Genomic DNA, 57671 nt, shown 5'->3' with positions numbered 1-57671 from the left:
ATCAGCCTGCCAGCCGTGGCGCGCTGATCAGACCGGCCCATGCCGGACAGCACGGCGACCAATGCCGCCAGCTACACCACGCCGCGGGACACGATCAAAAAAAGGCCCCCATTTAGCGCGCGCATCACACCAATGAACTTAAGCCGCCGCTCAATCTGAGATGCCACGATCGCTCCGCCAAATGCTGATTGCATATCGTGCTCATCTCGAACCGAGGTTCAAAAAAGCGAGAGTCTCTCATGCGGCTTTCAATATCGGCAGGCTTCTCCCGCATACTCATTCGGGGCCTCTGTAATGCTTCCCTCTGTTGTTGGGCAAAGTACGGTGAAGATCGGGCCCTCTCCGCAAGGTGCCCTGCCGACCGGCAGAGGAAACCGGCCGGGTCCGCCGCACAAAGTCGCGGGCGTTGGGAGAACCGGACGGATCTGCTGGGGTCATCCTCGCTCAAAGGAAAGCCAATCAATCAATGACGTTTCGACAACCTCAGCTTCCCGGTGCGGACTGGATCGACAAGTTCATAGCTAAGGGAATCCAGAGCTGCGAAGAGCGAATATCAGAATGCCAAAGCGATACGCATTTGAGGCCTATTCAGACGTTTTTTGTCGCGGAAGATCCCCCCGGACGACGGGCTGCTCGGCGGTAGACCGAGATATGACGTTTCGATGCTTGGGTAAACGCACCTTTCGCCCAATCTCCCCACCGCTCCACTAGCTCGAGCCCCACGCATTCGGCCATGGTGTCGAGTTCCTGATGATAAACGTAACGAACGCGTTGCGGTAAACGTCTTACGGACGTACCAGAAAACCAGAGCACGGTTGAAATCAAGTTCTGGGTGAGTGGATCGTGGACAGCCACATTGAGAATCGTATTCTCATGATCCACTAGCCGCACCGTTGTAGATTTAAGCGCGCCGACGCGAGAATCCAAGCTTGGTACATCTAATTCTATCACCAAACTACCTTCGTCGTCTAGTGCCGCCGCGGCAGATCGGAGGCAATTTATTTGCGCTTCGCGCGTGGAGAGCAGCGTGAAGGTGAAATAGACGCAATACACCATACTGTAACGTTGCTCTGTTCTGAAATGGGCAATATCTCCTTGCCAAGCCTTGATCAGTTCGGTGCGCCTGGCCAGAAGTTCCAACATGCTGCATGAATTGTCGATACCTTCAACCTTGACCTCGCGGTCGCTCAACGGCACTGCCACGCGCCCGTCGCCTATACCCAGTTCGAGAGCACTGCCCCCGCTGCAAAATCGCTCGAGAAAGGTAACTGTCTGGTCTACCTCAGCGACTTTACCTTGCACGGCTGTGTATTCTTCATAGATTGGAGCATATATCTCCCCATAGTTCAATTCATCAGACATTTTCGATTCTCCTGATACTATTTAGTATTCTATTGTAAACTCTTGATGTCGTTCGCTTGTGATCGTGCGCCTGGCCCGCCAACCGGCTAAGAGCGTGGCCGCCATAAAATTGAGTGCGCACATTATGTGATCGCGCACTCTGTTTGCTCACGATAATAGATCCCACCCCGCCCATAATCCGTTGCTGGTGAACGTCGCAGTCCAAAGCGCAAGAGGTATGCCAACTTAACAAAGCCGTGCCAGTCCAATCCGTCGGGCGCCCGCGTCGGATTCTGCATGTCTGCTTTGTCACAACTTTGTCCGCCTTCCAACTATTAGAGAAGTTGACCTGCCGCGGACCTTTCATCCATTGGCGATTAGAGCCTCGGCCGTTTCTGTTACGCCGTATGGCGCGGTTTGAGCAACCGGCGGAGACGCGAAGCCTTCGTTGAGCGCAGCGTCGGAGCCGGTTCCGGCGAAGGCCGCTGGGGTCTGGTAGCCAAGCGAGGAATGCGGCCTCGCGGTGTTGAAGTCCTGCCTCCATTCGGCAATGGCACTGCGGGCGTGGTCGAGGCCGAAGAACAGGCTCTCGTTCAACAGCTCGTCGCGCATTCGGCCGTTGAAGGATTCGACGTAGCCATTATCCGGTATGGTTGTTCTCGGTGCCATCGTTTGTTCGGTCGTCAGGTTTGGCTAAGCTTGGCGGATCCGGGCCACGGGGCACCGGGAGCACGCAAGTGCGGGCAGGCCGTCGTATGCAGATGAACTGCGAGTTCGAGCACATTATCTGGCCGCCCCAACGACTCGCCCGGATGCGCTGCGAGCGCGGATCCGAATTTGTCGTGTTGCCCGCAGGCTCCCTGTTCGTGACCAACGATGGAGGGAACCGTGCGTATTATCGGCATGGACATACATCGCGTAGCCGCCGAGGTTGTGTCGTTGCTTGATGGCGAAATCGTCAAGCTCGGCCGCGTTCAAATGCTACGCAATAAGCTCGAGGAGTTCGCCAGAAGGGAACTCACCCACGATGATCATGTGGGTAATCGAGGCGACCGGCAATGCTGCGGCCGTCGCTGAAGTGCTGTCGCCCTACGTGGATCGGACCGTGATCGCCAATCCCAAGCAGGTGCACATGATCGCGCACGCGAAGGTGAAGACTGACGCGATCGACGCCACTGTCCTTGCGAAGCTCTACGCCTCGGGCTTTCTACCGGAGGTCTGGGTTCCGGATCCGGCGACCCTTGCGCTCCGAAGACAGATCATCAGGCGCACACAACTGGTTCGCCAGCGTTCGCGGCTGAAAAACCTCATCCAATCAATCCTACACGCCCACCTGATCCCGCCGTGTCCGCATGGAAACCTCGTCGGGATCAGCGGGCGCAAATGGCTGACGAGGCAAATATTGCCTGCCGATGAGCGCACCGCCATTGAGCGCCACCTCGGCTTGATTAGCCAGATCAACGAGGCGTTGAGGGTGGTCGAGGCAGATATCGCGGTGCATGCCCTCCAGGATCCGACAATCCGCCGTCTGATGAGGTTGCCCGGCCTCGACGTAACGGTGGCTGCAAGCGTTGCGCGGCAATCGGCGACATTCGGCGCTTCGGCGATCCACAGAGGCTTGTCGCCTATCTTGGCCTCAATCCGAGCGTGCGGCAGTCCGGTGAAGGCCCGGCCTATCATGGCCGCATCACGAAGCAGGGCCGCGGCCATGCGCGGGGGATGATGGTCGAGGCGGCATGGGCGGCAGTGCGATCGCCAGGACCACTATGCGCCTTCTACAAGCGGATCGCCTCGCGCCGGGGGAAGCACATCGCGGCCGTCGCCACCGCGCGCAGGCTTGCAATGATCATCTGGCACATGCTGAGCAAGGATGCCGACTACATCTGGGCCCGGCCGGCCTTGCTCGCCCGCAAGTTCAGATCGGTCGAGCTGCGTGCCGGCCTCCCGACCAGCCATGCCAGGCGCGGCACCGCCTTCGACTACAACATCCCGGCCAAGCGCGCCGAAGAACGATCCCGAATCGAGAAGGCGGAAGCTGCCTATGCAGCAGCGACTTCCCGATGGCGAACGAGGCCGGAAAGGCCGAAGGCTGTGGAAAAAGATGCCGAATAAGAAGAAGGGGGCTATTCTACAACATCCGTGTGCATCGGCTTGCCGGGCGCAATGTAATGCCATTCGACGCGGTTCCGATCCGCCCAGGCGAGAATGGCGTTCGAGGTGAACTCGCTGCCATTGTCGCTGACGATCATCCTCGGCCGGCCGCGCTCGGTGATGAGCCGGTCCAATTCGCGGGCAACCCGCATGCCCGAGAGAGACGTATCAACGATGAGTGCCAGGCACTCTCTCGTGCAGTCGTCGACGACGGCCAGGATGCGGAAGCGGCGCCCGTCGGTGAGCTGGTCCGATACGAAGTCGAGCGACCAGCGCTCGTCGGGCCTCAGCGGCATCAGCATCGGCGCCCTGGTCCCGATCGCCCGCTTGCGGCCGCCACGGCGGCGAACGGCGAGCTTCTCCTCCCGATAAGCCGGAACAGCTTCTTGTGGTTCACGACCAGGCCCTCCCGCCTCAGCATCACGAGAAGACGCCGTTAGCCGAACCGGCGACGCTCCTGCGCGATCGCCTTCATCCGCTCGCGAACCTCGCGGTCGTCCGGCCTGCTGGTCTCGTAGCGAACCATGCGGCAACAGCCGATGGCTTTACATGCCCGCCGTTCCTCATCCCGAAGCTTTCCTTCAGGCGAGCGACAGCTTTCCGCTTGGCCGCGGGCGTCACCATTAATGGGATGGTCCGCCCCGTCCTCCCGCAGCATCATTCGGGGCGGTCCCACCAAAGGAGGTTGCAATGTCCCCACGCAATGCGCCGCGCCTTGCGGCAGTCTATGGAGTCGATATCGGCAAGAACATCTTCCACGTCGTCGGCCTGGATAGCGGCGGCGAGCCCATCCAGCGAGCTCGCTTCCGACGCGACACGCTGCTGCAATTCTTTGAACGAGCAGCGCCAGCGGTCGTGGGGATGGAGTCGTGCGCAGGATCACAATGGATCGCCAGGAGACTGCATGCTCTGGGGCACAAGGTTCGCCTGATCCCAGCGCAGTTCGTGAAGCCCTACGTCAAGTCGAACAAGAGCGACATTATCGATGCCGAGGCCATCGCCGAAGCTGCCACGCGGCCGACGATGCGGTTCGCAGCAATCAAGAGCGAGGAACAAGCTAACCTCCAGGCGCTGCATCGGGTACGCGACCAGATGATCGGCACGCGAACCCGTCTGATCAACCAGATGCGAGCGTTCTGCCTGGAATACGGCATCGCATTGAGACAGGGCGCCGGACTGTTCAAGCTCGACTTGCCACTGGTTCTCGATGACCTTTCGAATGACCTCTCGCCGGCAATGCGCAAACTGCTCGTGGACCTGTTCGCCGATCTGCGCCAGTTGGAGCAGCGCATCAACGACGTGACGAGGGAGATCGCAGCGATCGCAGACCGAGAAGATGTTGCCCGCCGGCTCATGACGATTCCCGGAATCGGAGCATTGGGAGCCACCGCGCTACTGGCGGCCGTCGGCACCGGATGCCAGTTCCAGAAGGCTCGCGACCTGGCCGCATGGCTGGGGCTGGTCCCTCGAGAATACTCGACCGGAGGCAAGCAAAAGCTACTCGGTATCAGCAAGCGCGGGAACCGCTACGTTCGCAAGCTGCTCGTTCATGGCGCGCGATCATGCTTCCGTCACCTAAATCGAACCCGGGATCGCCTGGGAAGCTGGCTTGATGGGTTGCAGAGCCGGATGCACCCGAACAAAGCTGTTGTCGCACTTGCCGCCAAGATGGCGCGCATTGTCTGGGTTGTCCTGACCAAGCCGGGAGCACTCTACGAACGCAGGGACCCTGCTTTCGCCTGACGCTCCGGCTCGATTGCAAGGCTCGGGAATAGTGATGACGAAACAGTGGATCAGCATGCCGTAAGCCCTGTGCAAAAAAAGCGGGCTTCGTGCCCGAACCATTTATTGGGAACGGCGTGCGCGGATCTCATCATGGCCTGGCTGCAACAGCAGCCCACTCGCGAGAGGCCGGATACATTTATGCAACTGGAATCGTCATCGGCGATGTCGCGAACCCTTGCACGGACGGGGCGGACCATACATTTCCCACAAGGTCCTTCAACGCGGCATTGTCGAGCATGGCGTCGGCCAGAAGCCGCTTCAGGCGCGTGTTCTCGTCCTCCAGCCCCTTCAGTCGCCGAGCCTCGGAGACATCCATCCCGCCGAAGCGGGCCTTCCAGGTTAGATCGAGGCGTCGCTGACCCCGTGCTTGCGGCACAGATCGGCAACCGATACCCCGGCCTCATGTTCCTTCAAAATACCGATGATCTGCTCTTCAGAGAAGCGGCTACGTTTCATGTCCTGGTCCTCTCGATGGGCCAGAACGAACTTCAAACCGGATTAGATCAGAGGGGCAAGGTCAGAGATGACGAACTGAGCCGTTGGACCGAAGGAGCTGAATGTCCGCCATCGTTTTTTATACACCACAAGCCGCCGGTCAACTCACGTGCCCCAATGCTGCCTGACGGCGATCGCCCAAGTCGGCCGTTCAGTGTCCCGAAACCAGCCGTTTGTGCGTCACATCGTCCACGAAGTTTAGCACACGGAAGCGCGACCCGTAGGCGAGCTGGTCACGGGCAAAAATAGCGCCTAGCGCGCAGCTGCGAAACGCATGACGAAGTGTAGACGCTGCCAGCAAAGGCTCGTGCTATGGTCGCTCGGGCGAGGAGGCTTCGGCCATTAGGCCCTTCAAGAGAGGCGCGAGAGTGGGTAGAGGGCATCCGAAGATGATACGCTGTCTTGGAAGCCAGGCACTCTGCAATGCGACGACCCAATACCGAACCGCTTTCTCGCCGTCGATCCGGAAGCCAAATATCGGTCCGCCGCTCATACCGACGATGTCAGTGATCGATAGGCTTTCGCCGATTTCTGCAATGAAGCGGGGGTACGTCGTGTGGCGCGTGCCTTGTGGCGGCGTCTCCCGGCGCGAGACCCAAATCATCGTCGGCGAAACCGCTCCGTGCCCCAAGGTGTCGACGGAGGGCGACGTAAATTCTCGAGGGAGACCGAGCATCGCATAGCCATCAAAATCGACTCGGTGTTGGTGTATCCACCGCTCCTCGTCGAGGGCAACCATTCCGTTCTTTGCCAGAAGATTGACGTAGTAAGGGCGCAGGGGAATCGCCCCGAAATCAAGCCCCTGTTCTTCGTCATCGACAAAGAGGAATGGTTCGCTCCTAATATCAAATGGAACTGGTTTGTCGCTAATACGGCCCTTAGCGAACGTGTCGGCCAGAACGACCTCTACAATCTCTACTCTGATATCGGCGATCTTTTGTTTGAGGTCAGCCAGAACGTGGCCCGCGGTTAGAAAGCAGACCGAGCCCGCGATGTCGATCAGCGTTCCATTATAGGCGGCAAAGGACAGTGCGTCCTCTTTGGAAGTGTTCGCCAGTCGATAGGTGATACAGATCGCCAAGAGATGACGTCCGAAGAACTCCAGGGCGTCGCTGTCGCCCCACTCTGAATTCTCGTCGGTCTGGTCCATTTATTCGACTCGAGGATGTTCGTCCATTCATCCGGCAGACTGCATGATCGGCATTGGCAAGGCAATCGAGGCGACAAACCATCGCTTGCTATGAATAGCCGACAAGCAACGTCTAAATGCGAGGAGGGGAAAGAATTGGCTTCGGTCAAGGGATGAAAACGCGATATGGTTACGCTAGCATTCATATGTTGGACCGCACGTCCAGCCAGCCGATAGCCCCCGATCGGGCCTCAGTTGGTCGGGGTTCGGAACCCGGTCGGGTGCGACTTCAGAGCTCCCTTCACTTTAGATTCCATGAGGCGTGAACCGCGCCCGGCGCTCTGCAAGAGTGTGGTTGCACAGACGCAATCAACCTCCAGGAGACGGCCATGCATGCACCCCAAAGCCAATACGACAGTTCCACCGCGATCCGCACTGATCTGGGTGCGATCTTTGTCTCCCTTGAGTTAAGCCGAGCCACATGGTTGATCACGTCGCTGTCGCCGGGCAACGGTGAGAAAATGTGGCAGCATGTGGTTCAGGGCGGGCGATGTCGGCGAATTGCTCTCGCGCTTCGCCATCTTTTCAGGAGAAGGCGCGCTGCCGTACTGGCCACCTCTTTCCACTCGATGGGTTCTGGATTCATCGGGTTCAGCAGGATCATAGGGTCGAAGTCATACGTCGATGCAGCATCAATTGCCGCGTCACGTCGTGGTTGACGGGCCAAGACCGACAAGATCGATGGCGAGACGCTAGTACGCGCACTGCTACCTTCAAGCGGGTGAACCTCGCGTCTGTGCGATGGTGAGGGCGCCGAGCCCGCAAGAGGAAGGACCGGCGCCGTGTATGTCACGAGCGACGCGTCCTCATCGCTGAACGGGTTGAGCACGTCAATCGCATCAAGGGTCTCCTATTTGCCCGCGGATACCGAGCGCTACGAAAGGACAGACGCATGCGGCTCGAAGAGCTCCGAACCGGCGACGGCAGGGCCTTGCCTCCTCATCTCAAGGCACAGATCGTCCGCGAACTCGATCGACTCGAGCTGCTGCTCGACCATATTGCCGTCGTTGAGCGGGAGCGTGACGTACTGGTGAGCGCAGCCGATGAAAGCAATCCCGCAGCAACACCGGCCGCGACGTTGTGCGCCATCAAGGGAGTAGGGGCGGAGATGCGGCCGTTTTTTGCACCGAGGGGTTATCGCGTCATTTTGACAATCGCTGGCAGGTTGCCGCCTACGCGTGATTGGCGCCCACGCCTTGGCAGAGCGGACCGATTGATCGCAAGGCGTGTCGAAAGCAGGATCCCCGACTGCGAACGACAATGATCCAGCTAGCCAGGTGTGGCCGCGCATCAGCCGTCTTCGGCGCTGAGCGAATCGTTCTTCAGCGCGTCCAGTCAGATCGCGGACGCCATAAGAAAAGCACCATCATCGCGCTCGCCAGAAAAATGCTCGTCGCACTTTGGAAGTACGTCGGGTTCGGCGTCGTAATCGACGGGGCCGTGATGAAGGCGGCATGACAGACGCACCGCATCAACCCGTTCTCGAAATCTTCCAGGACTGATCAATCCTGGCGGATCCAGGTGGGCGAACCGGCTCAAAATATGGCCTCAAATTCAAGTTGCATCTGCCCGGTGGCTGCCTGCATCTGCTTTTCAATCATGCGAGACGCATGCGGTGGCAGACAACCTTACGCGCCCGGGAGGTGTACATTGGCAGGCGCGCGACGTCAGGTCGCGGGAGTGGCGCCCAATTGAAGGCGACCGCAATATTCGGCGTATTTAGCTGCCAACTCCTCTGCGCGTTTTTCGCACTCATCCAGCGCCATTGCTTCGCAATCATATCCGAGCAGCTCACGCAGAATTCCTGCCGATTCTCCCGTGAAGCGCACGGTACCGTCGCTTTCGACCGCCTCGATCCCGTCGTACTTCTGGCATTGCGAATTGATCTCTACCGCGTCGTCCAACGACAAGCCTTGCGGCAATTCGATCGAAATACCAGTTGGAGCAATCCTGACGGGATAGCCTCCCACGAGACCTAGTGGTCCTGGCGCGTGAACAACGCGTTCCAAGTGATCGGCAAACGCACGTATAATCGCCGTCGCTGATGAAGCGGTGACGGATTGCCCCGCAAGCCCTTTCACTCGGCGAAAACGTCCGGCGACGTTCGTGAAGATCTCATCGTGCCGCAGATCCTGTGGTTTAACTTCCCGCCCGTTCCGATATATGGTCAAGTGATAGGGCGCTCCGCCCGTGGAACCGGTGCTCGGCATGCGATAACTGACATAATGTTGCGCAAAAAACTGCACTTCCACCGCTTTCAGTTCGCAACCCAGAAGGTGTGCTGCTGCCAACCTGATGCCTGGCACGGCATTTGCTATGTTCCCGATCCCAATAGTCGGAGAGAGACCCTCGGCCGCAAGCGCGGCATTCGTCACATCTGGGTAAGATGCGTTTACGACAATGCTCTCCACACCAGCTTCGCGCACAGCCTTCATAAGGCGTCGTACGAGCACTAGATGCATAGGCGTCCATACGCCGCCGCGTGCTCGATCGATCTGCTGATAGGCATCAGTGGGCAATTGCGTTATCCGCCACCAGGAATGCAAGGTCGTGGCATTAAAAATTAGATCAGGACGGAGGGCCGCTAGGCGCTCTGCTGTAGCCTCTGTATTCATCAAATCCAACGGAACTGCCTCGATAGCCGGAGAGAGCCCGAGGTTTACAGCGGTGTACTTTGCGAGGTTGACCCTCAAGGAGGCGCGCTGCAGATCTCGCGCTCCAACGTGCAGATCGTAGGGTCTGCCGCTTTGGCTAAGAAAATCAAGAACGGCCCCGCCAAGTACGCCGTGCCCGACAATCAGGATCTTTACGCGACCATTCACTGCACTCTCCAAATCGTTGCCGAAGAGGGTTTGTAACGTAGAATTCGAAGAATGGAAGGTAGCTTTTGTAAATATTATGTTAAGCGTTTGAATATATTCTCAATATAACCTTTACATTATATTGCAATACCTCCCCTGTACAACGACCTCGCTCTCTGTTTTCTATGCCTATGCCAAGCCTGGAGCTGATACTCTCTGACGCGTGGCAGGAGCTATGGAGTGAGCTTTTCCATGAACTGTGTACATTGTCGCCCGGCGAATTGGCGGTGCTTCGAAGGCGGGCCGGGGACGACGGAGAGCAAGACATGTTGACCTCGGTACGACCTGCCGATGTTGTACTCGAAATCGATCTCAGCGCGATTCAGGCGAACTTTCAGACCATATCGGCCCTGGTTGGCCCAAAGGTAAAAGTAGCTGCTGTCGTCAAAAGCGACGCCTACGGGCTTGGCTTGGTTAAGATTGCAGGCGCGCTCATTGACGCCGGATGTAATCTGCTCCTCGTCGGCAATCTGCACGAAGCGCTGCTTCTGAGGTCATCCCACATCGGCGCGGCAGTTGCGGTTTTTTGCGATGAGTTTGCGAGATATCGCGGCCACTATCGATCGAACCGCCTTATACCAGTTGTGAACAATTGTGTCGAACTGGATGCCATTAGCGGCGCACGCGAGCCGCAAACATATTTCCTCAACGTGGAGACTGGGTTCTCTCGCCTTGGCCTCGCTTTCGGCGACGTACGGCGCGAGTATCTTTGTGGTATCTTTAAGCGGCGTCCGCCTTCGGTCGTACTCAGCCACCTCGCATGCAGCGAACGGGCTGGGGACGCAATGAATTTGCTACAAAGGGACCGCTTTCAGGCGACGTCAGATCTACTTAAACCGGCACTTCGCAGTCTCGCGGCCTCCGCCGGTGTGTGGCTAGGGGAACGCTATCACTTCGATATGGTACGGGTGGGCTCGGCACTTTACGGACTTAACAATGCCGGCATCCGGCCGAATCCTTTAAAGACCGTTGCGAGCCTCAAAGCAAAAACACTCGACGTGCGCAAAGTAGCAAGGGGTGAGGCAGTTGGATACGGTGCGACTTTTCGCACGGCCCGAGCCAGCCGCATCGCGATCGTCGCGATCGGCTATAAGCATGGCCTTCCATGGGCATGCGCCAACAAGATATCCGTCCGGTTTGCTGGATATTCTGCTCCTCTGATCGGAAGAGTGTCCATGGAATACATTACGATTGATATCACGGATGTTCCTGAGACGCTTTGTGGTCCGGGCAGGGATGTGGAACTGCTGGGCGACGTTTTCACCGTCGATGACCTTGCCGCGACCGCTGGCGTCCATCCACAAGAAGTGCTCACACGGCTCGGCGTCGGTTGCGCAAGGCGGTATCTGGATGGTTCTCCTGCATCTGCGGGGTTCCCGGGCAACTTGACTAATGCGGGCCATGAACACGATCCGCGCGCCATCCCTGGCTAAGAGCGAAGAGGCCCGACTGCTTTGCTTCAAAAAAGTTATAGGAAGGGCCTTCTTTTTGTCGCGATCTCTGCAATCGCGTGGAGCACCGCTGGGCTTTTCATTAGGGTTCTGCCGCTTGACGCTTGGACAATTTTGTTTTGGCGCAGTCTGTTTGCAGCGGTTTTCCTGGCAATTTATTTCGTTGTAGACGGGCCAAGACATAGCCTTCGCCCAACAGGCCGAGGGATTATTGTTGCAGCCTCGTTGGCAATGGCCCTATTGGCGTTCATCCCCGCGTGTCAGCAAACCTCGATCGCCAACGTAGCTGCCCTCTACGGGACGACACCTGTCTTCACGGCTATCCTGGGATGGCTTTGGCTGGGGGAGAAAATTCGTCCTGCGACCCTGTTAGCAATAGTAACGATGGCTGCAGGTACCTCCGTGCTCGTCTGGGGAACAGATCTGGAGTCAGACTTGATTGGCAACGCTCTCGCCTTCGTCATGACCTTCATGACCTCGTTTGTTGCTGTGTGTATGCGCCGATACCGCGAAGAATCGCTTCTGGCTTCGGTCTGCGCGGCCAACGTTTTCGTCTCGATGGTCAGCTTGTGCTTCGCTGCGCCATTATCACCAAGTTTGAGACATCTGGTATATCTTGCGCTTTTTGGCCTAGTGCAAGTGGGATTGGCTTTTGCGTTCTATTCGGCTGGCGCTCGTCGCGTCCCAGCTTCGCAAGCCTCCTTGATTGGAGCGCTAGAGACGCCGCTCGCTCCATTTTGGGTGTGGCTCGCATTCGGCGAAACACCCCCCCTGTCGACCCTGGTTGGTGGTGGGATCATTACCGCATCAACAGTTGGATACCTTCTAGCGATGGCCGGACTCGCGGCACGCCCGCAACGCTGACGATTGGCTGTCCTCGGAATTGACGAATGCGTGAAAAAAGGAGCTAATCTCAATGAATAATTTGCAAGCGCCAATCATAATTGAAGGCATCGCGGCTGTTATAAAAACGTACCGTGCCGTCGTTCTCGATTTATGGGGCGTCTTGCACGACGGGAAAGTTGCCTTTCCTCACGCGATCACTGCCATGAATGCTTTGCGAAACAACCGGCTTGATATTTGCCCCCGTCGTGCCTACCAAGTTTCTAAACACTTAGCATCGATGGGAATAGAGCCATCTCAATATAACTATATTGTTACATCCGGAGAGCTGGTTTACAAGGCGCTAGAAAATCCATCAGACAATTGGCATAGAGCATTAGCAGCTCGCTATTTCCACATTGGACCACCTGAGCTGGCGGGCTTGCTCCGGGGATTAGATCGGTCCGAGGTCTTTTCACCTCGAGATGCCGACTTTATTCTAACCACTGGCGGGAGCACTCAGCCGCCAGATGAAGTTGCGACACTGTTGAAGGAATGTGCTTTGCGCAAACTTCCAATGGTCTGCGCGAATCCCGATCTGGTCGTTTTAGTTGGCGATCAACTTGTGGTTTGTGCGGGGGCGCTCGCCGAGCAATACGAAGCGTTGGGAGGGGACGTTTTCTACCATGGAAAGCCGTATTCATCGGCTTACCAACGCGTGCTCGACCTTCTCGGCTACGAAAGACATGAAGTGCTCGCAGTTGGTGATTCGCTACGGACCGACGTTGCGGGTGCTCGAATCGAGGGCATGGACGTGCTCTTCATCGGCAGCGGCATACATAGATACGCTGTTGGTGAGTTCAAATCAGGCAAATTCCCCAGTGCACAGCTCCAACAGTTCTTTGCGGGAGAGCCAGTCGTTCCCACGTTCGCTGCTTCCCTCTTTAGGTGGTAGGAGAGGAAAGGCGAATCTGAGCCGAGGGTGCGCGCCCTGGATCAGTTCCCGGCGGCTGACACCTGGCCACGGTCTTCAAGCGTCTGCGCAACTGTTTAAGTAGATCGAGGGCTCCTCGACAGTCCTCATCGAGGAGGCCACGGGCGCATCCCTATCATGGTGAATGCCTATGTGCACGAGGCCCAGAGGTACGGTTCGATGTTTCGTTTGACAAGAACTGCTCCCAGTCCGGGCGCGTCGGATATTTCGAAATATCCAGATCTGCTCGACGGCGGATTCTCAAGCACCTCGACGTAGCCGTCGTCGTCCCTGAAGGCAGGATAGTGTTCATGGATCATAAAATTGGTGATATTTGCCTCAATCTGAAGGGTTGCAGCTTCGATTAGACTGCTTCCACACACATGGGGCGCCACGCGCATATTATAGGCTTCGGCCATCGCGCAGATTTTCTTTGTCTCCATCAAGCCTCCCGCCGTTCCGACATCCGGCTGAATAATTCCGCAGGCTTGCAACTCGAAAACCTTCCTGAACCCGAACTTCGAATAGACGCGTTCGCCAACAGCAATCGGAATCGGAACTTGTTCTGAGATTACCTTCAGCGCACCATTGTCAAATGGATCGCAAGGCTCTTCGACAAAGCATATATTAAGGTCATCGAGTTTCCGGCAAAACCGAATTGTCTCATCGGTAGTCAAGCCTCCACTGAGATCGACCATAAGTTCGACGTCGGGCCCGGCCGCATCACGGACAGCCTTGACTCTGCGGTAAGCAAGTTCAAGTGCGTCGGCTGATATTGATCGCCGTGTCACGTGTTGCAAAGCCGAACCAACCCGCTGAGCCAACGGGTAAAGTTTTAGCGCCCGATATCCGTCCTTCAGAGGACGTTCTGCCGAACGGGCAAATTCATCCGGCGTATCAGAGGCACCGTACCAGCCATTTGCGTAGGCTCGCACACGGTCCCGGATTTTTCCGCCGAAAAGCTCATAAACGGGGACGTCGAGACATTTGCCTTTGATGTCCCAGAGAGCCTGCTCTATCGCGCTGATGCCGGCAAAGATGATTGCGCCACCATTCTTTGCCCAGAACGAATGATCATACATTGCAGACCACAGCTCTTCGATCCGGCCGGGATCTTTGCCGAGTAAGAATCGTTCCGAGAGATCCTTGATCATCCCTGCCGCCGCGGTCCCGCCAACACCATAGGCTATTCCCGCCTCGCCGACCCCAGTTATGCCTTCGTCCGTCGAGACTTCAACCAAGACAGGATGCAGACGACCGGATTTCAGCAAATAGATATTTACGTCGGTGATTTTCATGGCTTCCCTACAATCCGTTTACGCTAGTTTACAGGCTAATCCGCTGATATCCGGTAACCGAGGGCATTCCTCGGGCGAGGAACAAGGTTCTGTCCCAGCACTGCATAGCGACCGAAAAGGCAGTTTGCGTTGGCTCACGCACTGAGGTCTGCTTGCAGACCGCGTCTGGTGCATCGGTTTGATCCCGCAAAGTAACCATTACCTCGTCGGCGTTTGTGCAATGCGCACCCCGTGCCTTCAGAATCTCGAGCCGCTTCTGGCTAGAAGGGTATTGCCTGGCCAACAGCTCAGAATCCTCGTCATCGCGAATTTGGGCATCCAACGCATGATTGGTGTGAGCAAAGAATGACGCCGATCTGAACACCGACACACCATGTCGGGCTGAAACCTCGACAGAAGCGATTTGGTTGGACGCATCGCCGAAAAGATATGCCCGTCCCGCCATATGTGGCAGCGATTTAGCTCTCTCAATTGCTGCGTCCACGTCTTGGCAGCCAAGAAAAACCCGACGGACAATCTGGCTCGGAATTCCGTCTGAACGCGACGTCAAGATAAGGTCATTATTGACGAGCCCAAAGCCTGCTCGGTTGAGCCCCACCCAACCGAGGCCCCCGGCTGATGCCACGGTCGCGAATTCGAAGCCGCCTGCGCTGACATGAATGAAAAGTGCCTGTTCCGCATCGCTCCCCGGCGGTCCATCCCAGTTCTGCGCAATCAAGGCGCCGTCGCCAGTCTGCACTGCCAGACCGCTGCAGCCGGTCAAAGCGCACGGCGTAAGAAGTTCGAATGAACTACGCAACACAATGTCCAACACGTCGCGCCCGCCGCCATCTGCGATTCCGTGTATCTCCGCGCCAACCTCGGGAGCCATCATGTCAATCTTCGCTAGAACTGTGCTGGCGCGCTGATACACCTCCGACAATTCTGCGGTTGACAAGGACGCTAAACGAGCGCCAAGCGCCTGACCGATTGCGCCGGCGAAGCGATTGCCGTGCTGAAAACCACGCTCGTATGGAGAGCCCGAAAGCACGACAATTGGCATGAGAGACACCGGAGTCATTGCAACGCGACCCCTCCGCGGTACACGAGGAAAATTTGTAAACCCTCATATACCCGATAATTTTCGTGTCAAGAAAATTCGAGTGGGTCTCCGGCTTGGGCCAGTGCGCTCATCTGTTCGACTAAGCCCCGGCGCCACACGCCTTCATTTTCCATCTCTTCGAAGGCTTGGCGGGACTTCGCGCGCCATGCTTTTACCCCGACATTGCACAAAACCGCTCCGTCCTCCTCTAATAGTGCGGGCAAAAGATCGCGCGTGTGACCCAGCAAATTTGAACAATATTCAGCAGCCTCGACAGCAGCTTGCTCCAGCCCGCTTTGAATGTGGGGGGCGAGAATTTGATAACGTTTTAAGTTCATTGCAAATGTCAGATCTAGCGGCCTATAGTCCAAGGCTGTCATAAACCGAGCAAATCGCGTAAAGCGCATGCTCACGACATGGCTGAGGTTGGTAATCATCGCCGCGAATTTGCGATCCTGGAAGGCGTCCACCACTTCATTCCACGGAACAACGATAGGTCGACATCCCATCACCTCGAGATAGCGAAACATAGTATCGTTTTCAGGGCATCTTATCCGCAGGTCCTTAAGATCATCTGGAGACAAAATAGGCGTCTGAGATAACAAAACTAGGGAAGGACCGCGCTTCCACTTCAAACTCGGATTTAGAAGTTCGACCGAATTGCTCCGGAGGACCTGCCTGACTTCTCTATCAAACATGGAGCTCTCGGAAAATCGCTCCAGATGGATTTCATCGTCGAAGCAAAACGGGAGTGATGCTAGTTTGATCGGATCCGAGTAGCTCTGAAAAAACCCGAGGCTTTCGACAAAGATATCGATGATTCCATTGACGAGAGCCCGTACTTGAGTTTCGGCGGGACCAAGTTGCCCTGCCGGAAATACCGATATCGCAAGATCGTGGCCTGTCTTTTGGTTGACTAGGCTCGAGAACATCTCGATGGCTCTGCCCTCAGGATCCCAGGATGGAACCAAAGTGCCCAAACAGCGCGGCATTTCGGAATCCGACTGAAGGAAATATTGCGCCGGCCGATCCAGTTCTAGGCCGAAACGCACCAGAGCTGCGATCGACGCTGGGGCCTTTCCCGTTTCGAGCTTTGATAGCTGCGACACAGACATGCCCACCTTTCCCGCGAGCGCCTCAAGGCTGAAACGTTTGGCCTTCCGGGCTTCCCGAAGCCGTTTTCCAACCAAGCCGTTGATCTGCTTCTCCACATCGGATCGTGCGTCCATCATCACTCCTTGCCCGCTAGCCTCCGGTCGCGACAGCCTCCTCACCTCTGATGAAACTAGCTCCGTTGAGCATCACTATCATGCACGTAGGAGAAAAAAAAGATGACAGCCTTGGCTCGAAAATTTTCTTGACAAGAAAAATCAATCGTGTGTCATAGAGACCATTCAGGCCACTGCGCTTGACGAAGTCTAGAAATTACGGAGGGAAGTAAGCTGTGACTGGACGGAACATGGCGTTTTCGCTTCAAGAATATCGCGAGAGGCTAGCGAAGGCCCAAGGCGCCATTCAGCAGCGTGGTATGGTTGGCCTGCTCGTGCATTCGCCACACAACATCTGCTATCTCACCGGCTATCACACTTCTGGCTTTTTCGCTTACCAGGTCCTGTTCGTCCCTGCCGAAGGTGAGCCGCTGTTATTGGTCCGTGAATTGGAAAGGACCAATGCTGACGAGTATTCATGGCTGGCTCTCGACCGGCAGGCCGTTTATCTCGACAACGAAGATCCGGCCTCCGTGACCGGTCGGTGGCTGGCTGAACTTGGATGGACGGCAGCCGGCGACCCAATCGGGGTCGAAAAAACCTGCTTCAACTTGGCAGTAAGAGACTACGAGGCTCTTTGCCATGTTGCGAGGCCGAATAAAGTAGTCGATGGGTCAGGTATCGTCGGTCGCGTGCGACTCATCAAATCGTCGCAGGAGATCGCTTATGCGCGTCGAGCTGCCGAAATAACCGACATTGCGATGCGGGCAGGACTTGAGGCCCTCGCCGTCGGAAAAAAAGAACTCGAAATCGCGGCGACGATGCAGGAACAACAAGTCCTAGGCGGTTCCGAGTACACAAGCCTGCCGAATTACCTTTCATCGGGTTATAGAATGAAGATCGGTCATGCCACGCCGACCGAGAAGGTGATCGAGACCGGCGACGTCCTCAAATTCGAGATCACGAGTTGCGTGAAGCGTTACAGTGCAGCGATGATGCGTACTGCCGTGATGGGTGCGCCGACTGCCGAAGTCGCTCAGGCCGCTGATCTACTCATAAAGTGCCAAGACCGTGCCTTCAGCATCATGAAGCCAGGCGCAATTGCTGGCGAAGTCGACGCGGCTGTACGCCAACCGGTCTTAGAGGCAGGACTTCGGAAAACCTATTATCCGCGTGTTGGCTATTCCTTGGGCATCGGCTTTCCGCCGGTTTCTGGTGAGTGGGAGGTGTGTGACTTTATGGCAGGCGATACCTGGTTGCTAGAGGTGGGGATGATATTTCACATGCTCGTCAATGCCAACGGCATCTCCTTCAGCGAGACTATTCTGGTGACGGAGACGGGTTCGGAACGCCTGACATCACTACCGCGGGAGCTCTATATTGTTCAATAACCCGACCACGTCGATCAGCGCCACTTCCGGCCCGAATTCCGATCTCGGGAACGGCGATTCTGGCGGGCTGCTAATCACGAACATCGCGGAACTAACACCCCTCGATGAATTCGGTCCGGGGCCTCAGAAGGGTGCACTGAGAAGTCTAAAGTCGATCAGGCATGCTGCAATTCATGTCGTTGACGGACGGATAAGAGATTTTGGGCCCGCCGAACGAGTGGCAGCTGGCTTGCCGAAAGGGGCAGTGCCTAGGGTTCTTGATGCATACGGAGGCACGGTGGTACCTGGTTTTGTCGACTGCCATACCCACCTGCTCTATAGCGGATCGCGGGCAGACGAGTATCCAATGCGGATCGCAGGCGCTGGTTACGGTGAGATCAGTTCCAAGGGCGGCGGCGTCGCCCGCACAATTCGCGAAAGCACCGAAGCAACCTCAAGCGACCTGAAGCAGGCGTTGGTGGCAAGGCTGGCGAAGGCATTGCTGAATGGGACAACCACTGCGGAAATCAAAACCGGTTACTGGGTTGTCCCAGAAGGCGAGCGCGCGGCGCTGGACATCATCGCCGAGGTTTCAGCTTCCCAGCCTGTCGATCTGGTTTCAACTTTCCATGTCGCCTTGGGCACGCCGGCACGATTTGGAGGAGGTGCGGAATATGCCAAATACGTCATCGACCAGGTTCTACCAGCCGTGGCTCCCTATGCACGGTTCTGCGATGTTGTTTGTGATCTAGGTGCCTTCGCCGACGGAAAAGCACGGCAAATATTGCAGGCAGCAGGCCGGCGCGGTCTCAAATTCAAGATACACGCCGACGAATTTTCCGCCGCGGGCGGCGCCGAGCTCGCAGCTGAGCTTGGCGCCGTTTCAGCCGACCATGTGTGCTTCCTTGGAAAAGACACCGCGCAAACATTGGCCCAGGCACAGACGGTCGCCGTCTTACTTCCGGCGACGCGTCACTATCTGCTTGCCCCCAGGTTCGCGGACGGCCGCCAACTCATCGAGAGCGGAGTACCGATTGCCCTTGGCACCGATCATGGGCCGGGCAGTCCGACGCTTTCGATGCCCTTCGTCATGGGCCTAGCATGTTCCTGGTTGCGAATGGACCCGGCCGAGGCGTTGGTCGCGGCAACTTGGAACGCTGCTTGCGCGGTCGCAGGCGCGTCAATCGCCGGCAAGATAGCGGTTGGCCGGCCAGCCGACCTAGTTGTCCTAGATGCGCCAACCTATCGCGATTTGCCCTATCTGATTGACCAAAACTTGGTCCGATACACGCTTAAGAACGGCGCGGTATTTGGCCAGCATATAACTTAACAAGTTCAACAAAAGGGGAACATAGTCATGAAGTCCATCGCATCGAAATTGGCTATTCGAATGGCCGTCGCAGCATTGTCGTTGGCTCCCGCGTATGCTCAACAGAAGTTGACCATTTCAGCCTCTGGCGGCTCCTATGATGCCTGCGTGAAACAAGTCTATTCCGATTCCTTCGAGAAGGAGACCGGCATCAAGGTCGTCGTCGGTAGTCCCGCCTATGATACGGGAGTTTGGCGGGCTCAGCAGGAATCGGCAAAAGTCGAATGGGACGTGGCGACATCGGATCCGGGCCAATTGCAACAGTTGGTCGCGAACGGCTGGGTGCTTCCGCTTGATCTAAAACTGTTACAGAGCAAGGGAGGGCTCGTCGACTTTCCTGGCATGGTCACCACGAAAGATAACACAGTTTATGCGCTTCCATCCGAAATCTTCGGTATCGTCGTAACTTACAATTCCGATGCCTTCCCCGGCGAGAAACCTCGCACATGGTCAGACGTGTTCGACCTCAAGAAGTTTCCCGGCAAGCGCCTGTTTTCCAATTCCGTCGTCGATTTCGGCGTGCTCGAGATCGCGCTGCTGGCCGATGGCGTTGAACCTTCAAAACTCTATCCACTCGACGTCGAACGCGCCTTGAAGAAACTCGATACAATCAAGAGCGACATTGCCTGGTACGATTTCGGCACACAGCAGATCGCATTGCTCCAGCAAAAGGAGGCAGTTATCGGCGCAGGCTGGGATGGACGCGTAAAGGCGCTGCAGAAAGAAGGGGTCCACGTCGACTTCTCACCCGATCAGGCGATCGTCAAGCCGGATCTCTGGGTGCTGCCAAAAGGCGGGAACGCCGAGGTTGGAGCGCGCTTTCTCGCCCATATCCATGATCCCCAACGCCAGGCGGACTTCGCCAAATGTATTGGATATGCGCCAGCGCTGAAAGGTGCCTACTCGTTGCTGGGAAACGGTCAGAAGTTCACGATCGACCCTCAGGATCTGACCAAGGTCGTACCATGGGGCGCCAATTATTGGGCCGAAAATGCGCGTGACGTCACGACTCGTTTCAACGAATGGCTCACCCAATAAGGGTGAGCGCAGTGTGGCTCCTGGACCATTCATGATGGACAACGTTCCCGTCGATGCCGCAATCTCTATCAGAGGCATTGCTAAGCGTTTTGGAGAGAAGGAGGTCCTTCGCGGGATCGACTTGGAGATTCCAAACGGTGCTTATGTCACGCTTCTTGGTCCGAGCGGGTCCGGCAAGACCACGTTACTACGGATCGTCGCCGGCTTCAGCGTCGCCGACGCCGGCACGATCAAGATTTCCGGGGCGGATGTGACTCGACGTCCGGCCCGGGAACGGGAACTCGGCATGGTTTTTCAGAACTATGCGTTGTTTCCCCATCTGACCGCTCGAGAAAACATCGAGTATCCGTTGCGTGTCCGAAAGCTAGGCAAGAGGGAACGTCGCGAGCTGGCTGACCAATATTTAGAGCGTGTCCAGCTGACTGGATGCGCAGACAACTATCCGGGCACACTGTCAGGAGGTCAGCAGCAGCGCGTTGCGCTTGCTCGGGGGCTTGTGTGTCGGCCAAAAGTCCTCCTCCTGGATGAGCCGCTAAGCGCGCTGGACAAGCACCTTAGAAGCGACATGCGAGAGTTTCTAAGGCAATTGCAGCGGGACGTCGGAATAACGTTTATCCACGTCACCCACGACCAGAGCGAAGCGCTCGCGCTTTCAACGATGGTCGTGATCATGAAAGACGGCCAGTTAGAGCAGGTCGGCAGGCCAGAGGAACTTTACCTCAATCCTAAAACCAGTTTCGTCGCCGGCTTCATCGGGGACAGCAATCTCGTTTTCGCACGAATTCGAGATGCAAACGCCCACTCTAACCTGGTGGAGCTTTCGGACGGCCAACAATGCTTATTGCCAAAACGTGGACTGGTTATGCCAGTCGAATGTCATAACGTCCAAGTCGTACTCCGCCCTGAGGACGCTGTTTTCGGTCAGGAGCCCGCGACACCTTCTGTCATGACGAATGGAGTGGTCATCAAGACGACTTTTATGGGCACTCATCATGAAGTTGTAATGCAGACCAATCTCGGCAAGCTGACCGCCTATTCAAGGGCGGATTTTCCAGCCGGCGGACAAGCCACTGCAATGTGGCCGCTGGAGAGGGTCGCGGTGGTCTCGCCATGATTGCTCAGCCATCCTCATCTTCTCGGCTAGCAAATTTCGTGGCTATCGGACCCGGCCTCTTGTTTGTGCTTTGCTTGTTCGCTGTGCCGCTCGGTGTACTGGCTCTGCGCAGCGTGACTGATCCTCATCTAGGATTCGCAAACTACGACACTTTGATAACGTCACCGACGTATCTTCGGGTGGCATGGCGCACAATTTGGATCTCCGTCGCAGCAGCCACGATTTGCGCTATCGCTGGAACCCCTGTCGCATACAGCCTTGCGCACTCGGATCGAAGAGCGCTCAATAAGCTGATGCTGGCCGTCCTGGTTTTGTCCTTTCTAACCAGCTCGCTGATACGAACCTTCTCCTGGATGGTGATCTTTGGCGCCCAAGGCCCACTATCGAGACTACTCGATGTTGTCGGCTGGGGGCCGTCTAGTCTTTTAGGTTCATCAACAGCCGTAATTGTCGGGATGGTCCATTTTTTGTTGCCGGTTTTCATCCTCACGGCGTTTTCTGGCCTCAGGAAGGTTCCCTACCATCTTGTCGCCGCAGCGGAGGGCCTCGGCGCAAGTCGTGTTTTCGCTCTAGCGACTGTTTATCTTCCGCTGGCGATGCCCTCGATCGTCAACGCCGGTTGCGTGGTCTTCATCATCGGTGTCGGGTTTTTTATCACTCCCGCACTGCTAGGGGGACCGAGGCAGACCATGCTGGCACAATTGATAGCGCGTAGTGTAACGCAGTTCGGCGATTTTGGGTTTGCCGCCGCCGGCGGCGTCATTCTTCTGGCGATCACATTGGGCTGCTTGTGGATCGTCAGGATACTGGCTCGAGGTGGCGCACCAAAATGATACTCCCAGCGACCTCCCAACCTCGCTCACATCGTATCCGCATCGGAATTGCCGGCGCAGGACTTTGGGCCGAACGGGCGCACGTACCGTCGTTCTCCCATCTGCCGGGGATAGACATTGTGGCTGTGGCGGACCCCGATCAGGATCGTGCGGCATCGCTAGCCGACAGGGTGTCAGGCTGCAAGGTGTATCGAGACGCTCGTACAATGCTATCAGCCGGACTAGACGCGATCATCATCGCGACGCCGGAGGACACGCATTACGCGGTTGCAAAGGCCGCCATCGAAGGCGGCGTGCATGTTCTGTGCGAGAAACCTTTGGCCAGGACTGTTGATGAGGCGCGTGAGCTCGCCGACTTGGCAGCCAGATCAAACGTGATCACAAAAATAGGCTTCGTCTTAAGGTATAGCCCGGCTATGAGGCAGCTCAAGCAACTCGTGGACAACGGCTACACTGGAAAAATCCACAGCTTCATGTTCTCCAATAACTTCCCTCAGTTCTTTTTTCCTGATGAGCCGTTCCATTGGGTGATGGACGCCGCACGATCCGGCGGCGGCGCCTTCATGGAGTACGGATGCCATGCTTTGGACCTTGCCAGATGGCTCGTCGGAGAGATCGATGAGATATGCGCCAACGCCGCCACGCTGGTCCATGAGCGAGCTGACCGCATGAGCGGAACCATGCGTAACGTCACTGTCGACGATGTTTGCTCATGGCTCGGCCGCTTCGAAAATGGCGCGGAGGGACAATTCCACGTCAGTTGGAGTTCATTGCCCGGCTTCGGTTTCCAGGTTGCCATCAGCGGTGAAAAGGGCACTCTCGGCTGGCGAATGACCAAATCCTGGCCGTTCGCCGAGGTGCTTGGCTGCCGCGGTCCCGACGAAGAGTTTCGACCGATCAGTATAGATAAACCCTTTACGGAGGGTACCGACAAAGCTGCAACCTGGAGAGACTGTTTCGCTACTGGTCAGGCGCGCCATTTTCGGGACGAAATAGCCGGTGCCAGGATACCCGAAGGTCCGGACTTTGCAGACGGATTGGCAAACCAGTTCGCCCTCGAGGCGATCAGCCGTTCACTGAACGAGCGTTGTTGGATGTCGGTAGAGCGTCGTTGAGTCATGACTTTTGTTGTCGAAACCGTTGCGGACTACGTCAATCGCTTCTCAATTTCCGATACTTCCGAATTTACACGAGCCAAAATTGCGGAACTCGTTACGGATCTTGTCGCGGCAGCCGCCGCCGGGTTCGCAACCGATCCAGCGAAGGCTGCGCGGGCAGTCGCCGCCAATCTCTTCCAGAGCGGAGGGGCAGGGGTCTGGTTTTCCACAGATCGATTGTCATCGTGTGCAGCGGCGTTTTGCAACAGCGCCGCTGCCAGTGCCTTGGACGTGGATGACGGTCATCGGGAGGCCATCGGCCACCCAGGTGCTGCCGTGATCCCCGCGGTTCTCGCCGAGGGAGAAATCATGGGTGCGAGCGAGAGCGACCTGCTCAGTGCAATCGCAGTTGGGTATGAAGTGGGTATCCGTATCGCGGCAGCGCAAACAGATCGGATCGAACGGCGGGATTACGCAACCGGCCGCTGGTCGTCAATCGCGGTCGCTGCAAGTGTGGGCCATTTAAGGCGCCTTGAGTGCGACGCTCTTTCACAAGCGTTAGCGATCGCAGCAACGCATCGTGCTTGCCAGATTCCCAGTGGTACCAGCACAAAGCTAGGCCAGATAAAGGAAGGCATTCCTTGGAGCACACTAGGCGGGTATTTCGCCGTGCGTTTGGCCGAACAAGGCGTAACTGCGTCTCTTGACATATTTGACATTGCATCATTGTTCAAAGGTGCTCTGATTACCAGAAGCCTCGGCAACACGTTAAAGATCGATGCGACCTATACGAAGCCATATTGCTGCTGCCGATGGATCCATTCATCGATCGACGCGCTTTTGATGCTCATGCAGAACCATGGCGTCGGTGCCGAAGCAATCGAGGCGATCGTTGTCGACACTATCGGCCCCGCCGCACGGCTAAACAACAAGACGTCTCCCACTTCCAATTTCGAAGCCCAGTTCAGCGTACCGTATTGTCTGGCTGTTGCAGCGATTGAGGGTGCACAAGCCATGCTAACCCCCGATATGGGCGACCTCACTGATGCTGCTCGGATCGATTTGGCCAGAAAGGTGACGGTCCGGGCCGACCGCGATTTGGACGCAAGTTTCCCGGCACAGACGGGGTCGAGAGTTCGTCTCATAAGCCAGCTAGGATCCTTTGAAGGCCGTGTCGATTTTCCCAAAGGCGACGCGAGAAACCCGATGACCCTTGATGAGCTCGAGCAGAAATTCAGGACATTGGTTAGGTATGGGCTTGAACCGGCCAGAGCAGAGCGAACCATCGTCGCTGCGGAGGCGACAGGCTCTAGCAAGATGGCGAATATCTTGGACGCGATCGGGTACAGGAAAGCGGTATGATGGATGCTCCAGAAAAAAGTGGCAAAGGCGGGGTGATCTTGGGCGTGTGGATGTGCGTCGTCCTGCTTTTCCTCGTCCTGCCGCTTCCGGTGGTTGGTGTCATGTCCCTGTCTTCGGGAAAGTTCCTTTCCTTCCCGCCTCCGAGCATGTCGTTTTACTGGTACCGAGAGACGCTCGGCGACCCAATCTGGATCGGGGCGGCAATCAACTCGCTGGAAGTGGCTCTCATGGCTGTTGTCTTGGCGCTGCCCTGTGCAGTTAGCCTGGCGGTGGCGACCTATCCGTTACCCGACAAGGTCAAGCGTATCATCAGCTTTCTTGCGCTGGGGCCGCTGATCATCCCAGTCATCGTATTTTCTATTGCCCTGTTTTTCGTTTTCGCGAAACTGGGTTTGATCGGCACCAAGCTGGGAATCGCGCTGGGCCACGCCATCTTGATCATGCCGTTTACTTATATGACAGTCTCGACGGCTCTCGAATATTTTGATGACGGCTTGATCGAAGCGGCGGAAACACTCGGTGCAACGCGGCTTTATGCGTGGCGTACGATTCTCCTACCCTTCATACTCCCCGCTGTGGTCATGGGCGCCACGTTGTCTTTCATGGCTTCGTTCGACGAGGCCGTCGTGGCGATCTTTATCGGACAAGGCTCAACGCTGACATTGCCGAGCCTGATATGGCGCTCGCTCAACGTTGAGCTGACACCAGCCGTCGCTGCTGTAGCGAGCATGGTCACATCAACCGGCCTCTTACTGCAGGGGCTCGCCGTCCTCTGCCTCCGATCATATTTCAAGAGCCACGGGCTTAAGTCCCAATAGCTCTCGTGTAGGGCTGCCGCCTAGCTGGCAATCGAAACATCATGTGGATTCATCGTGCGTTCGATTTCAGCGATCTCGCGTCGAAGGATTTGAACGAAGTCTCTTGCGGTGCTCCTCAGGAGCCTTGCGCTCGTCATGTTAATGGCGATCGCACCGGCCACATCTCCGCTCTCTAAGATGATTGGTACGGCTATCGCTGAAATTCCTTCCACAAGGTGCCCGTCATCGACGGCATAGCCGCGCTTGCGAATCTCTGGAAGTCCCTGCCGGATCACGTTCGCCGTCAATCCATGGTAGCGCTCGAATTGTGGTGCGTTGGCTTCTAGAATGACTTCGGCTTGCTTTGGTGGCAGCATTGCCAAGATCGCCTGGCTCGCGGGTCCAACACCAAGGGGTATCTGGCCACCCACCTGTCCGGTGAGGCTGTCGATCCGGTAGCCGCCGTCTTGACGGTCGACGCAGACAGTGTTGAAGCCGTTGCGAGCCATAAGAAAGACAGTATCGCCTGTCTCGGCCGCAATTCGCAGCAAGGCAGGCTGACAAACCCGTCGCATTCCCGTCGTGTCTGCGGCCTTCGCTCCAAGCGCAAAAAGGGCTAGCCCCAGCCTGTACCGCTTTGTTGTCTCGTCGCGCTCGATGAAGCGATGCCGCTCCAGCCCGCTGATGATGCGATGTGCCGTCGACATATTTAGCCCGAAGGCTTCGGCAATATCGGAAACGCGCGCGCCGCCACGGCCTAGCTCTCCAAGATGATTCAAGATGGCGATGGAACGATCGAGCAATTGGGTCCCTGTGGCCTTCTCCTCGCCTTCAGCCATCGTCTTCACGTGCACCTCAATCAATCAGCGGATCAAAACGATCCACAAGGTCGTCGCCCAATTATCACGACAGTCTTCAACGAGGCTAGCTACAGGCGGTAGTGGTCGTTGTCTCGACCGCAGGCGTCTGTCGACAGAAGGCGCGGAATTGGTCGCTGCAAAGTCTCCATCAGGCTACCTAGCTCGCCATCTCGAAGATCCCGGAATGCCGCCAGAAACATTTCCAGATGCTGCTCTTCCAGTCTGGGCTGTGCCACGTTTCGAAACTTGTTCTCTAACTTGGCCCAGCCCATCGGGTTTGTGGGCTCACCCATTGGGGCGAGAACCTCCTTAAACAGCCGCTCGTTCTTCGTCCTTATTACCACGCGTGCTGGAACGGACTGCGGGAATGTCGCGTCAAAGCCAGGATCGATCCGCAACTGAATTCGGCGCGCAAGCGCGATCGTACCGGAATGAGTTAAGTCCTTGTCCGTGATCTGCACCATCGCCTCTGCTCCTTTTGTCAGTGCCATGGCCACGCAGAACGGGACACTATATTGGGCGGATTCCGTCGTGCGTGGCGCCACTTCATTGTTCAGACGAAGTGCCCATGAGAACGTGTCAATCTCTATCGCGTCTATATCCGCGGTATTTGTCCCGTGCTCCGCCTTAAGGGCCAAGACGGCATCAATCGCGGAATGCGCCCAACGGCAACAGCCGTAAGGCTTGAAGTAAATGCCGTTGATCGTCCACTCGGCTCCAAGCCCATCGAGCAGGCGACTACGGTTGAACACGCTTTCGTTGTCAAGCAGGTCGACCGGCCCGGTAAAGCCCTGGGCCGCCAGTTCGACGGCGACCAGAGCTGTAGCGGTAGCCCAGGGGATGCCTTCTTTCACGTGATTGCCCATTACCTTCGAGTATGCGATCGCGGAAAGGTTTGGCGCAGTCGAGCCGGCTATGGCAATGGCCTGCTCGATTGCGTGGGGCTCTAAGCCGCGCAACCAAGCGGCGGCCGCGGCAGCGCCGTAGCCAACCCATGGGCCTGAAACGAGCGTCGTCAGAGTTCCGAAATCCCGCGAGGCAGCCACGCGGACGGCGATCTCATAGCCGAGCGCGATCGCGGGTAGTATTCGGTTGGTCGAACATTTGCATTCCGCTGCCGTGGCCATAACAGCGGGGATGATCGATGCCCCGGGATGTCCGGCCGCCGCGCGATGACCATCGTCCAGATCCAAGCTCGACGCACTTGTAGAATTGACGAGAGCTGCGCCGGCCGCGCTGGTGCGATGCGGCGTGAACCAAATCGGCGAGTTTCCATGCTGCCACACGGACAGGGCCGCCTTTCGCGTTGCGACCGTAGCATCTTCATTGGCGCCAGCGAGCGCAGCTGTCGTCAGGTCCATCATCGCCGTTTTCGCTTGTTCAACAGCAGGGCCGTTGAGGGCACGAAACTCAAAAAGGAAATCTGCAAACTGTCGGGCAATGGTCATGTAGCTGCTGCCACCTCGAATGGGATTGAAGGTCGTCTAAAATGTTATCATTATATGAAAGAAATATGTTGTAAATCCCATAATATGGAAGTATGGATTAAGTGGGATGTCGAGTTGACTGGCTGGGACCCATGGCAGATCGCAATTTAGAGCAGTTGGAATCGTTGCGGGCGGCCGTTGCTGCGTCTGGACAGCGCCCGGTCGTCATTGGTGAAATTGAGACATCCGGGCGACAAGTTCACCCCAAGTCGCGGAACCGGGATCCGGCCGGGTGCTCGTCGGCGGCGAGCGGCGGCTTAGGCGGCTTTCACGGATCGCAAGGTAAAGACAGCACCCTCCCGCCGCCTGCACCTCGTTCCGGGAAGGCCGCCACTTTCGGCTCTCTATTTCGGCACTTTAAATGCACATACATGGGATGAGCAAATGACCGGGAACCGGCAAGCGTTTGCGACCGAAGAATTCAAGACGCGCGTGGCGCGGGTGCAGTCAGAAATGTCGGTGCGGGGCATCGATATTCTTTTGCTGCACGCACCCGAAAATATCTACTACCTCACCGGACACCAGACGTCGGGTTATTTTGCCTACCAGACCCTTGTGCTCGCCCAGAGTGGTGACCCGCAGCTGCTGTTGCGACTCCTGGAAAAGGGCAATGTCGACGAATATTCGTGGCTGCCGGACGCCTTCACCTGGAAAGAGGGCGACGACCTCGTGGAAAAAACGCTCGACTTGGTGCGCCGTTTCGGCATTGCCGGCAAACGCGTCGGACTGGAGAAGAAATGCTGGTTTTTGACATCGGCAATCGCTGATGCACTGACCAATGGACTTAGCGACGCCACCATCGTGGATGCGAGCTTGCTTGTCGATCGCGTGCGAGTGATCAAATCAGCTGCCGAGATCGGTTACATCCGACGTGCAGCACAGATCGCCGAGATCGAGCAGCAGGTCGCGTTTGCGACGATTTGCGACGGAGCCACGGAGGCGCAGGTGGCTGCGGCGGTTTTCGCGGCCGGCGTCAACGCCGGCTGCGAGTATACCGGCCTGCCACACCACATCATGTCCGGATACCGCTATAACGTGTGCCACGCGAACTGGAGCCCGAAGATCATTCAGCGTGGCGAATTGGTGCTTTTCGAGCTGTACGGATGTCTCGAACGCTATCACGCAACCCAGATGCGCACAGTGGCCATCGGTCACGCGTCGGATGAGGTAAGGCGGGCTGCTGACATCGTTGTAGCCGCTCAGGATGCCGGCATTGCTGCTATGAAGCCTGGTGCTTCAGCCCGCGAAGTCGATGCGCTGGTGCGAAAGCCGATCCGCAAGATCCGGCCGGAATATTATAACCGTAGCGGCTACTCGACCGGCATCGGCTTCCCGCCAAAGACCGCCGAATGGGAAGCACTCGACTTCAACGAACAAGAAGATTGGGAACTGAAGGAGGGGATGGCCTTTCACATGCTCGCGCTGGCCTGCGGGTTCGGCATCAGCGAGACGGTGGTCGTGACCAGCAAGGGAGTTGAGCGCCTCACAGGCTCGAACAGGCGCGAACTCCTGATCAAGTGATCAGGAAACAGGGCGAGCCACAGCAATGGGAGACTTCAACATGTCGAACAACAACATCTTCGACCGGCCTCTTCGCCGGCGCACATTTCTCACCGGATCGGCGATCGCGGCAGTCGCCACGATTCTGCCAGCACCATGGGTCCGCAAGGCGTCGGCCCAGCAGTTTGCCGGCAAAGAGATCCGCGTACTTACTTGGTCAGACGCTACCGGTCAGGCAGCTGTCAAGAACATCCTTAAGACCTTCGAGGCGAAGACTGGTGCGAAGGTTATTGCCGATCTCACCGGCACAACCTCCGATATGATTGCAAAGATTAAGGCGTCAGCATCCAAGCCGCAATATGACGTAGTGATCCTTTCCGGCTTCGGTGCCAATTCGCTCGCGGATGCCGGCCTGCTTGAGAAGCCGGATACCAGCGCAGTTCCCAACCTGGCACGCGTGCTGCCTGATTATCAGACCGGTGCCAAGGGTCATGGGATTGGGTACTTTTTGTGGAGTGACGGTCTCGTCTACAACACCAAGACTTATCCGTCGGCGCCCAAATCCTATGACGTCCTGTGGGACGCAGCAAATGAAGGCAAAATCTTTCTGCCGCCTCCGGACAATCTCTACGCGCTTGAACTGATAATCGTCGCGGCAAAGGCGGCGGGCGGCGACATCCACAACCCGGATGGTGGGTTCGAGATTTTGAAAAAGCTCAAAGGCAAGAGCCTTACCATCACATCGAACGCGAACCAAATCGGTGATCTGTTCCGCTCCCAGTCCCTAAACGCGGGCGGGGTTTATTCACCCCTTGAACTCTCGCCATTCATCTCCAAACCCGAGTTCAATGTCAGCGGTACCTACAGTCTTGCCGAGGGATTTTTTGTCGACTTGCAGTACATGGTCGTGCCGAAGGGACATCCGGGCGATTCCGCGGTAGTTGCCGCCCTCATGAATCACGCACTTGATGGCGAGGTTCAAGGCAAGATGGCAGAAGACGTTTGGTACGGCCCGATCAATCAGGATGCGGTGCTGTCGGAAGGTGCAAAAAAGAGTCCCTTCATTCCCTCTCCCGAGGTCATCAAAGAGCACGTCAACAAGATCGATCCCGCCTATTTGGCAAGTGTGCGGGACGACTGGATCCAGCGCTACACCGACGCAGTGATGTAAGATCACGTTCGGTGTTGGGCCGGCCATTCGGCCCAACACCAGCGCGCATCATTTTTTAACAAGCCCGACCTCCGAGGTGACATGGAACAGAATCCTGTCCTTGAGATTCGCAACCTTTCACGCACCTTCGCTCATGGTGCAGTGAGAGCTGTCGACCAAATTGATCTGGACGTGCAACCGGGGGAGATCGTGTCGATCCTCGGTCCCTCCGGCTGCGGCAAGACGACGACTATGCGCATCATTGCGGGATTGGATTTGCCAACTGCCGGAGAGGTTCGCATCCTCGGCAAAAACGTCGCGGGAAAGCCGCCGCACCAGCGCAACGTCGGCCTGGTTTTTCAGTCGCTTGCAATTTTCCCCCACATGAGCGTCAAGCAAAATGTGGCTTTTGGCTTACGCATGCAGGGTCTCGCCAGGAACCTGATCGAAGCCAAGGTCGCTAAAGCCTTGGAACTCGTCCAGCTCTCCCCGGAGAAATTCGCGGGACGACGACCAAGTGAGCTGAGCGGCGGGCAGCTTCAGCGGGTAGCTTTGGCACGGACATTGGTGACTGAACCGGCGCTGGTCCTTTTCGATGAGCCGATGGCGGCGCTCGACCGGCGCCTTCGCGATTACATGGCGGTCGAACTCAGGAGTATTCAAAAGCAGCTCGGCCTTGCAGCCGTCTACGTCACGCACGATCAGGAAACGGCTTCTATGATGTCGGACCGCGTCATCATCATGAATGCTGGCAAGATCCTACAAGCCGGGACCCCGGAGGAAATCTACGAAACCCCGAATTCCAAGTTCGTATCCGATTTTCTCGGCGACACCAACACCCTTCGGATTGAGCGCGTGCTCGAACAGAAGGATGGGAAATCGCTCGTGCAGACCAACGCCGGAGTCACAATTCGTGTCGCAAATAGTGGCGATATAGGTGAGGGAGCTTTTGTCATCTTTCGACCCGAGCAGACAATCGTTTATCCCGCCGATCCGGGAGGTGCTTTTGAGGGCGAGGTGGTCTCGTCGCAGTTTCGCAGCGGTCTCCACCGTTGGCAGATCGTGCTCCGCGGTGGCAACAAACTTATCGCGCAGTCGACCGAAAACAGACTTGCCTCATCCGCCGGCGACACCGTCTGGGTTACAATCGACCCCGGCAAAGCGAGAATCGTTAGACAATGACCGCGATCGAGAGCTCCATCACTCCGCTTCAATCGATGGAAAACGACGCGCCGATCCGCAAGCCTCAGATCGGGCTTCTTCTTATTCCATCTGGCATGCTGATCGGTCTCCTGTTGGTCTGCGCCCTTGTGGTCCTGCGCATGAGTGTCGGAGAACGGGACGCCGAATGGACAGGGTGGAGTCTCAAGGCCTATGTGCAGTTGGCCAGCGCCAGAAACATTGGCATCATAATAGACACTATCTGGATGGCGCTGCTGAGCGCTCTGATAACAACGCTTGTAGCCTTCCCGATCGCTCTTTTCCTGACACGGACGACATCGACATTGGCCCGGCGGGTCGTGCTGATTGCAATTCTGTTGCCGATGATCATTAGCCTGCTCGTGCAAAGCTTCGGCTGGATGGCTATTCTCGGGCCGAATGGGCTCCTGAACCAGGCAATTTCGGCCGCAACTGGAATCGAACGGCCCCTCTCGCTGCTCTTCAATCGCACGGGGGTCTTGCTCGGCCTCGTTCAGACGAGCATCCCGCTTGCCGTCTTGCCCGCCGCCGCCGCGCTGCGCTCGATTCCTATATCGCTTGAAGAGGCAGCAAATGTTCTTGGAGCAAACCGGATCAGAACCTATCGCCACATAATTCTCCCGTTGGCCTGGCCGGGCATGGCTGCGGGCGCCATTCTTGTCTTCGGGTTCAATACGGGTGCGTTTGCCGTGCCGTTGCTGCTTGGCGGGTTGAAGGTGACAACCATTGCAGTCGTAATCCGCGATCAGATGGGCTCGCTTTCCAACTGGCCGCTCGGTGCAGCGCTATCGGTCTTGCTGATCCTGCTGGCCCTGGCCGTGCAGTCGCTCAACCGCCTCATCGTCCGGACCAACGCGGAGATCAAGGAATGAGCATGCCGACCGCAACCGGGCGCTTCGGAATCGAGTGGCAGCTTGTCAAAGGCATCACTTGCATGCTGCTGGCGCTGATGCTTGCACCAATCTGCATGGTCCTGGTGATTTCGTTTACCAGTGGCGAGACGCTGCAGTTTCCGCCACCCGCGCTTTCACTGCGCTGGTATCAGGAGGTCTGGACAATGCTCGTCGGTCCGGACGCCGGGATCGGGAGATTGCGGGAGTCACTGCTTGTCAGCTTGGAAATCGCGGCCCTAACTTCGCTTGTGTGTGTGCTTGCTGGTGTCCCGACTTCCTATGCACTGGTGCGATATCGTTTCGCGGGCAAGACAGTTATCGAAGAGTTGATCGGCCTGCCGGTGGTATTTCCAGCCGTTGTTCTTGGAATTGCCTTGCTGGTGCTGGTAAGCGCCTCCGATCTCAATTTTGGTATTTTTCAGATCGTAGCCGCCCATTCGATTATCGGGCTGCCATTCCTCATGCGCAACTGCATGGCGGCGATGCGCGGCATTGATCCCATGTTGGAGGAGGCTGCGATGACGCTTGGTGCTTCCGCGCCCAAGGTCTTTCGGGAGATCGTCTTGCCGCTTGCCAGCGGGGGTATCGGCTCCGGCGCCATCCTCGTCTTCATCTTGTCTTTCAACGAATTCACGCTGAGCTATTTTCTCTACTCCGTCGATGTCTTCCCGCTCTCCATCTGGCTTTTCCAACAGGCGAACACATCCTTTAGCCCGGCGGTGTTTGCTGTGTCGTCCCTCATTGTCGTCGTCAACGTGGCGGCAGTCTTGGTCGTTGACGCGGTGATCGGAAGTCGCGGATCGGCTGCCTAGCAGCACACCATAGGATTTGTTCAATGATATTTGACCCGTTCTGGTCAATCGAGCAACTGTCGGATCGCTTCGCTCGGCGCGAACTATCGTCCGTGGAAGCCGTAACTGAACTCACCAGGCGCATCGCGACCTTAGATGGCCGGCTGCACGCCTTTTGCAAGATCGATGAGGACGGCGCGCTGGCACGCGCGCGGGCTGCAGACGAAGCACGAGCGAGAGGAACTTCCACGTCCCCCCTGCTTGGCGTGCCGCTCGCCGTAAAGGACATCTTTGATCAGGCTGGTCATGGCACGCACGCTGGCTCCAATGCTCTCAATAACAGGCTACCAACTCGATCGGCAAATGCCGTCGAAAAGCTCGAATCCGCAGGCATGGTCGCCATCGGCCGCACCAACATGGTTGAGTTCGCTTATGGCGGATGGGGAACAAATCCGGTTCAGGGCGCACCCTGCAATCCTTGGGGTTTGGACACTCACGTCGTTGCTGGGGGATCAAGCAGCGGCTCGGCAGTAGCGGTCGCTTCTGGACTAGCACCCGCCGCTTTGGGTACCGATACCGGCGGCTCCATCCGCACCCCTTCGGCCTGGTGCGGAATCGTTGGCCTCAAGACGTCTGTCGGGCTAGTCGGGCGCGGCGGCGTCGTGCCGTTATGCCCGACACATGACAGCGTCGGGCCGATGGCCCGCACCGTCCGTGACGCCGCACTTCTGTTGGAAGCTATGTTGGGGCTCGACCGCCGCGATGTCGCCACATGGCACGTCCCCTCCGTGCGTTCCCTTGCCACGATCGAGGACGGCGTGAAGGGCCTGCGGATAGCAATGCTCCCCGAACGGGATTTGGCTGGCGTCGAGCCCGACATCCGGATGCTGTATGATCGCGCCATCGCCGATCTGACGGCTCTTGGCGGCCAATTCCACAAAATCGCTCTACCATTGTCCATCAGCGATTATCTCGGCCGTGGCGGCGAAATCATGAGTGTCGAGAGCTATGCCCTTCTCAGCGCTTATGTCGACCATCCGGACAGCCCGGTGGATCCGATCATTGCAGAACGCATCCGCCGCGGCCGCGACATCAGCGGACCGGCTTACTACCGTCTTCTCGAAACCCGCCGTCTGGCGCAGATCGGCTTTCAGGAAGCGGCGGCAGAATTTGACGCGTTCGTCGCGCCTGGCTCCCATCGAAGCCCCTTACCGCTTGCCGAAGTAGACGAAAGTCAGCCTCCCAATCATTTTGGAAGACTGGTGAACTATCTCGATCTCGCTAGCCTTGTGGTCCCGGTCGGATTGACATCAAATGGCCTCCCAGCTGGCCTGCAGATTGTTGTCAGAAAATTCGACGATGCCTTAGCACTTCGTATCGGACGGACGCTGGAACGTGAGCGTGGCGGCCTGTTTGTGCCACCACCGGGGTTGCAGCTCCAATGAAGGCTACGGCTGAATTCCACAACCTGGCGAACCTCCCCCATTTACCTATGCCAATGACGAGCCCACCTGTTGGCGAGGGGTTTTGAAAACACCGCGGTCGCTTTAGTCCGCTGGATACGCACTGAAACGATCGAATGGCAGAGCGAGGACATGAAGAAGCTGATTAACAGTCCTGAGAAATATGTGGATGAAGCGCTGGCGGGGATGAGCTTGGCGCACCAGGGTGCCTACAAGATTTCCGGCAGCAACGGCCGTGTCGTGGAACGGGCCAAGAAAAAGCCCAGGGGCAAAGTTGGAGTGGTTTCCGGCGGTGGCTTTGGGCACTTGCCGCTGTTTGCCGGATATGTCGGAGAAGGACTGCTGGACGCCTGCGCTGTCGGGCATGTATTCGCCGGCCCATCCTATGACGATATATCGGAAAGCCTGAAGGCGGGCGACCAAGGCGGCGGTGTGTTGTCGGTCATTGCCAACTATGGCGGCGACACCATGGTGTTTGGCATGGTCAATGACATGTTGACCGCTGAGGGCAAGGACTGCGCCACCGTGATTGTGGCCGATGACATCGCCAGCGCAGACACGCATCGAGCCGAGACCCGTCGCGGTGTGGCTGGGATCATCTTCGCGTTCAAGGTTGCTGGAGCCGCGGCGGAAAAGGGACTTAGCCTATCAGAGGTGAAAGCCGTGACTGAAAAGGCCATGGCTGGTTGCCGGTCCATAGGGGTGGCGCTATCGGCCTGCACAGTGCCGCAGGCCGGCCAACCGACATTTGAGCTTGAAGACGATGCCATTGAAATGGGCATGGGTATTCATGGCGAGAAAGGACTGTGGCGCGGGGCGCTTAAACCCGCTGACGAAATTGCCTCAGAGATGGTCGAGCGACTGTTAGACGATCTCAAGCCCGTAGGGGGAACCAAGGTAGCGGTACTGGTCAACAGTCTTGGCGCCACACCCCTGGAAGAGCTCTATATCCTGTACCGCAAAGTGGCCCACCTGCTCGAGGCAGAGGGCCTGAAAATTGCGTATTCACTTGCTGGTGAATACGCAACGTCAATGGAAATGGCGGGCGCCTCGGTGAGCGTTATGCGGGTCGATGATGAACTGCTCGGTTTGTTGAATGCCCCTGCCCAATGTCCCCTGTGGAGGGCGTGATGGCGACCGTCTTCACCGGAACAGATGTGGGCGCAGCAATGTGGCGCGTCGCATTAGCGCTCGTCGAGAGCAAAGACCGGTTCAACAAGCTTGATGCTGCGGGTGGTGACGGTGACATGGGCACTACCTTGGCGACAGTTTCACAGGCGTTGCTTGCCGATAATTCACTTTATTCGGATGACGTCGGCGAGAGTCTAATGCGGATTGCAAAGACAATTGCACGGACCTCGGGCTCGAGCCTGAGTGCCGTAGTAATGACAGGACTGATCACACTAGGAAAGACTTGGGCGGCGAAACACGAAGTTGCCTGGATCGAGATGGCCCCCGCATTATCAAATGCCCTTGAGACTATGCAGGCCCGGTCTAAGGCCAGACTTGGCGACAAGACGGTGCTGGACGGAATAGCTCGAGTCGCAAGGAACATCGAGGGGATTTCAACTGCAGAAAAAATGAGTGTCACGGCGCAACAAGCGGCCGCCGACGCGCTAGCTGAGTTTCGCCGTTGCCCTGCAATCGTAGGGAGGCTGCGGCTTGAGCCATCAAAAGGGGTCGGAACCGACGATCCGGGCATGGTTGCATTTTATGTTACGGTATTGGCCATGACGGGGTCGCTGTCTCGTCGAGCTGTGGATGGATCCTACAAATGACCGATCCGAGCGTTTCCACCATGTCTCGCCTCAGAACTCAGACGCCCACGCCGATACCCGCGAGAACGGACGTCGTTGTTGTAGGCGCTGGCATCATCGGAACCGCCACCGCCCTATTCCTTGCACAACGAGGGTTGTCGGTCGTCGTTTGTGAAAAAGGCCATGTTGCATGCGAGCAATCCAGCCGCAATTGGGGATGGGTGCGCAAGATGGGGCGCGATCCGGCGGAGATACCTTTGGCTATCGCCAGCACAAAGCTATGGGCTGGAATGAACGCGCTTACAGGTATCGAGACAGGATTCCGCGAAACCGGCATCTACTATTTGTGCAAAGACCAGAAGGACATCCAAAAGTATGAAGAATGGCTAGCATTCGCCAAGGAGCATGATCTCGATTCCTCCCTACTTAGGCAAAGTGGTTTGAAAGAGCGTTTCCCGACGCTCAAGGGTCATTGGGAAGGTGCGCTGTTTACCAAAAGCGATGGACGCGCCGAACCTTCCATGGCGACGCAAGCCATGGCGGCTTCATTACGCACACGTGGCGGGCAGATCATTGAAGATTGTGCCGTGCGGTGCATTGAAACAGGGGCGGGCTCAGTCCATTCCGTCGTAACGGAGCATGGCGAGATTCGCTGCAAATCCGTCGTCCTGGCGACCGGCGCCTGGACTAGACTATTCTGCGGCAACTTGGGAATCGATTTCCCGCAATTGAAAGTTATCGGATCGGTCATGCGCACGCAGCGGCTCGACGGACCTCCTGAGTGTGCGGTCGCAGGTCGGGATTTCGCTTTTCGCAAGCGCCTTGACGGTGGCTATACAATTGCGCAGAAAAACGCGAACATCGCGCAAATCGTTCCGGATAGCTTCCGTTTGTTCTTCCAGTTTCTTCCCGCCTTTCGGTCGGAAGGGAATGAAATACGGCTTCGCTTCAGCAGTCAGTTCTTTAGGGAAATGAACACCCCGAAAAGGTGGCAATCGGATCAGGTCACCCCCTTTGAAACAACCCGGGTTCTCAACCCAAAGCCTTCGGAAAAAATCCTTAGCGAGGGGCTGAGCAACCTAAGGAAAGTTTTCCCCGAGTTTGCCAATGCCAAGGTCAAAGAAAGCTGGGGATGCGCCATCGATGTTACGCCAGATGCGGTGCCCGTGATCGATAAGGTCGACGAGATTTCGGGCTTAGTAATCGCCAGCGGTTTCTCGGGCCATGGATTTGGGATCGGGCCGGGGGCAGCCCATTTAGTCGCCGATATGGTCACGGCCCAAAAGCCGATCGTGCCTTTAGAACCTTTCGAGCTCGCTCGGTTGAGGAAGTTAGCGGTGCCGAGCATGGAGAAAGCAAGAGGGTCGGCTCGAGTTCAATAGCACGGAACGAGCCTGTCAGCTGCGGCGAACCGCGGCCCAATCCTGTGGCGGGCAACCGCGCGTCCGGCGGAGAGGTCCCAGGTCGATGCGCGCTACGTGGCGGCGACGCGGGAGCGGTGGACCGGGCGTCAGGGGGCTGGTAGGCCTTGGAGAATCATGCCACGCTGAAAGAAATAGGGCGTTGTTAGCCACTAGATGCTTGACCCTCTTGGTCCTCTGGTTCTAGCCCGTGCAACAGGCCTACAACTGGTTGGCGGACCAAGCGTCTTTCGTTTTCATATCTAGGCTGCTGAAAAGATTGAGCTTTTCGCGTCAGCTGTTACGCAGTTTGTTACACAAGACAAAACTGCTTTTCAGCTAAGCTGAATCGGAGGGACTTTCGTTATCCGCGGCTGTCGGTGGCGTCGCGTAGTCGTGGCCGACATAACGAGGCGCCCTCGCTTCGGCAATCCCTGATCTTGTTGCTCCATCCAGCCTCGACCAACTCACCGGCATCAAGGCCATGTTCGTGCTCTACGCGTTGCTCGGCCTGCTCGGCGGCCTCTTCTACGCACGGATCCCGCAGCGCCTTACACCGGTTTCGGGAGGGACTTTTGCGAACCTAGCCCCCGTTTCGAATTTTGATGCCGCGAAATCCTGGAAGAGCCGACACTCGACATTGCAAATGGCCCCATCCGATTTCGAACTGGGCTAGGGAACCGAAGAAGGTGAATACGGCCCGGATAGCCAAGTGATCCATCCTGACGTCGATCCCCTTTACGTTAGACGTCGGTAGGTATAACTTGGGATCTTGGGAGTTTTATTATCCATGTTGCGCGGGGAATTGGTAATTTGCGCAATAAAACCTAAGGCGCGCGATTAGTCGCGTGGGGGGCAAATGGTAGAAACCAATCGCCGAGTATTCATGAAGGGCGCGACTGCCATAGCGCTAGGCGGCGCGACTGCTTTAGTCGGCACTGCCGCGCAAGGAGCAAACGCCACCGATCATGAGGCATTTATTGCCCTGTCCGTCACGCTGACGGGTTTGACCGCAGCCGAACTGCCCGCAATGGTCGAACAAAATGACGCCTTAGGCGTGCGGCTTAAGCTCTACGAGATTTATTTTGAGCGGTTGCGCTCCAGCTATCCAGCAGAATTCCGTGAACTGCTCGTAGCGTGGCGAGAGGTTGAAGATAAGCCAGATCATGAGCTAGTACTGTCGGAAAAGCTTGCAGCAATGGATCCGGCAGCGGAGCGGCTACGTGTAGCCGCCCGTCAGGTTGTTAAGATTTGGCTCTTATCAACTATCGACGACCCAAGAACCAAGCCAGACGTCAAGACTGGAAGAAACAACGGGCAACTTGGCGGCGACCTTGGGCAGTATCAATATTCCGCAATTTGGAAGCTGATTGGCGCCCCTGTTCCGGGATACTCAAGCTTTTCTCATGGATATTGGGTAAATAAGCCAGGTATTAAATTGGACGCGGGCGCTGCGTATTCGCTTCTGCCTATTTCGACTGACCTTTTGCTTCCGGATATCGGTACAATTGTGGAGCTACCAGATGGCTGAATATGATATGGTCATCATCGGCTCCGGAGTTGCCGGAGCATTGTGCGCGGCGGGCCTTTCAGAGACAGGCAGGAAGATCCTGGTCCTTGAAGCTGCACAAAACGGCTTGGGAGTGGCCCAGCGTGAGCAGTTCCGGCGGGTCTGGGATCCGGCTCCTGGCAAGTCGTGGAATACTCCTTACCTCCGCACTGCCGGTATAAGGTACTATCCAAGCCCCGGCTCGGCTGACACGAGGATCTATTTTGATCAGCCCGACGCCGTGAAATCCCTCTTAACATTCAAGGGCTACTACCAGCGGTTGGCGGGGGGCTCAACCTGGGCCTGGCGGGGCAACACTCCTAGAATGATGCCGGGGGATTTTCAACTAAGGTCAAAATATCTCTCGAAGGTCTCACCCGACGATTACGGCGGAGCAAACGTTGTTGACTGGCCACTGTCGTACGATGATCTGAAGCCGTGGTATCTGAAAGCAGAGCATGAGCTCGGCGTTAGCGGCAATGCCGAGGAATGGGAGGCGCTGACCCCTCGCGACGGCGCCAAATACCCCATGCCTGGGCAGCCGAAAAGCTACAGCGATCTGACGCTAATCACCCGCATGGGAGCGAAGACAGTAATATTGGATGGTGAAGAGCTTCCGGTCGAGATTATCACCATGGCACAGGCGCGGAATACGGAGGCCTATGACGGCAGGCCGGCGTGCGAAGGCAATCACAACTGCATTCCCCTGTGTCCGACGGGCGCCAAGTACGATGCAACCGTTCACCTCAAGCGGGCCGCTCGCAATGGTGTGGAGATCCGTACTGGCTGCGTGGTTACCAAATTAGATGCTTCCCCCGACGGTCACATCTCTCGAGTTCTCTACAAGCAGTGGGACTCCGAGAGCCCGCAGATGGAGCGGGCTGTCACCGGTACTACTGTGATTTTGGCGGCCAATCCTATCGAGACACCAAAAATTTTGTTCAACTCCGGCCTCTACGCTGAAGATGATCCGTATGTGGGCAAGCATTTGATGGATCACATACAAGGCGAGTGCCTAGCCCTAGCCCCTGAAGCCATATTCCCTTTCCGAGGGCCACAAACACTCTGCGGAATTGATTCACTTCGGGACGGGAATTACCGGTCTAAATTCGCTTCTTTCCGCCTCACGTTGGGTAATGACGGCTGGGGTCGCGCAGGAAATCCAACGTCGGTTGTCGAAGAGAATCTAAACCCGGCCGAACCATCCACTTTTAGTATTGGAAAGACTCTGAGACATAAGACCGTCGACAAGCTGACGAGGTTGGTCCGTTTCGGGTTCTCGGCCGAACAGCTTCCTCAGCCTGACAATCGAGTTGAGCTGTCAGACAAACTGGACGATCTTGGAATTCGCCGACCTAAGATCCACTACGCTGTTCACAAATACACCCAAGAGGCGCTACAGCAAGGATACCGGATATCAAAAGAATTATTTGCCGCCATGGGGGCAAGTCACGTCGGGGAGGAGAAATTCCCCCTCGATGATTGGAACACGGCAGCGCATCCCATGGGCACATGTCGTATGGGAAAAAATCCCAGCGACTCTGTCGTCGACAAATTCGGAAGGTGTCACAACCACAAAAACCTTTTTGTCGTAGGAGCCAGCGTTTTCCCGACGGGATCGGCGACAAATCCTGTGCTGACTTTGGCGGCCCTTACATTAATGGCCCTGGGCGAAATGGGTAAGACATGAGGGATTGCACGGCCGGACAGCGCGCTCATCTCGGCGATTGGTGCGCCTCATCGCCTCTCCGGCCCGTCAAGGCAGTACACCCACGTCATACGGTGTGAGGAAGCTCTCCGGCAAGGGCTCACGTTGGTCGTTGACGATCTCAATAGGGCGCGACTCAAAAACGACTTCGCCCGTCTTGTAGGCGAACGCACCTTCTTTCGTGATTAGAGAGCCCATCGCGAATTTCCGTGATTTGTTCCAATCGCCTTTTGCTGCCAAGAAGTCGCTCAGCAATACGATCTGCTCATCGTTGGATCGCATGTAGTCTAGCAGCGTGGTTGACTCACCAAGCGCTTCTTTGCGCCCGACCCAATCGACGCATCGTCGAAACAGCTTCGGATCGAAACATCTTGAACGGAAGGAGTCCACCCCATTGTCGTCGCGATCGGTGTCGCGCATAGACTTTGTCGTCCAGAGCTCGGGCTCGAAATCGCGAAGCTGGCTCGAGACATTGCTTCTCAGTTGCGATCTGGGAGCGCCGCCTGCACCGTGTGACGCAAAGAGATCGGTAAGTCGCTTCATTTCGTCGATTGCCATGCTGCCGTAGAACGAGCAGAAGGCGAAACCCTGTGACAGAGCATAATCGTTCAAGACAATCTCTTGGCCATTGCCGATGAGAGTGACGTATCCGATCACTCGGCCGTAGACATCGACTGAGCCATTGATGCCGTCGGCCAGGATTCTAACCTTCGCGGGGACCAGAACTTCCGGCGTGGCCGAGTTGAACGAGCCGATGCCAAGCAGTGCCCTCAGGCCGTTGGCGAACAAATCGGTGCAGAGCTTTCCGTATGGCTGACGGTAAGAATTTTGCCGAGCGATGTGCTTGGCGATCCATTTGGCGTAGTCGCCATCAAACATGCCTTCACGATAGTTGGGCGAGTAGTGAGTCTCAGGCGCATCGATGCCCTGCAGCCGAACCGAGAGCGACACTCCTCCGGCTTTACGCAGGATCGACCTGAATTTCTCTTCGCCTGGATTATTGTCATCGGGTTGAAACGTGCCGCCTCTTTCAAAAAACGCCCCAACATTCCTCGTGGTGCCGTTCACGAAATACTGAGCCGACGCAAGGTCGGGAACGAACTTCAAGGTGTCAACGTCCGATGAGCCGTGAGGCCAATATTGAAAGATGTCGACTTTACCCAGGATATCTACGAACCCCATTTCCAGCCCCGTCGTTCAATTTAGAGCAGAATGGATTCCCGTGTGAAATTTTGCAAGGAACATCCACGAGCTTCGAACGCGCCGTCTATCTGAAACCATCAGCTCGGGCCATTAATGGATGGATTGGTCCAAGATAACTTGTTAATTGCCGGTCCCTGTGATTCGGGCCCCGTTATTGATCGTTGGCGAGTCAGAGAGATTCATGCTCCGGTTGGCCATGAGCTCACTGGGAGGTGAATACCGGCCGGCGGGTCATGACTGTCAGTGGGTGAACTTCGGCATCCCGAAATCCGATTCCACCTCGGGAATGGCTGCTCTGGGTCAGATCACGTCGGTGCCCCTGGGGGCCCGAAGGTCTGCTTCTTATAATCCGAGCCTCAAAGCAGCAGTCAGCATTTCGGCCTGACTCCAGCATTGGCTGCTGGTCACTAAGCTCTGCAATTGGCGCGATCCCCATCAAATCTGGAGGGCGAACGGCGCCCAGGTTTTTAATGGGGTGTCTTCGAGTTCGTTCATGGCTTCGCTCATTTTTCGCAGCGCAGTCGCCATGCAAATATGCGATCTTCTGCACGACGATCACTCGGATCTTGACGCGCGCTTCCGGCGGACAGAAACCGTGACCGGTCGCTGATGTCTTGGGCTGGCAGGGCTTGGAGAATCATGGCACGCTGGAGAAATAGGCGTTGTTAGCCCCTAGATGCTCGAGCCTCTAGGTCCTCTGGTTCCGGCCGGTGATACATCCGGAATGGTTTGGCGGACGGAGCTTCAGCATAGTCTCGCAAAAATTCCCAAGCCGCTTCGGGGCTGACGAGTCTGCGAAGCCGACGAGCGATAGGCAATACCGAGACGCAGACATTACGTGACGGCACTTGATATTGCAGTGCAGCAAGCGTAGAGCACCGCCCGCTTATCGGAGTGTCGTCCATGGCCCTTACCAATGCTGGTAACGAGGCAGAATCTGTCGAACAATCGAGCCATTCTGAGGTCGAGCAGCACAGCACCAAGGTGCTGATGTTGGGCGCGCTCGGCGTGGTTTACGGCGATATCGGCACCAGCCCGATCTATGCATTCCGAGAGGCGTTGCACGCATCGGCCGGTGGCAACGTCGCCAACCGTGGCGACATCCTCGGCGTACTCTCGCTGATCATCTGGTCGCTGACGATCACCGTCACCATCAAATACATCATGTTCGTGCTCCGTGCCGACAATCGCGGCGAGGGCGGGGTGCTGTCGCTTATGGCGCTGGCGCGCAACAGTTTCCCGACGCGCTCGGCGGTGATCCTCGGCATCGGCATTGTCGGCGCGGCGCTTTTTTTCGGCGACGCAGTCATTACGCCGGCGATCTCGGTGCTGTCGGCGGTCGAAGGTATGAATGTCGTCACGCCGACATTCCAGCCCTATGTGGTGCCGCTGACACTGGCCATTCTGGCGGTCGTGTTCGCGGTACAGCGGTTTGGCACCGGCGGCGTAGGATTGGTGTTCGGGCCCGTTACCGCGCTGTGGTTCCTGGCCATCGGCCTTTCCGGCCTCAACCACATCATGGACGACCCGGAAATCCTGCTGGCAATCAGCCCGCATTACATCGTGTCATTCCTGATCAACTCGCCCGAAGTCACCTTCGTCACGGTTGGTGCGGTTTTTCTCGCCGTCACCGGCGCTGAGGCGCTCTATGCCGACCTCGGCCATTTCGGGCGCAAGCCGATTGTGCTTGCCTGGCTGGCCATCGTGTTTCCTTGCCTGTTGCTCAACTATGTCGGGCAAGGCGCCTTCGTGCTGGCGAATGGCGGTGTCGTCGGTCATCCCTTCTTCGAGATGAACGAAGGCTGGATGCTTATCCCGATGGTGGTGCTGGCGACGGCGGCGACCGTGGTCGCCAGCCAGGCGGTGATCTCCGGCGCTTTCTCGCTGACCAGGCAAGCAGTGCAGCTCAACATGCTGCCGCGCCTGGAAATCCTGCATACGTCGGAAAGACAATCCGGCCAGATCTACATGCCGCGCGTCAACATGCTACTGGCGCTCGTGGTGATGCTGCTGGTGGTCGGCTTTGGCGAATCCAGCAAGCTTGCCTCGGCCTACGGCATTTCGGTGACAGGCAACATGCTGGTGACGAACATACTGCTTTATGTCGTCATGACGCGCATCTGGAAATGGCCGCTCGGCGTCGCGATAGCCTTAATGGCGGTGTTCGTCTTCATCGATACCGGCTTCTTTGCAGCCAACATCGTCAAGGTACTCGAAGGCGGCTGGGCCTCGCTTGCCATTGCCGCAGTGATCGTGATGACCATGTGGACTTGGATAAGAGGCACCAGGTATCTATTCGACAAGACGCGCAGGAACGAGATTCCGCTCGAGTCCCTTGCAGGCAATCTGTTGAAGAGGAAACCGCAGCTGATGTCCGGTACGGCCGTGTTCCTGACCAGCGATCCCGCCAGCGCGCCGACCGCGTTGATGCACAGCCTGAAGCACTACAAGGTGCTGCACGAACAGAATGTCATCCTCTCGGTGGTGACGGCGCAACAACCCGTCGTGCCCGACAGTGACCGGGTCAAGATGGAGACCGTGAACGAGCTGTTCATGCGGGTGACGCTGACCTTCGGCTACATGGAGCAGCCAAACATTCCGCGTGCGCTGGCGATCTGCCGCAAGCAGGGCTGGAAATTCGACATCATGACGACCTCTTTCTTCCTGTCGCGGCGCTCGCTCAAGGCCTCGCCCAATTCCGGCATGCCGGTCTGGCAGGACAAGCTGTTCATCGGGCTGGCGCGCACGGCGGCCGACGCAACGGAATATTTCCAGATCCCGACCGGACGCGTCGTCGAGATCGGGACACAGGTGGCGATTTAGTGCATGCCGCAGTTCAGCAGCTGAGAAGCCACTTGAGCGTGTCCATAGAAAGCGCCTCACTGAATACCAAACATCCCCATCCTCTGTTTGGTACGTTTCCAACTCTTGATTTCTTTAGGAATGACCCAAGGATCGCTGCTTGGGTTCTGTCTCGGGAGGCGCGACTTCGGTGAGCAGAACTCTAGCAGCCCTTTCCCAGACTCTCCGCATGAATCGGAGTAGCCTGCTTCCATCGGCGATTTACATCATGGGCATCGCCGTTGAGCGACGGCCACGCTTCCGCCCTAATGGGAGGAACAGCTATGGTCAGTAACACCAGCTCAATGAGTGGCATTGCCTATCCCAGCGACCTGGCTTTGTTGAAGCAGGTCTTTGATCGTGTCTGCGCCGAGACAGGTATCTCCGTTTAGTAGCATGCAGGCGAAGCGCCTGAGCGTGAGCGTAATGGCACTGTTCTCGGACGGCGAGTTCGACGAGGCCGTTCTTTATGAACGCCTTAAGCTTGATGCCCGCTCCCTGCCCAGAACGGGCAGCGTATGACCTCCGATCATCAGGAAGTCCTCACGAGCCTTGTAGCTCGTTATGAAGCCGTAGTGTCGATACAGGACCGGATCGTTGAGCACGACCGGCGTTTCGGCCTAGCATGAATTGGATGAAGGCCTACTGGAGCGGCTGCTCGTCTCTTACGGAAGGCCCGCGTCGCCCTGGAGCGCGAGATTGGGCCTACTTTTTAGTCCCGCTGTAACTATCGTTGGAGGTCCGCCCACCGAGAGGAATTGGCGACGGACCTCGACAGTGGCTGCACCGAGACGGATCTGCACGTCTTTAACCGACGTGGACCTGCATTTGTTCCCCTAATGCAACCATTCCCATCTGCGGGTTACGCAAAAGGCCGGGGACCTCGGCTGACATGATAAAGCGCGACATAGCTGGGCATAAGTCCCGCCGTTCGGGAGTCGATCGGAACCGAAGACAATCGTTGTCATGTACAGAAGCTGTTTGGGCCAGTCGACACAGAGCTAAGCCCAACCCTAGCTTCATTACTTGAGGCGATTGGTAAGACCAGAGACGACGAAGCTCTATAGCCGCCCTACATTCCCCTAATGGTTACCTATTGGTTCTCCCCTCCGGTGTACGTCAAGACCGACCGGCCTGGGAGTAAACCACCTAGAGGGTGCAGCCGAGGAACTCATGAAGTGGTCCAAGCGTGGACCTGTGGAGGAAGGCGGTCCAGGCCTGCGTTGACGCGTTTGAGAACCGGGCGATCCCGATGGATGTCCGTCAGGCCTTCGAGGCTGCTGCCAAGGAGGAGGGGGTGCTACGGTCCCGTGAGTAGCGCTCCGGGTTTGTTGTCTACTGCCGGCCCAATCACCGGAGCGAGTCAGAAGCATGCCGGACGGGTGTCTGAAGACACCAAAACCCGTAGCGACGCAGGCCGTTCGGGAGTGCATCAAAGCCGTGTGAAGCATTTCAAGGGCGAGGAGACCTAGGGCCCGCTTCACTAGGAACAATCTCACTGTTCGGCAGTTCTCTTTTGTCAAAAAGGAGATTTCAAATGTCAGAGGCGCGAGAATGGCTGGTGCAATGGCTTCGGGACGCTCATGCCATGGAAGAGCAGGCCGAAACAATGTTGAACGGGCAGCTAAGCCGTATTGAGAACTATCCGGAACTCAGCGACCGAATCCGTCTGCACCTTGATGAAACGAGGGAACAGGCTGCTCGGCTGAAAGCCTGTCTCGACCGGATGGATGAGGGTTCATCCACTATGGAGGATGCTGGCGGAAAGTTGACTGCCCTGGCGCAATCCTTGAGTGGCGTCTTCGCAGGCGACGAGGTGATGAAGGGCTCCCTTGCGAGCTACACGTTCGAACACATGGAAATCGCCTCCTACACGATCCTCATTGCCGCCGCTGAATCGCTGGGCGAAACCGAGGTCGTGCGGGCTTGCGAAGAGAACCTGCGAGAGGAGGTCGCCATGGCGGAATGGTTGAAAGACCATCTTCCGTCGACAACCGAGGAGTTCCTCGCGAGGGCCGAAACGGACAGCGACTCTGCCAAGCGCTGATCTGCTGCACCTGGCTGAGCGGTGCCTGGCGTCGGACGCGCAGCCCGTCACTCCAGTCGGTCACGTCGCCTCGAACAAAGAGGGTCGTCGGCTCGCCCCATTCGCCCCGCCGAGTTAGCATCATGGGACCACGCAATAGCCGCGGCATGTTTGCTCGCAAGAGCGTTCGCGGTCCTTACTGCCCGATCTTCCGACTGCTGCTCTGCTGGACCGAAGACAGCCTGAAGGTGCCCGGTCTCGTCGGCGTCGAAGGCGGTGACCACAATGAATTGGGAGCCTTCTGCTGCGGCAGGAGCTGTCTAGCATGCTGACTGCCTTCCTCTGCCGCGAACCTGTTCGGTGTCGCTGGGACCATCTTCGGCGGTGCCATCCCTGCTAAACTCATGACTCAAAGTAGCGGCCGCTAGAGCCAGCCCACGCTCCAGGGCAGCGTTGGCGACGAGAAGCGCCTTGACTACTTCTCTGGCCCCACGATGGGAACCTATGGCCTCGTTGGTCGCGAGCTTCCAGTCGGCAGCATCAAGTTGCTGTTCCTGCGATCTCCGCTTTGTTGTCCCGTGCCTGTTGGTCTCTCTGGGCTGTCCAGCGGCACGTGTTGGGTGGAAGACGTTGGCTCGGCACCGAATGGAAGCTCAGCAATGCCACGGGGCTGGGCAGCTTCTGATATTCAGTGCTGGGTTCTGCAAAGCAAGCGCAGCTTCCAGCGGCGTGACCTGAAGGGATATTCGGGGACATTGAGCCGGAATTCGCGGGGAATGAGCTGCGAGCGAGCGAAGGTTTCCATCATCAAGGCGACAAAACTGCATGGCCGGCCGTGGGCAATTTAAGCACTGGGTCCGCCGTTTTACGTGGCGCGCGCTAACCCATTCACTTTCTTGGCGGCCCCGAAGCGGCGTCGGCGAGCGCCTGGCTTGCGAGTTTTGCTTTGATGTCGCGCGCCATCCGCAGATGCTCGAGCACAGTCGGCAAAGTATCTGAGCCGAAATGCTGGAGGTCGGTATCCTGGCCCGAACCAATCTCCCATTCGAGCAGTTGCACAGTCTCTGGTGATCGGTGATCTGGCCGCTGATATAGGCGAGGTCGAACGCAGCCCCTTCGAGCTTTTCAAGCTTGGCGCGCAGCTGCTTGTGCTCGTCGTCGAGCCCCTGCGGTAGTGGGATCTTGTCGGCTTCGGCAAGCGATTTCAGTTTCGTTTGCCGCTGAGTGGTCGTCGACCATGCGGCTGGCAAATTCCTTGATGGCGGAATGGCCGGATTTTTTCGCAAGATTACCGAAATCGACTTCTGCCGTGCCGCCGGCCGTGGCGAATTGCGCGAACAGCCGCTCCTGCTAATTGGTCTGGTGGGGCATGGGCTGACCCGGCGAGGCCATCAACGTATCCGGAGCATTGCCGGGCCGGGTTTCCGATCTGCGCAAAGAGAGGCGATGCGCAGAGTGCCGTAAGGCCCAAGGTCGTTGCAAGAACACGCATGAAAACCTCCACCGAAGATGTGCCGACCGGTCGGCCTGCCGCGTGTCAAAGTGCGAGCATATAGGCGACGAGATCATCCTTCTCGTCCTGGGTGAGCTTGACGCCGAGCACCAGGTTGAAGAACTCCACCGTATCGGCCAGCGTCATCAGACGGCCGTCATGCAGATAGGGTGGCGTGTCCTTGATGCCGCGCAGCGTAAACGTCTTGATCGGCCCGTCCGGCAGTTCCACCATGTCGTTGACGGTCCGCCCGGGTTTGTAGAAGCGCTCCAGTTTCAAATCGTGCATGTTGTTGTCCATGAACGATGTTTGCGGGTCATGGCATGCCGAGCAGCGGCCCTTTCCCATGAACACCCGCTCGCCCGCCAGCTCCTTTTCGCTGGCCATGGCGGGATCGAGCTTTCCGAACGCATCGAGCTTCGGCGCCGGCGGAAAGTCGATGATGTTCTGCATCTGCGCCATCATCGCCACCTGATTGGTGCGGTCTGGTAGGTTGACGCCTTTCCTGGTAGCACTGATATGGTCGCCGTTGAAATAGGCGGTGCGTTGCTCGAATTCGGTGAAATCCTCGACTGAACGCAGCGACCGTTTCGACCCGTGGATTTGTTGGTTGAACAGGCCGCGCAGGCTGGTCGAATCGAGGCGGAAGCGCGCTGCCTGCGGCCTGATATCGGGCGTTAGATGAAAGGCGGCATTGGTGTTGAAATTGGCGTGGCAATCGAGGCAGGCGACGCCCATGATTTGCGCGGCGACCTTGCGGTCCTCGGTCTGATTGAATTCCTCCTGTGGGAACGGCGTCAACAGAAGCCGCAGACCCTCCATCTGCACCGGTGTGATGATGCCGTTCATGGTTTCGTAGTAGTTGCGGATCGTCAGCAGCTCGCCGCGCGACAGATCGCCGAGTTCCGGATGAGTGGTCAGGAATATCGGTGACGGGAATTCCGGGGTGAGGTAATCGGGAAGATCGAAGTCGACGTCGAAGCGCCTCAGGTCGCGTCCTTCCTGCCGGCCGACCTCGCGGATCTCCTCTTCCGGAAAGACCTGGCCTCCGGCCGCCTGTTTGACATGCGGCAGCGGCAGGAAGCCGTCAGGCAGCAGATCGCGGTCGCGGATCTCGCCAGGGCTCATCTCCGCCAGGCCCTGCCAGGTCTGGTCGTTTGCCAGCTTCACGCGGACGCCCTCCTGGACCGGCTTGGTGCCGCCGGACATTTTCACGCCCGGCATGGGACGATCCCAAAGGTCGTATCGCGCCTCCCAGCAAGGCCTTCTGGCGCGCCATCACGCGTGGCTTCTGTGCCTCGTCGTCGGCCTTGACTGCCGCGAACGGACGGGCCGGCAGCGGCCTCCTCCCCTTCTCAACGTACCATTCTGGGAGGAATGCATCGCTGCGCATGTGCAACATGCCGTTGAAATAATGAAGGGCAAAGGGTGGTCGGTTCGCGTGACGGTCAATGGTACCACTACCACGGTCCCTTTCACAGCTGAGAGCTACGCGCGCTTGTTTGCAGACGGTCAGGCCTTCCGGCTGGGCGTTCAGGTGGCGGAGCTCAAAAGGTCGGCTTAGCAGCGGGGTTTTGTCCCAATCGTTCATGCGGGCTCCGACCTGGTGCTGCCAGGGGCCGGGCGGCCTCAGCGGCCCGAATGGCGATCCCAGCACGCAACGTGCATCCTGGCACCGTAGAATCGCTGAAGAAAGTCGCGCAGCGAGCTCTTTAATTGGTGGCTTCGGCTGCTGCCACAGGCTGCAGGCTAGTTCGTCGCGTTCGGCAGGTCACTCAGGAGTACGCTGGAACGAGCCTCGTTTCGCGCAATGGCAACGCCATAGTGAAACGCAGGCCGCCGGGATTGTAATGCAGTTGATCTTCGCATTGCATTGCACTGTAACCACTCTTTCCAGCAATGTCGTTCCAAAGCCTCGTCGACTCGGCGGCTGCACAATGGGGCCGTCCCGCTCCTGCCAATGAAGATGCAGGACCTGCTCACCTGCGGAATCCGGTATCCACCATTGCACTTCAAGGCGGCCTTGCGGGCGCGACAGGGCGCCGATTTTTGCTGAGTTGGAGGCAAGTTCATGAAACGCCATGCCGACAGGTATCGCAATATCGGCGACGAGGGCCACATTCGGACCATGCAGTGAAATTCGCGGCTCGCCATGGATCTCGTAGTGGCTCAGTTCGGCCTCAAGCAACTTCTGTAAAGAGGCCGTCTGCCAATAGTCGTCTGTAAGCATTGAGTCGCGTGTCGACAAGCGACACGATTCTCGCGTATATATTGTGCTCGCCACGGAGGTGCTTGACGCGCAGCTTGACCTCCACCGGCTGCACCCACTGGGTCGCGGGTCGCTTCACGCCGCAGCGTTCGTCGTGTTGACGGCCATCGGCTCGGTTGAGCGCAGGGCAAGACTGATAATTTTCCTCGCCCTTACCGGCGCCGGGATCGAGATCCTGCAGGGCACGCAAATAATAAGTCGCGACATGGACATATTCGACTGGTTTGCCGATTGTGTCGGCATCGCGTGCGGGCTCGCGATTGCAAGCTGGACAAAGAAGTTAGTTAGCGGATTCTCCTAGGTCACGACCTGTCAAGCTGGGGCTAATTGGCCGCGTGAAGCACTTGCCTGCTAGCAAAATCGCCGCGCCGGTCGGCCGCGTGTTCGAAGTCCTTGAAGCCTTGGAGACCCGCAAAGTGGCATACTCGCCTAAATGTCGTGGTCGCGGGTCAGTCGCTCGACCGTTTCGATGATCGCCTTGGCCAGCGCCTCGCCCTCGTTCACGGGTAACGGGCCATAGAGCACGTTCACCGCCTCTTCGCTCGGCAGCACCCCGGCCGGACAGGTGAGCTCGATCGCGATGCGCACGAGCTGCAGGCCGGTTCTTTCCCCATAGATGTAATTTCTCATCCATGGCCAGCATACTGGCGCTGGGCTGGCGATCGTCAAGGCCTGCGGAGTTTGCGCGGATATAGAACGGCGGACGGACGACGCTATTGGAATCACGGAGCCACCGACGATCTTGCATGCTTCTCCCTCAGCCACGTCGAGCCGCGCCAAATATCCAGATGGGATATGGTTGGTGGGTCCCCATTCGGGGTCCGGGTGACCGAGGTCTGGGTCTGGAGGAATGATCCCCTGTTCTCTCCATTGAAAAAGACCATTATCGTTTCATAGAAGACTACGCGTCGCTTGCCGTCTGCGGATAAGAGGACCTTGGGTGTTTGTTTCATTCTTGCCCCACAGATTCCTTTGAAAATAATCAATCAGAAATCAATCACGGCGCGTGGTGGCAATAGTGCCCATTCAACGCCGCGAGTCTGGCGTGGCTCCCTCCGCCATACAATCGATTTTATCCGACGTGTCACATCCGCGTGATCTGGCGGTGCCCAATGAAACCGGCTAAGGGGGATCGCGGGTTTGGGGGAAAATTCTCGTGAATAGCCAAAAAGACGCAGAGCGTATCCGTGCCGAAATGTCGATCGCACAGGCGATTTATGACGCCATTTGCGAGATGAACGGATCTTCGTACAGGCAAGACAAAGAACCTTTGCGGTGGGACACTTCGTCGGGCACACCGTTGAGCCTGATGAGTATTGACGGCTTTTTCGAATTGCGGGAACTCGCCCGGCGCATAGCGTCGAAAATCGACACGCCTGCGCTGATCAGGCTGAAAAGCCACACCGCGCAACCGCCAAAAAAGATTGACTTCCACTAGGATAGATTTGCCATCGTGGGCCAGATGAACGTAGCCTCGTCGGCCAGGATCATTATCCCGCGTCTTCGTGCGCTCTTTCGAGTCCCGCCTGAACGATTCACAGCGTCCTCGAAACATCGACGCTGGTATAGAGTTCGGATTCGCCGGAGCTAACGGCGACGCCAAAGCCGGCCGTGTTGCTTGTTGTCGTGCAGAAATGCTCAATGGGGTACGCCTTCCCGGCGACAGCGGTTCCCCATCCAACCGAGTCAGTTTGGGCGTGAGGGCTGGTGTCCGCCACGGAACGCGAGCTCGGATGAGACGACCACTCGGTTTTGACGTGTGCTTCCCGCCGCAACAGAAACTCGGGTGGTCGCTGATGTCTTCGCCCGATCTCGCGAAGGAAGCCAACGGCTGGTAGGCGTCGGAGAAATGGCAAGGTGGAGCAATAGGCGTTAGGAGCCCCTAGATGTTCGGCCCTCTAGGTGCTCTGGTTCTGGCCGATACAATCGCTCCAAGCTCTCCGTCTTGAGTTATTGTAGACACCCGCGTGTGTATCCTGGGGGCCGGGGTCAGAAGGTGACCCAATGGAGACGCGAGGGGCAGGCGAGCGTTGCTCGGATGCGAAACATCCGCCCCTGGACGGCCTCTGACCAACAAAGGCTTAAGGGAAGGATGGCCGCTTTGCGCCTCATGCCGTTCATTGCTGCGAGAAGTCGATGATCCCCGAAAGCGGATGTCCGGAGTTCGGACAAACCGTGATTTTCGATCGGTGCCAAGCGCCTCCCGTTAAGTCGTGAGGGCTTCCCTTCGACTGCCAAATCGCGCAATGTTCGACATTTGTTCGCATTGCCAATTCGCTGGGGCATATTCAGCTTGGCTCGTGAAACAGGGGCGCCTCGGTGACCTTGTCACTGTCGATGGTGGGACGTAAGAACTATTTGACTTTGCTGGTTGAGTATGAGACGCACTGGCTGGGTTTTGGGGACGACAATGCCGTTTTTGAATCGTAAATCGATCTATAAAAAGATCGAGCGAGAGCATGACACAAAAGTTATCGCTTATGTCACCGGCGACCGACCAAATGCTGAAACTCAAATCGGCGCTGATTGTATAGATATTTTTGTTGATATACTCGACAAAATAGGCCCCACTAAGCGTATTTCACTCCTTCTTCACACCAACGGCGGAAACACTGCTGCTGCTTGGCGGTTAGTTAACCTCATAAAGACATTTTGTGACGAGTTCGAAGTATTCATCCCCTACAAGGCGATGAGCGCAGGCACCCTGATTTCGCTTGGTGCTCAGAAAATTGTTATGACCAAACAAGCGGCATTAGGCCCAATTGATCCTAGCCTCGTCCACCCGCTTGGTCCACATGTACCCAACGGCAATCAATTGGCCCGAATCCCTGTGAGCGTAGAGGCGGTGCGGGGCTATTTGGACGCGGCGGCCACCGATCTAAAAATTGACAACGTTGCCGTGCTTGGGTCCATACTGATGGATTTGGCCAGCAAGGTACATCCGCTCGTTTTGGGCGAGATATTTCGTTCTCGAGCACAGATCCGGTTCCTAGCTCTCAAGCTTCTAAAGGAGCACGTGAAAGATTCGGACAAGGTTCAGGCGATAATCGACTTCTTGTGCGCCGACTCTGGAAGCCATGATTATACGATGAACCGCCGAGAGGCGAGGGCTCTTGGCCTTCCTATTGCTACACCTAGTGAACAATTCTACGGTCAATTAAAGAAGCTTCACAAAGGCTACTCAAGTGAAATGAAATTGCTGGAACCGTTTAACCCGATGGTTATGGTCGGGCCGAACCAAGCCGTTAACTACCAATTGGTTCGGGGTTTGATAGAAAGCGTGAATGGCGGATCGTACGGATTCGTGTCAGAAGGTACCTTGACGCGATCCATTATGCAGGTACCTAACGGGCCGCAGGCGGAACAATTGAACGATCACCGGGTTTTTGAGGGGTGGAAAGCGCTATGATTTTCTTCAACCAAGATACTGATGCGACCCTGATCTACCGCGAGTCGACTGGATCACAGGTGATGAAGATGGACAGGACCGGAGATACCGGCAGTCTTCTCGATGTGATGAGAGATGCCGTAATTTGCATTGGGGCTCCTGGTATCTCATCGGATCGGATGCGCGAGCGTGTCCCGGAGCATCCTTGGGGCAATGTCGACGCCTACACCTCTGCCTAATTGCTTCCTCTGACAGTCGCCAAGGTGGCCGGCGGACTACCAGGAGCCGACCCGCGGCGCACACCGAGACGGAAGCGATTAGCCATGTGCGAAACAAGCCAGTAATTGCGCCAAAGATGGCGCCAATAGTGCACCCAGCCAGAGTAATCCTGGCACGGTGTCGGCCGCCTTCATACTGGGTGCGGCTGTAGGCTTGCTGGTGGGCCTCGTTGTTGTGGCCAGCGACCGACGCCGGGACCGCTGGATCTAATCACGCCGAATTATGGCAAGAGCCCGCTGACTAACGGTAGGCTGGCTCGTTTGCTTGATGGCCTGCTGCTGCTTGCGCAGAGCAAGATCGAGGCAGAGCGCGAGAAGCACGACGCGAGATGAGGGCGGCGGGAGCGGCGAGGGGTTTGCCATAGACCAGGAGCTGGTCGCAAACGTGGTGCACCGAATAAAGCATAAGCGGCGCGGCAGGCGAAGGTAGCAACATCGGGCGCGACCCCCTCGACTACATGCTGAAGGTCATGTGTTATGCGAAGGCGGACCAGGCAGGCGCGATGACATGGCGAAAGCGGCGGCTCCCTATGTCCATCCTGGCTACCATGCAGCACACCGGCCGCGGTGGCGGACCGATCCCGACCGTCGACCTGACAAAGCTGAGCGGTGATGACCCCGCACGTCTCGAAGACATCTTCGGTCCGCTTGCCGGACCCAGCGACCATGGTGCGCCTGATCAGGGCGGAGAAGGCGAGGCGGGAAGCTGAGGCTGAACGCGCCAGCGCGTTGCACATGATGCGGAAAGAATAAGGGCACGTTGCCAAACAATGGCCGGCTTCGTTCGTCAAGCCTCGCATGTGCTGGAGCCGACCACCAAGCTGGTCTGGAACCGGCATCTCGACGCGATCTGCCAACACCTCGAGGCGGTGACCGACGGCCGAATTACTCGGCTCTTAGCCAACCTGCCCCTGGCTCGTCGCCTCGTCCAAGTCGATGCTCGTTTCGGTCATGTGGCAGGCAGGGGAATGGGGCCGTGCGGTCTCGCCTCGATGCGCTAGCTGACGACATCGTTCAACGATGGGCCGGTCAAGTGCGACACGCGCAAGTGCCGCGACCTGATGCTGTCCGAATGGTATCGGGCGCTCTGGCCTGAAGTAGTGCTTACCAGGACCGGAGAGACCAGCTTTGCAACCAGCAGGACCGGCACGCGCGAGGTCGCATGTCGCGCACCGCCTGTTCCGCACGCGCCGAAGCTCCACACCGCTGGACGGCCCTCCACGCCGGCGTCGCCCGCTGGGGGACTTAGTCTGTGCTGCGCACGGACGTGGGCCTTCGTACCGGCCTAAGGCCTGGTCATCAGAGTATTCGTCAGAAATCGAAGGTATAGACGCGCGAGTATTACAAAGAACAAGAAGTCAAAGAGTGCGAACCACAAGAAACCGCCGCCGCAGAACAGCCAGATGATTGTCAGCCATAGCCGGCCGCCTAGCCCAATCAGGTTAGGGAGACGGACCCGGAACGGATCGATCAGTCCGGGCGTGTAAAGCGCTGACACGAGGATCAGCATCGCGCCCCAGCCGCGCACCCAGCCCGCGGGGATCGGACCGGGGAGGCCGAAAGTCGCCGAGATCCAGTGCGGAAGTAAGATGCACGCCAGCCCGATCAACAGGTGGAGGAACAAGTTGAGGCCGAGGGTACGCCGATAGAGCCCGCGGCTGGCCTCGGCCCGGGCGTTCGACCAGCCGATTGTGAGTGCTTCCGTCATGATCATGCCTCGCGTCTGTCAGAAAGTCAGCAGATAGGCGAGCAGTGCCGCCTTATTGGCGGGCGCCAACTCGACGCCGTAGAGATGGCCGCCCGAGCCGTTTCCGGGAAGCGTGGTATCGAAACAGAACGGCTTTGCGTCGGCTGCCGTGGCCGGATCACAGGAGGGCGAGACGAAGCCGCCATTGACCCCATCCACTAGGTCGAGCCCGCGCAGGAAGGTCCTCGGCCGCTCGGCCGGGGGCTTGAGCAGATCGGCCAGCGTCGGAACCGAGCCGTTGTGCAGATAGGGACCGCGCAGCCAGAGCCCGTCGAGAGGCAGATTAGCATAGCCGTCGGTCTTGCGGAAATGTCGGAAGTGGTATCGCGTGCCGGCGAACAGTTCGTCGATCTGCCGCTGACGGAACCAGTCGGCGTAGGAGTCAAGCCGGGCCCGATCGGTTCTTAGCCTAGTGATCGGTTCGACTTGGCCGAGATACTTGCCTTCAAAGACATAATGATGGGGTTCCTGAAAGCCGTGGCAGTCCGCGCAAGCGTTGCGGTAGATGGCGCGCCCGCGCTCGACGCTTTCACCGTTCGGGCGATTGGGGCTCGGCGGAGGGGTCAACGTCTTCAGCCAGTCTGCCACCCGATGGATCGCCTGGTGGTCGACGGTATAGGGCGTGACCCCCGCGCCGATGGCGGCGGAGAGGTTGCGCTCGTCTAGGCTGGCGTTGTTTCCGTCCCAATGCAGGTTCATGCCCGCGCGCGGGCCCTGTTCGAAGACCGCCGGAAGGTCGGCGACGCCGATCCTCTCTTCGGGGGTCAGATCCGCAGCGCGCACGCCGAACTGGATCAGCTTGTAGGGGTTGAACGTGTCGACCCGTCCAGGCCCCCAGGCCGGCTGCGACGACATCAGTGGTAGCAAGCGTTCGCGTGTGCTGATGAGGCCCTCCCGGAAACTCGGCAGCACGCCAACGCGCCACACCAGTTTGTCCAGCAGGCCGAGATGCGTGCCGTTTTGCTCCAGCAGCGGGAACAACCTGGCCGGTGCCAGGCGTTCATCAACCGAGAGTTTCAGCACCATGCGAACAA

At 57.4% G+C, this 57671-nt stretch carries 47 protein-coding genes and 8 pseudogenes (1 of these 55 running past the window's edge); 35 read left to right on the top strand and 20 right to left on the bottom strand.

Annotation, left to right across the window (positions count from 1 at the left end; all coding sequences use genetic code 11):
• Positions 1 to 27 carry the end of an IS256 family transposase gene (locus E5W87_RS00270; RefSeq protein WP_292392953.1) on the top strand. The gene continues 1173 nt to the left of window position 1, outside the view, so only the last 27 of its 1200 coding nucleotides appear in the window; its start codon lies off the left edge, out of view; its stop codon occupies positions 25 to 27.
• Positions 28 to 588: 561 nt separating this feature from the next.
• On the opposite strand, the gene E5W87_RS00265 is transcribed toward E5W87_RS00270, so the two are convergent.
• Together E5W87_RS00265 and E5W87_RS00260 are read right to left on the bottom strand one after the other, a co-directional pair.
• Positions 589 to 1362 carry a trans-aconitate 2-methyltransferase gene (locus E5W87_RS00265; protein ID WP_292392951.1) on the bottom strand — a complete coding sequence of 258 codons (774 nt, stop codon included), beginning with the start codon at positions 1360 to 1362 and terminating at the stop codon, positions 589 to 591.
• A 342-nt stretch (positions 1363 to 1704) separates the two neighbouring features.
• A pseudogene (locus E5W87_RS00260) lies at positions 1705 to 1983 on the bottom strand (transposase); the annotation flags it as partial.
• A gap of 246 nt (positions 1984 to 2229) precedes the next feature.
• Here E5W87_RS00260 and E5W87_RS00255 point away from each other — a divergent pair.
• Positions 2230 to 3453: pseudogene (locus E5W87_RS00255) on the top strand (IS110 family transposase).
• Between the two features lie 32 nt (positions 3454 to 3485).
• On the opposite strand, the pseudogene E5W87_RS00250 reads toward E5W87_RS00255, so the two are convergent.
• Positions 3486 to 4113 (bottom strand): annotated as a pseudogene (locus tag E5W87_RS00250) (DDE-type integrase/transposase/recombinase); the annotation flags it as partial.
• Positions 4114 to 4182: 69 nt separating this feature from the next.
• Here E5W87_RS00250 and E5W87_RS00245 point away from each other — a divergent pair.
• Positions 4183 to 5235, top strand: a complete 1053-nt coding sequence (locus E5W87_RS00245) for an IS110 family transposase (RefSeq protein WP_292392948.1) — start codon at positions 4183 to 4185, stop codon at positions 5233 to 5235.
• A 244-nt stretch (positions 5236 to 5479) separates the two neighbouring features.
• On the opposite strand, the pseudogene E5W87_RS00240 reads toward E5W87_RS00245, so the two are convergent.
• A pseudogene (locus tag E5W87_RS00240) lies at positions 5480 to 5733 on the bottom strand (transposase); the annotation flags it as partial.
• Between the two features lie 349 nt (positions 5734 to 6082).
• Positions 6083 to 6922 carry a hypothetical protein gene (locus tag E5W87_RS00235; RefSeq protein ID WP_292392946.1) on the bottom strand — a complete coding sequence of 280 codons (840 nt, stop codon included), beginning with the start codon at positions 6920 to 6922 and terminating at the stop codon, positions 6083 to 6085.
• A 368-nt stretch (positions 6923 to 7290) separates the two neighbouring features.
• Between E5W87_RS00235 and E5W87_RS00230 the strand changes: the two are divergent.
• Positions 7291 to 8419: pseudogene (locus E5W87_RS00230) on the top strand (transposase).
• 209 nt (positions 8420 to 8628) lie between these two features.
• Here E5W87_RS00230 and E5W87_RS00225 read toward each other — a convergent pair.
• On the bottom strand, positions 8629 to 9783 hold the full coding sequence (locus tag E5W87_RS00225) for a hypothetical protein (protein WP_292392944.1): 1155 nt from the start codon (positions 9781 to 9783) through the stop codon (positions 8629 to 8631).
• Between the two features lie 305 nt (positions 9784 to 10088).
• On the opposite strand from E5W87_RS00225, the gene alr reads away from it, so the two are divergent.
• From alr to E5W87_RS00210, 3 genes are read left to right on the top strand one after another with little or no spacing between them, the layout of a single operon-like run.
• The gene (gene alr, locus E5W87_RS00220) at positions 10089 to 11255 is read left to right on the top strand and encodes an alanine racemase (RefSeq protein ID WP_292392943.1); all 1167 of its coding nucleotides are present in this window, start codon (positions 10089 to 10091) and stop codon (positions 11253 to 11255) included.
• 21 nt (positions 11256 to 11276) lie between these two features.
• On the top strand, positions 11277 to 12137 hold the full coding sequence (locus E5W87_RS00215; protein WP_292392941.1) for a DMT family transporter: 861 nt from the start codon (positions 11277 to 11279) through the stop codon (positions 12135 to 12137).
• Positions 12138 to 12189: 52 nt separating this feature from the next.
• A complete protein-coding gene (locus E5W87_RS00210; RefSeq protein WP_292392939.1) occupies positions 12190 to 13050 on the top strand; it encodes a TIGR01459 family HAD-type hydrolase in 861 nt (286 codons plus the stop codon).
• A gap of 167 nt (positions 13051 to 13217) precedes the next feature.
• Here the strand turns inward: E5W87_RS00210 and E5W87_RS00205 are convergent, their stop codons facing one another.
• The 3 genes from E5W87_RS00205 to dctP all read right to left on the bottom strand — a co-directional run bounded on the left by E5W87_RS00205 (position 13218) and on the right by dctP (position 16679).
• Positions 13218 to 14366: a mandelate racemase/muconate lactonizing enzyme family protein gene (locus E5W87_RS00205; protein WP_292392937.1), complete on the bottom strand. Its 1149-nt coding sequence runs from the start codon at positions 14364 to 14366 to the stop codon at positions 13218 to 13220.
• Positions 14367 to 14394: 28 nt separating this feature from the next.
• On the bottom strand, positions 14395 to 15408 hold the full coding sequence (locus tag E5W87_RS00200) for a C45 family peptidase (protein ID WP_292392935.1): 1014 nt from the start codon (positions 15406 to 15408) through the stop codon (positions 14395 to 14397).
• 86 nt (positions 15409 to 15494) lie between these two features.
• Entirely contained in the window at positions 15495 to 16679 is a 1185-nt protein-coding gene (gene dctP / locus E5W87_RS00195; protein WP_292392933.1) for a TRAP transporter substrate-binding protein DctP, read from the bottom strand.
• A gap of 227 nt (positions 16680 to 16906) precedes the next feature.
• Between dctP and E5W87_RS00190 the strand changes: the two genes are divergently transcribed.
• From E5W87_RS00190 to E5W87_RS00155, 8 genes are read left to right on the top strand one after another with little or no spacing between them, the layout of a single operon-like run.
• Entirely contained in the window at positions 16907 to 18046 is a 1140-nt protein-coding gene (locus E5W87_RS00190) for a Xaa-Pro peptidase family protein (RefSeq protein WP_292392931.1), read from the top strand.
• A complete protein-coding gene (hutI, locus tag E5W87_RS00185) occupies positions 18036 to 19355 on the top strand; it encodes an imidazolonepropionase (protein ID WP_292392929.1) in 1320 nt (439 codons plus the stop codon). Before E5W87_RS00190 ends, hutI begins: the two co-directional genes overlap by 11 nt.
• A gap of 27 nt (positions 19356 to 19382) precedes the next feature.
• Positions 19383 to 20432, top strand: a complete 1050-nt coding sequence (locus E5W87_RS00180) for an extracellular solute-binding protein (protein ID WP_292392927.1) — start codon at positions 19383 to 19385, stop codon at positions 20430 to 20432.
• Positions 20433 to 20463: 31 nt separating this feature from the next.
• The gene (locus E5W87_RS00175; protein WP_292392924.1) at positions 20464 to 21546 is read left to right on the top strand and encodes an ABC transporter ATP-binding protein; all 1083 of its coding nucleotides are present in this window, start codon (positions 20464 to 20466) and stop codon (positions 21544 to 21546) included.
• Complete coding sequence (locus tag E5W87_RS00170) at positions 21543 to 22379, top strand: ABC transporter permease (RefSeq protein ID WP_292392922.1); 837 nt, start codon at positions 21543 to 21545, stop codon at positions 22377 to 22379. The genes E5W87_RS00175 and E5W87_RS00170 overlap by 4 nt, the downstream gene beginning before the upstream one ends.
• Complete coding sequence (locus E5W87_RS00165) at positions 22376 to 23494, top strand: Gfo/Idh/MocA family oxidoreductase (RefSeq protein WP_292392920.1); 1119 nt, start codon at positions 22376 to 22378, stop codon at positions 23492 to 23494. Before E5W87_RS00170 ends, E5W87_RS00165 begins: the two co-directional genes overlap by 4 nt.
• A gap of 3 nt (positions 23495 to 23497) precedes the next feature.
• Positions 23498 to 24838, top strand: a complete 1341-nt coding sequence (locus tag E5W87_RS00160; protein ID WP_292392918.1) for an MmgE/PrpD family protein — start codon at positions 23498 to 23500, stop codon at positions 24836 to 24838.
• The gene (locus E5W87_RS00155) at positions 24835 to 25656 is read left to right on the top strand and encodes an ABC transporter permease (protein WP_292392916.1); all 822 of its coding nucleotides are present in this window, start codon (positions 24835 to 24837) and stop codon (positions 25654 to 25656) included. The genes E5W87_RS00160 and E5W87_RS00155 overlap by 4 nt, the downstream gene beginning before the upstream one ends.
• A gap of 20 nt (positions 25657 to 25676) precedes the next feature.
• Here E5W87_RS00155 and E5W87_RS00150 read toward each other — a convergent pair whose 3' ends face one another.
• Positions 25677 to 26474: an IclR family transcriptional regulator gene (locus tag E5W87_RS00150; protein WP_292393043.1), complete on the bottom strand. Its 798-nt coding sequence runs from the start codon at positions 26472 to 26474 to the stop codon at positions 25677 to 25679.
• Between the two features lie 89 nt (positions 26475 to 26563).
• Positions 26564 to 27943 carry an MmgE/PrpD family protein gene (locus E5W87_RS00145; RefSeq protein WP_292392913.1) on the bottom strand — a complete coding sequence of 460 codons (1380 nt, stop codon included), beginning with the start codon at positions 27941 to 27943 and terminating at the stop codon, positions 26564 to 26566.
• A gap of 423 nt (positions 27944 to 28366) precedes the next feature.
• Between E5W87_RS00145 and E5W87_RS00140 the strand changes: the two genes are divergently transcribed.
• The 12 genes from E5W87_RS00140 (at position 28367) to E5W87_RS00085 (ending at position 41375) form a co-directional block, all read left to right on the top strand.
• Positions 28367 to 29503 carry a Xaa-Pro peptidase family protein gene (locus tag E5W87_RS00140; protein WP_292392911.1) on the top strand — a complete coding sequence of 379 codons (1137 nt, stop codon included), beginning with the start codon at positions 28367 to 28369 and terminating at the stop codon, positions 29501 to 29503.
• A gap of 40 nt (positions 29504 to 29543) precedes the next feature.
• Positions 29544 to 30653: an extracellular solute-binding protein gene (locus E5W87_RS00135; RefSeq protein ID WP_292392909.1), complete on the top strand. Its 1110-nt coding sequence runs from the start codon at positions 29544 to 29546 to the stop codon at positions 30651 to 30653.
• Between the two features lie 81 nt (positions 30654 to 30734).
• Positions 30735 to 31814: an ABC transporter ATP-binding protein gene (locus E5W87_RS00130; RefSeq protein WP_292392907.1), complete on the top strand. Its 1080-nt coding sequence runs from the start codon at positions 30735 to 30737 to the stop codon at positions 31812 to 31814.
• Positions 31811 to 32704, top strand: coding sequence for an ABC transporter permease (locus E5W87_RS00125; RefSeq protein WP_292392905.1), 894 nt, complete (start codon positions 31811 to 31813; stop codon positions 32702 to 32704). The genes E5W87_RS00130 and E5W87_RS00125 overlap by 4 nt, the downstream gene beginning before the upstream one ends.
• On the top strand, positions 32701 to 33537 hold the full coding sequence (locus tag E5W87_RS00120; protein WP_292392903.1) for an ABC transporter permease: 837 nt from the start codon (positions 32701 to 32703) through the stop codon (positions 33535 to 33537). The genes E5W87_RS00125 and E5W87_RS00120 overlap by 4 nt, the downstream gene beginning before the upstream one ends.
• 23 nt (positions 33538 to 33560) lie before the next feature.
• On the top strand, positions 33561 to 34961 hold the full coding sequence (locus E5W87_RS00115; protein WP_292392901.1) for an amidase: 1401 nt from the start codon (positions 33561 to 33563) through the stop codon (positions 34959 to 34961).
• Positions 34962 to 35111: 150 nt separating this feature from the next.
• Entirely contained in the window at positions 35112 to 36110 is a 999-nt protein-coding gene (locus E5W87_RS00110) for a dihydroxyacetone kinase subunit DhaK (RefSeq protein ID WP_292392899.1), read from the top strand.
• Positions 36110 to 36757, top strand: coding sequence for a DAK2 domain-containing protein (locus tag E5W87_RS00105; RefSeq protein ID WP_292392897.1), 648 nt, complete (start codon positions 36110 to 36112; stop codon positions 36755 to 36757). Before E5W87_RS00110 ends, E5W87_RS00105 begins: the two co-directional genes overlap by 1 nt.
• Complete coding sequence (locus tag E5W87_RS00100; protein ID WP_292392895.1) at positions 36754 to 38118, top strand: FAD-binding oxidoreductase; 1365 nt, start codon at positions 36754 to 36756, stop codon at positions 38116 to 38118. Before E5W87_RS00105 ends, E5W87_RS00100 begins: the two co-directional genes overlap by 4 nt.
• A 502-nt stretch (positions 38119 to 38620) precedes the next feature.
• Positions 38621 to 38812, top strand: a complete 192-nt coding sequence (locus tag E5W87_RS00095) for a hypothetical protein (RefSeq protein WP_292392893.1) — start codon at positions 38621 to 38623, stop codon at positions 38810 to 38812.
• A gap of 183 nt (positions 38813 to 38995) precedes the next feature.
• On the top strand, positions 38996 to 39667 hold the full coding sequence (locus E5W87_RS00090) for a hypothetical protein (RefSeq protein WP_292392891.1): 672 nt from the start codon (positions 38996 to 38998) through the stop codon (positions 39665 to 39667).
• Positions 39660 to 41375, top strand: coding sequence for a GMC family oxidoreductase (locus E5W87_RS00085; RefSeq protein WP_292392889.1), 1716 nt, complete (start codon positions 39660 to 39662; stop codon positions 41373 to 41375). The genes E5W87_RS00090 and E5W87_RS00085 overlap by 8 nt, the downstream gene beginning before the upstream one ends.
• A 66-nt stretch (positions 41376 to 41441) precedes the next feature.
• On the opposite strand, the gene E5W87_RS00080 is transcribed toward E5W87_RS00085, so the two are convergent.
• On the bottom strand, positions 41442 to 42575 hold the full coding sequence (locus E5W87_RS00080) for a hypothetical protein (RefSeq protein WP_292392887.1): 1134 nt from the start codon (positions 42573 to 42575) through the stop codon (positions 41442 to 41444).
• A 924-nt stretch (positions 42576 to 43499) separates the two neighbouring features.
• On the opposite strand from E5W87_RS00080, the gene E5W87_RS00075 reads away from it, so the two are divergent.
• The 3 genes from E5W87_RS00075 to E5W87_RS00065 all read left to right on the top strand — a co-directional run bounded on the left by E5W87_RS00075 (position 43500) and on the right by E5W87_RS00065 (position 47484).
• Positions 43500 to 45419, top strand: a complete 1920-nt coding sequence (locus E5W87_RS00075; RefSeq protein ID WP_292392885.1) for a potassium transporter Kup — start codon at positions 43500 to 43502, stop codon at positions 45417 to 45419.
• Positions 45420 to 46626: 1207 nt separating this feature from the next.
• On the top strand, positions 46627 to 46755 hold the full coding sequence (locus E5W87_RS00070) for a DUF982 domain-containing protein (RefSeq protein ID WP_292392882.1): 129 nt from the start codon (positions 46627 to 46629) through the stop codon (positions 46753 to 46755).
• A 219-nt stretch (positions 46756 to 46974) separates the two neighbouring features.
• Entirely contained in the window at positions 46975 to 47484 is a 510-nt protein-coding gene (locus E5W87_RS00065) for a DUF892 family protein (RefSeq protein WP_292392880.1), read from the top strand.
• Between the two features lie 867 nt (positions 47485 to 48351).
• Here E5W87_RS00065 and E5W87_RS00060 read toward each other — a convergent pair.
• The 6 genes and pseudogenes from E5W87_RS00060 to E5W87_RS00040 all read right to left on the bottom strand — a co-directional run bounded on the left by E5W87_RS00060 (position 48352) and on the right by E5W87_RS00040 (position 51854).
• Positions 48352 to 48522, bottom strand: a complete 171-nt coding sequence (locus tag E5W87_RS00060; RefSeq protein ID WP_292392878.1) for a hypothetical protein — start codon at positions 48520 to 48522, stop codon at positions 48352 to 48354.
• Positions 48523 to 48578: 56 nt separating this feature from the next.
• Positions 48579 to 48713: pseudogene (locus E5W87_RS35980) on the bottom strand (hypothetical protein); the annotation flags it as partial.
• 34 nt (positions 48714 to 48747) lie between these two features.
• A pseudogene (locus E5W87_RS35975) lies at positions 48748 to 48804 on the bottom strand (hypothetical protein); the annotation flags it as partial.
• 196 nt (positions 48805 to 49000) lie between these two features.
• Positions 49001 to 50357, bottom strand: a pseudogene (locus E5W87_RS00050) (cytochrome B6).
• A 369-nt stretch (positions 50358 to 50726) separates the two neighbouring features.
• Positions 50727 to 51185, bottom strand: a complete 459-nt coding sequence (locus tag E5W87_RS00045) for a sensor histidine kinase (protein ID WP_292392876.1) — start codon at positions 51183 to 51185, stop codon at positions 50727 to 50729.
• A gap of 468 nt (positions 51186 to 51653) precedes the next feature.
• The gene (locus E5W87_RS00040) at positions 51654 to 51854 is read right to left on the bottom strand and encodes a hypothetical protein (RefSeq protein ID WP_095486945.1); all 201 of its coding nucleotides are present in this window, start codon (positions 51852 to 51854) and stop codon (positions 51654 to 51656) included.
• A gap of 526 nt (positions 51855 to 52380) precedes the next feature.
• Here E5W87_RS00040 and E5W87_RS00035 point away from each other — a divergent pair.
• The 5 genes from E5W87_RS00035 (at position 52381) to E5W87_RS00015 (ending at position 55891) form a co-directional block, all read left to right on the top strand.
• Positions 52381 to 52662, top strand: a complete 282-nt coding sequence (locus E5W87_RS00035; protein ID WP_292392874.1) for a hypothetical protein — start codon at positions 52381 to 52383, stop codon at positions 52660 to 52662.
• Positions 52663 to 53634: 972 nt separating this feature from the next.
• Positions 53635 to 54633: a hypothetical protein gene (locus tag E5W87_RS00030; protein WP_292392872.1), complete on the top strand. Its 999-nt coding sequence runs from the start codon at positions 53635 to 53637 to the stop codon at positions 54631 to 54633.
• Entirely contained in the window at positions 54630 to 54851 is a 222-nt protein-coding gene (locus E5W87_RS00025) for a hypothetical protein (RefSeq protein ID WP_292392870.1), read from the top strand. Before E5W87_RS00030 ends, E5W87_RS00025 begins: the two co-directional genes overlap by 4 nt.
• 569 nt (positions 54852 to 55420) lie before the next feature.
• A complete protein-coding gene (locus tag E5W87_RS00020) occupies positions 55421 to 55600 on the top strand; it encodes a hypothetical protein (RefSeq protein WP_292392868.1) in 180 nt (59 codons plus the stop codon).
• A 60-nt stretch (positions 55601 to 55660) separates the two neighbouring features.
• A complete protein-coding gene (locus E5W87_RS00015; RefSeq protein ID WP_292392865.1) occupies positions 55661 to 55891 on the top strand; it encodes a hypothetical protein in 231 nt (76 codons plus the stop codon).
• Between the two features lie 284 nt (positions 55892 to 56175).
• Here the strand turns inward: E5W87_RS00015 and E5W87_RS00010 are convergent, their stop codons facing one another.
• The gene (locus E5W87_RS00010; protein WP_292392862.1) at positions 56176 to 56598 is read right to left on the bottom strand and encodes a hypothetical protein; all 423 of its coding nucleotides are present in this window, start codon (positions 56596 to 56598) and stop codon (positions 56176 to 56178) included.
• An 18-nt stretch (positions 56599 to 56616) separates the two neighbouring features.
• Positions 56617 to 57663 carry a hypothetical protein gene (locus E5W87_RS00005; protein ID WP_292392860.1) on the bottom strand — a complete coding sequence of 349 codons (1047 nt, stop codon included), beginning with the start codon at positions 57661 to 57663 and terminating at the stop codon, positions 56617 to 56619.
• Positions 57664 to 57671: the final 8 nt, after the last annotated feature.

The sequence above is a fragment of the Mesorhizobium sp. genome, from assembly GCF_004962925.1.
In the GTDB taxonomy this organism is placed as follows: domain Bacteria; phylum Pseudomonadota; class Alphaproteobacteria; order Rhizobiales; family Rhizobiaceae; genus Mesorhizobium.
The sequence above is the reverse complement of the archived record's forward strand: the minus strand, read 5'-3'. Positions and strand labels throughout refer to the sequence as shown.

Coding starts and splice junctions, on each gene's coding strand:
- E5W87_RS00105 (WP_292392897.1), top strand. CDS start 36,110: ATGGCGACCGTCTTCACCGGAACAGATGTGGGCGCAGCAATGTGGCGC.
- E5W87_RS00200 (WP_292392935.1), bottom strand. CDS start 15,408: ATGCCAATTGTCGTGCTTTCGGGCTCTCCATACGAGCGTGGTTTTCAG.
- E5W87_RS00135 (WP_292392909.1), top strand. CDS start 29,544: ATGTCGAACAACAACATCTTCGACCGGCCTCTTCGCCGGCGCACATTT.
- E5W87_RS00080 (WP_292392887.1), bottom strand. CDS start 42,575: ATGGGGTTCGTAGATATCCTGGGTAAAGTCGACATCTTTCAATATTGG.
- E5W87_RS00265 (WP_292392951.1), bottom strand. CDS start 1,362: ATGTCTGATGAATTGAACTATGGGGAGATATATGCTCCAATCTATGAA.
- E5W87_RS00155 (WP_292392916.1), top strand. CDS start 24,835: ATGATGGATGCTCCAGAAAAAAGTGGCAAAGGCGGGGTGATCTTGGGC.
- E5W87_RS00085 (WP_292392889.1), top strand. CDS start 39,660: ATGGCTGAATATGATATGGTCATCATCGGCTCCGGAGTTGCCGGAGCA.
- E5W87_RS00065 (WP_292392880.1), top strand. CDS start 46,975: ATGTCAGAGGCGCGAGAATGGCTGGTGCAATGGCTTCGGGACGCTCAT.
- E5W87_RS00205 (WP_292392937.1), bottom strand. CDS start 14,366: ATGAAAATCACCGACGTAAATATCTATTTGCTGAAATCCGGTCGTCTG.
- E5W87_RS00015 (WP_292392865.1), top strand. CDS start 55,661: ATGGCCGGCTTCGTTCGTCAAGCCTCGCATGTGCTGGAGCCGACCACC.
- E5W87_RS00235 (WP_292392946.1), bottom strand. CDS start 6,922: ATGGACCAGACCGACGAGAATTCAGAGTGGGGCGACAGCGACGCCCTG.
- E5W87_RS00030 (WP_292392872.1), top strand. CDS start 53,635: ATGCCGTTTTTGAATCGTAAATCGATCTATAAAAAGATCGAGCGAGAG.
- E5W87_RS00100 (WP_292392895.1), top strand. CDS start 36,754: ATGACCGATCCGAGCGTTTCCACCATGTCTCGCCTCAGAACTCAGACG.
- E5W87_RS00175 (WP_292392924.1), top strand. CDS start 20,464: ATGATGGACAACGTTCCCGTCGATGCCGCAATCTCTATCAGAGGCATT.
- E5W87_RS00170 (WP_292392922.1), top strand. CDS start 21,543: ATGATTGCTCAGCCATCCTCATCTTCTCGGCTAGCAAATTTCGTGGCT.
- E5W87_RS00040 (WP_095486945.1), bottom strand. CDS start 51,854: ATGAGAAATTACATCTATGGGGAAAGAACCGGCCTGCAGCTCGTGCGC.
- E5W87_RS00115 (WP_292392901.1), top strand. CDS start 33,561: ATGATATTTGACCCGTTCTGGTCAATCGAGCAACTGTCGGATCGCTTC.
- E5W87_RS00125 (WP_292392905.1), top strand. CDS start 31,811: ATGACCGCGATCGAGAGCTCCATCACTCCGCTTCAATCGATGGAAAAC.
- E5W87_RS00025 (WP_292392870.1), top strand. CDS start 54,630: ATGATTTTCTTCAACCAAGATACTGATGCGACCCTGATCTACCGCGAG.
- dctP (WP_292392933.1), bottom strand. CDS start 16,679: ATGATGGACGCACGATCCGATGTGGAGAAGCAGATCAACGGCTTGGTT.
- E5W87_RS00045 (WP_292392876.1), bottom strand. CDS start 51,185: ATGCTTACAGACGACTATTGGCAGACGGCCTCTTTACAGAAGTTGCTT.
- E5W87_RS00140 (WP_292392911.1), top strand. CDS start 28,367: ATGACCGGGAACCGGCAAGCGTTTGCGACCGAAGAATTCAAGACGCGC.
- alr (WP_292392943.1), top strand. CDS start 10,089: ATGTTGACCTCGGTACGACCTGCCGATGTTGTACTCGAAATCGATCTC.
- E5W87_RS00020 (WP_292392868.1), top strand. CDS start 55,421: ATGTCCATCCTGGCTACCATGCAGCACACCGGCCGCGGTGGCGGACCG.
- E5W87_RS00180 (WP_292392927.1), top strand. CDS start 19,383: ATGAAGTCCATCGCATCGAAATTGGCTATTCGAATGGCCGTCGCAGCA.
- E5W87_RS00210 (WP_292392939.1), top strand. CDS start 12,190: ATGAATAATTTGCAAGCGCCAATCATAATTGAAGGCATCGCGGCTGTT.
- E5W87_RS00075 (WP_292392885.1), top strand. CDS start 43,500: ATGGCCCTTACCAATGCTGGTAACGAGGCAGAATCTGTCGAACAATCG.
- E5W87_RS00245 (WP_292392948.1), top strand. CDS start 4,183: ATGTCCCCACGCAATGCGCCGCGCCTTGCGGCAGTCTATGGAGTCGAT.
- E5W87_RS00130 (WP_292392907.1), top strand. CDS start 30,735: ATGGAACAGAATCCTGTCCTTGAGATTCGCAACCTTTCACGCACCTTC.
- E5W87_RS00095 (WP_292392893.1), top strand. CDS start 38,621: ATGTTCGTGCTCTACGCGTTGCTCGGCCTGCTCGGCGGCCTCTTCTAC.
- E5W87_RS00150 (WP_292393043.1), bottom strand. CDS start 26,474: ATGGCTGAAGGCGAGGAGAAGGCCACAGGGACCCAATTGCTCGATCGT.
- E5W87_RS00190 (WP_292392931.1), top strand. CDS start 16,907: ATGGCGTTTTCGCTTCAAGAATATCGCGAGAGGCTAGCGAAGGCCCAA.
- E5W87_RS00120 (WP_292392903.1), top strand. CDS start 32,701: ATGAGCATGCCGACCGCAACCGGGCGCTTCGGAATCGAGTGGCAGCTT.
- E5W87_RS00090 (WP_292392891.1), top strand. CDS start 38,996: ATGGTAGAAACCAATCGCCGAGTATTCATGAAGGGCGCGACTGCCATA.
- E5W87_RS00160 (WP_292392918.1), top strand. CDS start 23,498: ATGACTTTTGTTGTCGAAACCGTTGCGGACTACGTCAATCGCTTCTCA.
- E5W87_RS00110 (WP_292392899.1), top strand. CDS start 35,112: ATGAAGAAGCTGATTAACAGTCCTGAGAAATATGTGGATGAAGCGCTG.
- E5W87_RS00165 (WP_292392920.1), top strand. CDS start 22,376: ATGATACTCCCAGCGACCTCCCAACCTCGCTCACATCGTATCCGCATC.
- E5W87_RS00145 (WP_292392913.1), bottom strand. CDS start 27,943: ATGACCATTGCCCGACAGTTTGCAGATTTCCTTTTTGAGTTTCGTGCC.
- E5W87_RS00010 (WP_292392862.1), bottom strand. CDS start 56,598: ATGACGGAAGCACTCACAATCGGCTGGTCGAACGCCCGGGCCGAGGCC.
- E5W87_RS00005 (WP_292392860.1), bottom strand. CDS start 57,663: ATGGTGCTGAAACTCTCGGTTGATGAACGCCTGGCACCGGCCAGGTTG.